Source organism: Pseudomonas sp. MPB23 (genome assembly GCF_046605395.1).
In the GTDB taxonomy this organism is placed as follows: domain Bacteria; phylum Pseudomonadota; class Gammaproteobacteria; order Pseudomonadales; family Pseudomonadaceae; genus Aquipseudomonas.
The window spans coordinates 4,572,155-4,629,825 of record NZ_CP176771.1 but is presented as its reverse complement, the minus strand read 5'-3'; the positions used below and the strand labels follow the sequence as shown (position 1 = coordinate 4,629,825).

Here is a 57,671-nt window from a genome sequence, read left to right as displayed (position 1 = left end):
GGGTCTGCCAGGTGTTGGGCATGCACGCGGCGACCCGGTCGCCGACGCCGACCCCGGCGGCCCGCAGGCTGTTTTGCAGGCCGGCGACATGGGCGGCCAGTTCGGCATAGGTCAGTTGTTCGCGCTGGCCGTCTTCCGCGATGGCGACCACGGCGGGGTGGTCGTCGCGACGGCGCAACAGGTGTTCGGCGAAGTTCAGGGTCGCGCCGGGAAACCACTCGGCGCTGGGCATCTCGGCGCCTTCGAGCAGCGTCGCGGTGGGCGGGCTGCGAAACTGCACGTCGAAGAACGCGACGATCGCCTGCCAGAAGTCCGCACGCTGGTCGATGCTCCACTGGTGCAGGGCCGGGTAGTCGCCCAACTGCATGCCGTGGCGATCATTGATAAAGCGTCGGAACTGGTCCATCCGTGTCGCGCGGATGCGTTCGGGGGAGGGTTGCCAGAGGATCTCGGACATCAGCAAAGTCTCTTGTTCTTATGATTTGTAGGCGCCCGGCTCGGTTTTATTGGGCCAGCCAGCCGCCGTCGATGTTCCATGCCGCGCCACGCACTTGGGCGCCGGCTTCGCTGCACAAAAACAGCACCAGCTCGCCCAGTTGCGGCGGCGTCACGAATTCCAGCGACGGTTGCTTCTCTGCCAGCAGATCATGCTGGGCCTGTTGTGGGTCGACGCCGCTGGCCGTGCGATCGTCGATCTGCTTCTGCACCAGTGGCGTCAGCACCCAGCCGGGGCAAATCGCGTTGCAGGTCACGTTGCTGGTGGCGGTCTCCAGGCCGACCACTTTGGTCAAACCGATCACGCCGTGCTTGGCCGCCACATACGCGGCCTTGCCCACCGAACCGACCAGGCCGTGCACCGAGGCGATATTGACGATGCGCCCCCAGCCCTTGGCCTTCATGCCCGGCAAGCTCAGGCGCGTGCTGTGGAACACCGAGGACAGGTTGATCGCGATGATCGCGTCCCAGCGCTCCACCGGGAACTCCTCCACCGCCGCCACATGCTGGATGCCGGCGTTGTTCACCAGAATGTCCACGCCGCCGAATTCACGCTCGGCGTAGGCGATCATGTCGGCGATCTGCGCCGGGTCGCTGACGTCCGCCGGGTGATGCCCGACCTTGCCGCCGAACGCCTGCACTTGGGCGATCACCGCGCTGGCGTCGCCAAAGCCGTTGAGAATCAGGTTGGCGCCGGCTTTTGCCAGGCTCAGCGCGATGCCCAGGCCGATGCCGCTGGTGGAACCGGTGACCAGGGCGGTCTTGCCATTCAAGTTCGTCATGAAAACCTCACACAATGCCAGTGGCGTAGAAAGTACCGATCACCACGAACACCGCGAGGGTCTTGATGATCGTGATGCCGAAAATGTCCTTGTAGGCTTCGCGGTGGGTCAGCCCGGTGACCGCCAGCAGGGTGATCACCGCGCCGTTGTGGGGCAGGGTGTCCATGCCGCCGCTGGCCATGGCCGCGACCCGGTGCAGCACTTCAAGGGGGATATTGGCCGCATGGGCCGCAGCAATGAAACTCTCGGACATCGCCGCCAAGGCGATGCTCATGCCGCCGGACGCCGAACCGGTGATGCCCGCCAGCAGGGTCACGGTGATCGCTTCGTTGACCAGCGGATTGGGGATGCCCTTGAGCCAGTCCGCCAGCACCAAAAAGCCTGGCAACGAGGCGATCACCGCTCCGAAGCCGTATTCCGACGCGGTGTTCATCGCCGCCAGCAGCGCACCGCTGACCGCGCTCTTACTGCCTTCGGCGAGCTTGCTTTTGATCGCTGACCAGCCGAACACCAGCACCATGACGATGCCCACCAGCAGCGCGGCCTGCACCGCCCAGATCGCGGTGAGCTTGGCGATTTCGGTGGTCACCGGCGCGCTCATGCCCGGCAGGCTGAGGCTATGGGTCTTGCCGTACCACTGCGGGATCCAGTGGGTGAACAACAGGTTCATCACCCCCACCAGAATCAGTGGCGACAGCGCGATCCAGGGATTGGGCAAGGTCAGGTTCTCGGCGGTTTCCGGCTCGTTGCGCAGCTCGGTGCCGTAGCCCTCGCCGGCCCGTTGCGCCTTGTTGCGCTGGCGTGCCAGGTAAAGCATGCCGGTGCAGAACACGAAGATCGTACCGATCAGCCCCAGCCACGGCGCGGCCCAGGCGGTGGTGTTGAAGAAGGTGCTGGGGATGATGTTCTGGATCTGCGGCGTGCCGGGCAGGGCGTCCATGGTGAACGAGAACGCGCCGAGGGCGATGGTCGCCGGGATCAGGCGCTTGGGGATGTCGCTCTGGCGGAACATCTCCGCCGCGAACGGGTAGACCGCAAACACCACCACGAACAGCGACACGCCGCCGTAGGTGAGCAGGGCGCACACCAGCACAATCACCAGCATCGCCTGGCGCGTGCCAAGCAGACGGATCGCGGCGGCGACGATGGAGCGCGAGAAGCCCGACAGCTCGATCAGCTTGCCGAACACCGCGCCGAGCAGGAACACCGGGAAATACAGTTTGATGAAACCGACCATTTTCTCCATGAACACCCCGGTAAACGCAGGGGCGACAGCGGACGGGTCGGTGAGCAGGACAGCGCCGAGGGCGGCGATGGGGGCGAACAGGATAACGCTATAGCCACGGTAGGCAGCCAGCATCAGCAGCGCGAGGGCTGCCAGGGCAATGATCACACTCATGGTGTGTCTCCATCGGATTGTTATTTTTGTGGGGTGAAGCGGTGGGGAAGGGCTATAGCGAGATGCGTGCCATGTTTGCAATTTATTGATTTATATAGATATTTTTTAATGTTCAGAGCCAGGCTACCGGGTGTGTCTCGATATCGAGACAAGCCGGGAGCCCATGTGGGAGGGGGCTTGCTCCCGATAGCGGTGTGTCAGTCGGCAAATGCGTTGGCTGGAAAACTGCTATCGGGAGCAAGCCCCCTCCCGCAAGGGTTGTCTCTGTATGGAGAGTTGTGTCTCTATTTGGAGATCAAGCGATGCCCAGGGCGACCATTTTCTTGTACAAGGTCGACCGGCCAAGCCCCAACTGCCTGGCGGCGTGAACCACATTCCCACCGCAGGCCTTGAGCGCCGCCGCGATCACCTGCCGATCGAAGCGCTCTCGCGCGGCGGCGAAGGTCTCGCCCTCGACCGTTTGCACATCGCTGCGCGTCACCGGGCTGAACGTGCCGATGGCCGCGCGAATCTCGGCGGTATTCAACACCCGGTCATCGCTCAACAACGCCGCGCGCTCCAGTACATTGCGCAGCTCGCGGATATTCCCCGGCCACGCATGCTGGGCGAGCAACGCCAGGGCCTCGCGGTCCAGCTCATGGTGGCTGTGCAGGTCCTCAAGGATCGCCTCGCTCAACGCCGGAATATCCTCCAGCCGTTCACGCAACGGCGGCACCTGGATCGGCAGCACATTGAGCCGGTAATACAGATCGGCGCGAAACTCGCCGCGCTTGATCGCCGCTTCCAGGTCCATGGACGTGGCGGCAATCACCCGCACATCGCTGTGCAGCATCTCGTTGGAGCCGACCGGCTCGAACTCCTTCTCCTGCAACACCCGCAGCAGTTTGCTTTGCAGCGGCAGGGGCATGTCGCCGATTTCGTCGAGGAATAACGTGCCGCCCTGGGCGATCTGGAATTTGCCGGGACGGCCCTTGCGGTCGGCGCCGGTGAACGCACCCGGCGCGGTGCCAAAGAACTCGGCTTCGAGCAGATCATGCGGAATCGCGGCGCTGTTGATGCTGACAAACGCTTTGCTGGCGCGGGGCGATGCGCCGTGAATCGCCTGGGCCAGCAGCTCCTTGCCGGTGCCGGTTTCCCCCAGCAGCAACACCGGCGACTCGGCACTCGCGCTGCGCCGCGCGCGGCGTTTGACGTCCAGGCTGGCGGCGCTGGTGCCGATAAAGTGCGCGAAGTTGTACTTGCTCTGGCGCTTGCGCAGCAGCGAACGGGTGGACGCCAGTTCCTGCTGCATGCTCAGGTAACGCTCGATCAGCGGCGACAGGTTGCGCAGTTCATCGAACAACGCAAAGCCGATGGCGCCGATCACCGCGCCGGCATCGTTGTGGATCGGCAGGCGCATCACCACCAACGGGCCTTTGGGTGTGTCCTGGATATCCAGCAGGATCGGCTGGTCAGTGCGCACCACCTGGCGCAACAGGCTGTTGGAAATCACCTGTTCGCAGGGTTGGCCGATGGCTTCATCGGCGCTGGCCAGGCCGAACCGCTTGGCGTAGCGCTCGTTCATCCAGACGATATTGGCGTCGCGGTCGACGATCACCGTGCCTTCGCTGGACTGCTCGATGATCTCGAACAGCGACCGGATCGCCAGGCCGCGAACCTGTTCGTAATCCTTGAGGCTATCGGTGATGTTCATGTTCTCGCTCCTACAACGGCATGTGCGCGGCGGCCAGCAATTCCTTGGTGTAGGGGTGTTGCGGCGATTCAAACACATCATGGCTGGCGCCGCGCTCCACCACCTTGCCGTCCTTGATCACGATCATGTCATGGGCCATGGCGCGCACCACGGCCAGGTCATGGCTGATGAACAGGTAGGTCAGGCCGTATTTTTCCTGCAGCTCGCGCAACAGCGCCACCACTTGTTTCTGCACCGTGCGGTCGAGGGCCGAGGTGGGTTCGTCCAGCAGCATCAGCGCCGGCTTGAGCACCAGGGCGCGGGCGATGGCGATGCGCTGACGCTGGCCGCCGGAAAACTCATGGGGGTAGCGATGCCGGCTGGCCGGGTCGAGGCCGACGTCCTTGAGCACCTGGATCACCTGCGCATCGCACTCGGCCAGGCTGCACGGCGCATGCACTTCCAGGCCTTCGCTGATGATCTGCTGCACGGACATGCGCGGGCTGAGGCTGCCATAAGGGTCCTGGAACACCACCTGCATCTGCTTGCGCCACGGGCGCATCTGATGGTGGTTGAGCGCATCGAGCGCCGCCCCCTGGAAGCGGATGCTGCCGGTGGAATCCAGCAGGCGCAGGATCGCCTGGCCCAAGGTCGACTTGCCCGAGCCGGACTCGCCGACGATCCCCAACGTCTTGCCGCGCTGCACGCTCAGGCTGATGCCGTCCACCGCACGCAGGTAGGTCTTGCGCTGGAACAGCCCGCCGCCGAGGGGGAATTGCACGGTCAGGTCGTGCACCTCCAGCACCGTCTCGCGCGCTTCGCTGCACAGCGGTTCGCCCGAGGGTTCCGCGTCCAGCAGCAATTGGCTGTAGGGGTGTTGCGGCGCGTTGAACAAGGTCTCGCAGTCGGCCTGCTCGACGATCTCGCCGGCGTGCATCACGCACACGCGCTGGGCCATGCTGCGCACCAGGTTGAGGTCGTGGCTGATCAGCAACAACGACATGCCCAGGCGTTGCTGCAGGGATTTGAGCAGCAGCAGGATCTTGCGCTGCACGGTCACGTCCAGCGCGGTGGTGGGCTCGTCGGCGATCAGCAGTTGCGGTTCGCAGGCCAGGGCCATGGCGATCATCACCCGCTGGCGCTGGCCGCCGGAGAGTTGGTGCGGATAGGCCTTGAGGCGTTCTTCGGGTTTCTGGATGCCCACCAGGTCCAGCAGTTCCAGAATCCGTGCCTGCGCCGCCTTGCCGCCCAGGCCCTTATGCAGCAGCAGGGTTTCGCCGATCTGCTTTTCGATGCTGTGCAGCGGGTTGAGAGAGGTCATCGGCTCCTGGAAGATGATGGCGATGCGGTCGCCACGCAGCTTTTGCAGGCTGGCAGCCGACGCGCCGATCAGTTCCTGGCCACGGTACTTCACCGAACCACGGGTTTCGGTCCCGGCTTCGGGCAGCAGTTGCAGGATCGAAAGCGCGGTCACCGATTTGCCCGAGCCCGACTCGCCGACCAGCGCCAGGCACTCGCCGGGGCGCACGTCCAGGCTCAGGTTGCGTACCACGGGCTGGCCGCCGAAGGCGACGCACAGGTCGCGGATCTCGATCAGGTTGTCGCTCATACGCACTCACTCATGAACGGGGGTCGAAGGCGTCACGCAACGCCTCGCCGATAAATACCAGCAGCGACAGGATCAGCGCCAAGGTGAAAAAGGCCGTCAGGCCCAGCCACGGCGCTTGCAGGTTCTGCTTGCCCTGGGCGATCAATTCACCCAGCGACGCGCTGCCCGCCGGCATGCCGAAGCCGAGGAAATCCAGGGCGCTCAAGGTGGAAATCGCCCCGGTCAGAATGAACGGCAGGTAGCTCAGGGTGGCGGTCATGGCGTTGGGCAGGATGTGCCGGCGAATGATCTTGCCATCGCCCAGGCCCAGGGCCCGCGCGGCCTTGACGTATTCGAGGTTGCGCCCGCGCAGGAACTCGGCGCGCACCACGTCCACCAGCGCCAGCCAGGAAAACAGCGCCATGATCCCCAGCAGCCACCAGAAATTCGGTTCGACAAAGCCCGACAGGATGATCAGCAGGTACAGCACCGGCAGCCCGGACCACACCTCCAGCACGCGCTGGCCGATCAGGTCGACCCAACCGCCGTAGTAACCCTGCAAGGCGCCCGCTGCAATGCCGATGGACGCGCTGATCGCGGTGAGCGCCAGGGCGAACAGGATCGACACCCGCGCCCCGAAGATCACCCGCGCCAGCACATCCCGCGACTGGTCATCGGTTCCCAGCCAGTTCACCGCCGACGGCGGGCTCGGGGCAGGGCGGGTCAGTTCATAGTTGGGCGTGTCGTCGCTGAAGGGCACCGGTGGGAACAGCATCCAGCCGCCGTCCTGCTTGATCAGCTTTTGCACGTAGTCGCTGCGGTAATCGGCCTGGAACGGCAGTTGGCCGCCGAATTGCTGCTCGGTGTAGCGCTTGAACACCGGGAAATACAGCTCGTTCTTGAAGCTCAGCACCAAGGGCTTGTCATTGGCGATCAACTCGCCGCCCAGGGTCAGGATGAACAGGCCGATGAACAGCCACAGCGACCACCAGCCACGCCGGTTCTTCTTGAACCGCTCGAAACGTCGACGGGCCACGGGAGACAGATTGAGCATCAGGCGTTCCTCGCGGCGAAGTCGATACGCGGGTCCACCAGGGTGTAGCAGAGGTCGCCGATCAGTTTTATCAAGAGGCCGAACAGGGTGAAGATAAACAGCGAACCGAACACCACCGGGTAATCGCGGGACACGGCGGCTTCGTAGCTCATGCGCCCCAGGCCGTCGAGGGAGAAGATCACTTCGATCAGCAGGGAGCCGGCAAAGAACACGCTGATGAACGCCTGGGGAATCCCCGAGATCACCAGCAGCATCGCGTTACGGAACACATGGCCGTACAGCACCTGCCGTTCGCTCAAGCCTTTGGCGCGGGCGGTGACCACGTACTGGCGCGTGATTTCGTTGAGGAACGAGTTTTTGGTGAGGATGGTCAGGGTGGCGAACCCGCCGATCACCAGCGACGTGACCGGTAATACCAGGTGCCAGAAATAGTCGGCGATCTTGCCCACCGTGCTCAGTTCATCGAAGTTTTCCGAGACCAGGCCGCGCACCGGAAACCAGTTCAGCGAGGTGCCGCCGGCGAACACCACGATCAGGAACATCGCGAACAGAAACGCCGGCATTGCGTAACCGATGACGATCGCGGTGCTGCTCCACACATCGAAGCTGCTGCCATGACGCACCGCCTTGCGAATCCCCAGGGGGATCGACACCAGGTAGGTGATCAGCGTGGCCCACAGGCCGAGGGAAATGGTGACCGGCATTTTTTCCAGGATCAGGTCGGTGACGGTCGCGCCGCGAAAGAAGCTGTTGCCGAAATCCAGTTGGGCGTAGCTCTTGAGCATCAGCCACAGGCGTTCCGGTGCGGGCTTGTCGAAGCCGTATTGTTTTTCGATGTCCTTGATCAGTTTCGGGTCCAGGCCGCGGCTGGCGCGGGAGCCGCTGCTGAGGCCTTCGCTGGCGGAACCGCCGATGGCACCGCCGCCGATGCCCTGCAGGTGGGCGATGGCCTGTTCCACCGGGCCGCCCGGCGCGGCCTGCACGATCACGAAATTGACCAGCAGGATGATCACCAGTGTCGGGATGATCAGCAGCAGGCGCCGCACGATATAGGCAAACATCAGCGGGCTCCCGGGTGTTTTTTCAGCGCGGTTTTCATTTGTTCGTTCGTCAGTGGCGTGGGGCTGATTTCCCACCAGGTTTCCAGGGCTTCGTCATTCTTCGCCTCGATGGCCGGGCGCCCGAAGCGGTTCCACCACGCGGCGGAGGTGCCCGGCGGGTAGTAATTGGGAATCCACAGGTAATTCCATTGCAGCACCCGGTCCAGGGCGTGGGCATAGGTGAGCATCTGCGCCTGGGTGTCGGCTTTCACCAGGCCCTTGATCAGGCTGTCGACGGCCGGGTCCTTGAGCACGATGTAGTTGTTGGCGCCGGGGTCGAACGCGGCGGAGGAGCCGAAATAGTTGTACAGCTCCATGCCCGGCGAGGTGGTGACCGGGAAGCCGGTGACGATCATGTCGTAGTCCCGTGTCATCAGGCGGTTGACGTACTGCGAGGAGTCGATGCGGCGGATGTTCAGGGTGATGCCGATCTGCGCCAGGTTGCGCTTGTACGGCAGCAACAGGCGTTCCAGGCCGGCCTGGGCATTGAGGAAGGTGAACTCCAGTGGCTCGCCCTCGGCGTTGACCAGCTTGTCGCCGTCGGGTTTCCAGCCGGCTTCCTTGAGCAGCGCCAGGGCTTGCAGTTGCTTGTCACGGATCATGCCGCTGCCATCGGTGACCGGCGCCTTGAACACCTGGGTGAACACCTCGTCGGGCACCTGGCCGCGCAAGGGTTCCAGGATCGCCAGTTCTTCGGGGCTGGGCAGTTGGGTGGCGGCCAATGGGCTGTTGGAGAAAAAGCTCTGCTGGCGGATGTACATGGAGCGCATCATCTGCCGGTTGGCCCATTCGAAATCCCACAGCATGGCCAGGGCCTGACGAACGCGGCGGTCCTTGAACATCGGGTTTTGCACGTTGAACACATAGCCCTGGGCCGGTTGCGACATCTCTTTGGCCAAGTGCGCGCGTTGCAGGCGCCCGTCGTCCAGGGCCGGGCCGTTGTAGCCGATCGAATAGCCGGTGGCGGAGAACTCACGGTTGAAATCGTAGGCGCCGCCGCGCAGCACCTGGCGCGCCACTTCGGTGTCGCCGAAGAATTCCAGGCTCAGGTGATCGAAGTTGTACAGGCCACGGCTGACGGGCAAGTCCTTGCCCCACCAGTTGGGGTCGCGGGTGAAGGTGATGGTGCTGCCAGCGTCGATTTTGCTGATCTTGTACGGGCCGCTGCCCAGCGGGGCTTCGTAGCCGCCGCCGTTGGCGAAGTCGCGGGTTTTCCACCAGTGCTCGGGGAACACCGGCAGGACGGCGATATCCAGGGGCAGGGTGCGGTTTTCGTTGCTGGAGAAATCGAAGCGCACCTGGCGCGGGCCTTCGACCTCGACGTGCTTGACGTCGGCGAACACGGTGCGAAAGCGCAGGCTGCCCTGGGTCATCAGCAGGTCGAAGCTGTAGCGCACGTCTTCGGCGGTGATCGGCGTGCCATCGGCGAAACGCGCCTTGGGGTTGAGGAAGAAGCGCAGGGACAGGCCATCGTCGGCGCGGTCCATCTTCTCGGCCACCAGGCCGTAGACCGTGTAGGGCTCATCCAGGGAACGCTGGGCCAGGGGCGAATACAGCCAGCCGTCGACCTGGGACACGCCGATGCCTTTGTCGATATAGGGCAGTACATGGTCGAAACGCCCGATCTCGATGGCCGAACGCCGCAGGCTGCCGCCCTTGGGGGCGTTGGGGTTGGTGTAGTCGAAATGGCTGAAGCCAGCGGGGTATTTGGCCGGTTCGCCGTACACGGTCAGATAGGTTTGCGGGGCCGCGATCACAGCGGTGCTGGCCAGCAGCAGGGCCAGGGTAGAGCTAAATAGAGTCGAAAAAGCCAGTCGCATTATTAGCCTTGAGCGCCGGGAGGAGAAGAATAGGGCTTTGTACGCTAACGGTCTGAGCATCGCCAGTCATCCCATGCACAACGGCCCACCAAAAGGCGGGCCGTTGTATGAAGTCTCAGCGCGGACGGGATCAGTCCTGGCGGCTGGTGACTTCCAGCAGGTGATAACCGAACTGGGTTTTCACCGGGCCTTGCACGGTGTTGACCGGGGCGCTGAAGACGACGGTGTCGAATTCTTTGACCATCTGGCCTGGACCGAACGAACCCAGGTCACCGCCTTGGCGGCTGGATGGGCAGCTGGAGTTGGCTTTGGCGACTTCTGCGAAATCAGCGCCGCCTTCGATTTGGGCTTTGAGTTCGTTGCACTTTTCTTCAGTGGACACGAGGATGTGGCGGGCGGTGGCTTTGGCCATGGGGATTAACTCCTTGAGTGAAAAAGGGGCAGGGTACCGGATTCAGGCGGTTATTTCCTGGCAAAGTTCCCGGTCGTTGATCGGGTGGGCTCAGGGCAGGACGATATAGTCATTGTGCTGCACGATTGGCCGGTGCGGGGCCTGGACAAGGTGCAGGTACCGGCCATCCACCAGATCGATGGGCAGGCAGTCGTCGATATCCAGTACGCCGTCGGTGTGGGCCTGGGACCAGTGGCGTAGCATTTGTTCCTTGCCCTGGCGGGTGGCGTCCTGTTTGTTGCGGGCGACGACCAGCAGGTAGTGATGGGCTTCGCCGAAGCTGTTGGCCTCATAGCCGCCGAGGTTGAGGAAGTACAGGTGGTGGGCGTCGGCGGCGGGGGCCAGGGGGCTGAGGTGGATTTTCCAGCCGTCTACGCCGTCCACTGCCATCCATGAGTCGATATGCACACCCTTGGGGCCGCCGAACCAGGCGTCGCGCAGTTGCGGGTAGGTGGCTTGCAGCGTATCCGCCACGGCGAATACCACATCGTGCACTTCGATTTTCGCCCTGGGGTGCTTGCCCCCGAGCATCACGACAAACAGCATTGCAGGTTCTTCCTGGCGACTTGGCAGAGGGCAACCATACTTCGATTGAACCCTTTTGTCCGGCCAATGCCACATTGTTAATCCGCGAATTTATCAGGAGGTTGTCATGCGCAGCATTGATCTGGCGGGCGTGCCCGTCCCTGTCATCGGCCAGGGCACTTGGCGCATGGGCGAAGACCCTGACCGCTATCGCGCCGAAGCCGCGGCGCTGCAATTGGGGATCGACGTGGGCATGAGCCTGATCGACACCGCCGAGATGTATGGCGAGGGCGGCGCCGAAACGGTAGTGGGCGAGGCCATTCGCGGCAGGCGCGAGCAGGTGTTCCTGGTCAGCAAGGTCTACCCGCACAACGCCAGCCGCAAGGGCGTGCCCCGGGCCTGCGAGGCCAGCCTCCAACGTCTGGGCACCGACTACATCGATCTGTATCTGTTGCATTGGCGCGGCCAGCATCCCCTCGAAGAAACCGTCGAAGCCTTCGAGCGTCTGCGCGAAGCCGGCAAGATCGGGCGTTGGGGCGTGTCCAATTTCGACGTGGCCGACCTGCAGGCACTCGCATCCCCGGCCTGTGCTACCAATCAGGTGCTCTACAACATCGAAGAGCGCGGTATCGAGTTCGACCTGCTGCCCTGGTGGCAACAACACCATTTGCCGTTGATGGCCTACTGTCCGATCGCCCAGGGCGGCGCGTTGCTGTCCAGCCCGACCCTCAAACAGATCGCCCATCGCCATGAAGTCACGCCGGCCCAGGTCGCCCTGGCCTGGGTCATTCGCCAGGACGGTGTGATCGCCATCCCCAAGGCGGTCAATCCTGAGCATGTGCGTCTCAATGCCGCGGCTGCCAATCTGCGCTTGGATGAACACGATCTGGACGCCATCGACCGCGTATTCGGGGCGCCCAAGCGCAAGCATGCGCTGGCGATGGTTTAGCCTTTGACGAAAGACCGAAGATGACAGTAAAGGCGGTAATAACCGTCAGGGGATGAGTGTCGGTTGAATAGCAAAGGGAAAGTTACGCGTAAGTTCGTATTTAGTTGCGCGTGGGACTTATCCGGCAGTGAAACAAGGCTGGCGCAAAATGTTGCGAAAGCCTTGATTTAATTAGGGTGTAGGAGATTCCTTAAGTGCCGCGCCGTGGCTTGTCGAATGTTCTTTGCATGACTAAGGTTTGCGCACTTCGCGGCCAATAGGGCGAAGTTCAACGCGTGGTAATAAGCGTGGTTAATACATGCTTGGTTGAACTTTTCTGTATTGATGAGTTGTGTGCGGGTCCTGGCGGAATTGGGGCTTGGCAGCCCGGCCGCCTGACATTTTCAGTCAAAGGACACTGACTCCATGATCACCCAGCCAGGCGCGCTGCCCGCTCAACCCGTTGCTCAACGCAGCCTCCTCGACACCCTCGTTGCCCAGACGGTGCTGAGTATGGACGACGAGACTTACCGCATCGCCAAGCGCGGTGTCTCGGCCTTTATCGCAGAACTGATCAAGCCGCATAACCGCGACGAGCCCGTGAAGAAACGCCTGGTCGACCGAATGATCGCCGAGATCGACACCCGGCTCAGTCGACAAATGGATGAGATTTTGCACCACCCCGATTTCCAGGCGCTGGAAGCTGCCTGGAGGGGGCTGCAGTGGCTGGTCGAACGCACCGATTTTCGCGAAAACATCCAGATCGAATGGCTCAACGTCTCCCGCCAAGACCTGTTCGACGACTTCGAAGACGCGCCGGAGGTGACCCAGTCCGGGCTGTACAAACATGTCTACAGCGCCGAGTACGGCCAGTTCGGTGGCCAGCCCGTGGGCGCGATCATCGCCGACTATTTTCTATCCCCCAGCGCGCCCGACGTGAAGTTGCTGCAATACGTCTCCAGTGTGGCGTGCATGGCCCATGCGCCCTTTATCGCCGCAGCCGGGCCGGGGTTCTTCGGCCTGGACCGTTTCACCGGCCTGCCCGACCTCAAGGACCTCAATGACCATTTCGATGGGCCGCAGTTTGCCAAATGGCAAAGCTTTCGCCAGAGCGAAGACGCGCGCTATATCGGGCTGACCCTGCCGCGTTTCTTGCTGCGCACGCCCTACGACCCGCTTGAAGCGCCGCTCAAGAGCTTTGCCTACCGGGAAAACGTGGTGAACAGCCACGAACACTACCTGTGGGGCAACACCGCCTACGCCTTCGCCAGCCGCTTGACCGACAGCTTCGCGCGGTTTCGCTGGTGCCCGAACATCATTGGCCCGCACAGCGGAGGGGCGGTGGACGACTTGCCCTCGCATGACTTCCAGAGCCTGAGCGCAATCGAGACCAGGATGCCCACCGAAGTATTGGTGTCCGACCGCCGTGAATACGAACTGGCACAGCAGGGCTTCATTGCCTTGACGATGCGCAAGGGCAGCGACAATGCCGCGTTCTTCTCCGCCAACTCGGTGCAAAAGCCCAAACAGTTCGGCTTCGGCGCCGAGGGCCGGCAGGCCGAGTTGAATGACCGCCTGGGTACCCAATTGCCCTACATGATGGTGGTCAACCGTCTGGCCCATTACCTCAAGGTCTTGCAGCGTGAGCAGTTGGGTGCATGGAAGGAACGCACCGACCTGGAGCGCGAGCTCAACCAGTGGATTCGCCAGTACGTGGCCGACCAGGAAAACCCCAGCGCCGAAGTGCGTGGGCGGCGGCCGTTGCGTGCGGCCCGCATTGTCGTCAGTGACGTCGAGGGCGAGCCGGGCTGGTACCGCGTCAACCTGAGTGTGCGGCCGCACTTCAAGTACATGGGGGCGGATTTCACCCTGTCCCTGGTTGGCAAGCTGGATAAAGCATGAGCAGCGGCCAGGCGATGCTCCATCACCAACGGCTGCGGGGTGCGCGGCGCAGCGAGGTCTGGGCGCATGTCCTTTAATCGTTATTACCAAAGCGAGCTCAGCGCACTGCGCCAACTCGGGCGGCAGTTCTCCGAACGCAATCCTGCGCTCGCGCCGTTTCTGGCCGAGGCCGGCCAGGACCCGGATGTGGAGCGCTTGCTCGAAGGCTTTGCCTTTCTCACGGGGCGCTTGCGGCAGAAGCTGGATGACGAACTGCCTGAGCTGACCCATGCCTTGATGCATTTACTGTGGCCCAACTACATGCGGCCGATGCCCGCGTTCAGCATCTTGCAGTTCGACCCGCTGAAGCACGCCGGCCCCGGCGTCACGGTGGCGCGGGATACACCGGTGGAAAGCACAGCCGTGCATGGCCAGCACTGCCGCTTTCGAACCTGCTACGACACCCAGGTCCTGCCGCTGCAACTGAAAGCCGTGGATTTCAGCGCGCAGGGTGAACGCGCCACGTTGAGCCTGCACCTGGAGATCAGTGCTGGAGCGCCTTTCAGCACGTGCGCGTTCGAGCGGTTGCGCCTGCACCTGGCGGGTGATCGCTGTATCGGCCAAGGGTTGTACCTGAGCCTGTTGCGCCACCTCGAGGGTGTCGAGTTGCTGCCGTTCGACCGCGATGGCCTGCCGGTCCGCGCACACCAGGGCCAGGCCCTTTCGTTGCGACTGGGCGCCGAGCAGGTGCAGCCGGTGGGGTTCAGCGAGGAGCAGGCGTTGATTCCTTATCCGATGAACACCTTTCGCGGGTATCGACACCTGCAGGAATACTTCGTCTTTCCCGACAAGTACCTGTTTGTCGATGTGTGCGGGCTGGATGTGCTGCAGCGGTTGCCCCCTGAGCAGCTCACGCAGGTGTGCGGCGTGGTCATGCGCTTCGAGCTGCGTCAACCCTGGCGTGAGCCCCGGCAGCCCGGCCTGGACAACGTAAAGCTGTACTGCACGCCCATCGTCAACCTGTTCAAGCATGACGCGCTGCCGATTCGCCTGGATGGCAAGCAGGATGAATACCTGTTGATGCCGGGTGAGTATTCGCGGGAGAACGCCTGTGTGTTTTCGGTCGACCGCGTCACCGGTTGGCATCCCGCCGGCCTCGGTTATCAAACGTACGTGCCGTTTGAATCCTTCGAGCATGACAGCGACGCCACCACGGCGGCCCCCAGCTACAGCATCCGCCAACGCCCGTGCCCCCGGCACGCCGGGCTCGATACCTGGTTGGGGTTTGCCAACGGCGCGCAGCAAGACCTGCACACGCTGTCGGTCGAGCTGACTTGCACCAACCACAACCTGCCACGGCAACTGCCGATCGGCGCGATCAACCGCGCGTGCGAGCAGACGCCCCAGGGCTTGTCGTTTCGCAATATCTGCGCGCCGACCGCGAGTTTCTCGCCGCCGCTGGAGCAGGATTTTCTTTGGCGGCTGATCAGCAACCTGTCGCTCAACTACCTGTCATTGAGCGACATCCAGGCGTTGCGAGTCATCCTCGAAACCTACGACCTGCCGCGCTACCACGACCGCCAGGCGCAAAAGGTCAGCGAACGCCGGCTAGGCGCATTGCGCTCGGTCAGCCACACGGCCGTCGACCGTTTGCACCGTGGCTTGCCGTTCCGGGGCTTGCGGATTGACCTGACGGTCGATCCACAAGGCTTCCTGGGCCAGGGCGAAGTGTTTGTGTTCGCGTCGGTGCTCAACGAGTTCTTCGCACTCTACGCCAGCCTTAATGCCTACCACGAACTGCGAGTCACCAGCACACAAGGAGACGTGTACCTATGGCCACCCCGGATGGGCCAGCAGCCCCTGCTTTGACGGCACTGTCCTGTGTCATCCGCGAATACTCGCTGTTCCAGGCGGTGATGCAGGTGATCCAGCGTTTGCGCGTCGAGTACCCGACGCTGGACGACGACGCGTTGTATGACCGCCTGGAATTCCAGGCCAACCCAGGCCTCGGGTTTCCCGGCCACGACATTGATCGGCTGGAATTTTTCGTCGAACACGGGCAAGTGCGCGCGCGCCTGCGCCTCAACGTGCTGGGCCTGTATGGCGCGGGTTCGCCGTTGCCGGCGTTCTATGGCGAGCAGGCGCTGGGCGATGGCTTGAGTGGCAGGGCGACCCGCGATTTTCTTGACCTGTTTCATCACCGCCTGCAACGGCTGATGCTGCCGATCTGGCGCAAATACCGTTATCACGCGCGCTTCCAGAGTGGCGCGCGGGATGCTTTTTCCGAGCAGATGTTTGCCTTGATCGGATTGCGCGGCCAGCAGATCCGCACCACGGCGCAAGTGGACTGCAAGCGCTTGTTGCCCTACCTGGGGTTGCTGGGCCTGCGCGCACATTCGGCCGCCTTGATCGAGACGGTGCTGCGTTACTACTTCAAGCACAACCCTGTGTTTATCGAGCAATGGGTCGAGCGCACGGTGGACATCGTCGAATCGCAGCGCAATCGGCTCGGCGGCGCCAACAGTGTGCTCGGTCATGACCAGGTGTTGGGCAGCCGGGTCGCCGATCGCAGCGGCAAGTTCAGGGTGCATATAAAGGGCCTGAGTTGGCGGCGCTTCCATGGCTTTCTCCCGACGGGGACGGACTACCCGCTGCTGTGTTCATTGGTGCGTCTGACCGCCCGTGATCCGTTGGAATACGACGTGCGCCTGGTGCTGGCCAAGGAAGAGATCAGGCCGTTGCACCTTGGCGAACACAACGTGTGTCGCCTCGGTTGGACCAGTTGGCTGGGGCATGAGTGCGCCGATGGTGTGGTCATCGTTGCCAGCAACGCTCGATAGGGATGAATGCAATGAAAATGGAACATGTGCTCGACCCTCTGGCGCACACGGTCGCCTTGCCCATGTGCGGCGCGCTGGTGGGGCATGGGGCGTTCGGGTTGATCGGCAATAGCGCGGCCATGGCTGAAACCTGTCGCTTGATCGGCAAGGTGCTCAATACCGCCCGCACCGTGCTGCTGCGCGGTGAGACCGGCACCGGTAAAGAACTGGTGGCGCGGGCCATCCATGCCGCCGGGCCACGCCGTGGCAACGTATTCGTGGTGCAGAACTGTGCGGCCTTTCCCGAAGGCTTGCTGGAAAGCGAGCTGTTCGGCTATCGCAAGGGGGCCTTCACCGGGGCTGATCGCAACCATGCGGGGTTGTTTGACGCGGCTCACGGCGGCACGTTGCTGCTCGACGAAATCGGCGATCTGCCGCTGGCGCTGCAGGTCAAGTTGCTGCGGGTGTTGCAGGAAGGCGAAATTCGCCCCCTCGGCACCAGTGCGGCGCACAAGGTCGACGTGCGCATCATTGCCGCAACCCACCGTGACCTCCCGGCGATGGTCGCCCAGGGCAGTTTTCGCGAGGACCTGTATTTCCGCCTGGCGCAATTTCCCATCGCGTTGCCGGCCCTGCGTGAGCGTGACGGCGATGTGCTGCTGTTGGCGCGACATTTTGCGCAACAGGCCTGTGCGGCCCAGGGACGCGCCGCCGTGGGCTGGTCGAGTGCGGCCCTGGATCGGCTGTCCAACCATGGTTTCCCCGGCAATGTCCGCGAGCTCAAATACCTGGTGGAACGTGCGGTGCTGCTCTGCGATGAGGGTGTGATTTTGCCGGCCCATTTGTCCCTGTCCCAGGCCACCGCCAATGAAACCGGGAATACCACGCTCCGCCAACGCATGGAGCGGGTGGAGCGGGTGCTGCTGATCGACTGTCTGCGCAAGCACGGTGGCAACCGCACCCATGCCGCGCGTGAGTTGGGCATTGCGCGGCGCACGCTGCTCTACCGCCTGGCGCACTTGAAGATCCCCCTGGGCGATGTACACACAGACGCCGTTCACCGCGACAGTAAGGAGCATTGATATGCAGGTGCATAACGTTATCTGGCAGGAAGGCATGCTGCTGCGGCCCCAACACCTGCAACACAGCGACCGCTACTACCATCGCCAGCTCAACCGGACGCGGCTGCTGGCGTGCGATGCCTGGGGATTCCTCAGCCTCGACCTCGACCTGCAATACCTCAACATGGGCAAGGTGGTGGTCAGCCAGGCCAGCGGTGTATTGCCCGACGGTAGCCTGTTCGAGCTGAGCGGCGCGATGGAACCCCTGGTGCTGCAGGTGCCGGCCAGCGCCGACGGGCAAGCCGTGTACCTGGCGCTGCCGCTGGCCACCGACCATCAGGTCGAGGTGCGCAAGCAGGAGCAACCCGAGGTAATGGCGCGCTACGTCGCCTGGGAAACGGAGATTGGCGACTCCAATGCCGGCGTCGATGCCCGTTGCCAGATCCACTGCGCCCGCCCGGATCTGCGCCTGACGCTGGGAGAGCAGCCGAGTGACCCGTTCTACGTGAAACTCCAGGTCGCCCGGGTACTGGACTCGACCCGCGAAAGCGGCGTGCGCCTGGACCCGGATTTCGTGCCGACGTTTATCTATCTCCAGGGCTCGGGGTATGTGTCGTCGTGCATCAAGGAAGTGCTCAGCCTGCTGACGACCCGTGGCGATGCGATTGCCGCACGCATCCAGGGAACCGGCGGGACGGCGGGAGGCGCGCAGGTCGGCGAGCTGCTGATGCTGCAACTGATCAACCGTGTGCAAGCGATATTGCATCACTGCTTGAGCCAGCCTCAGGTGCGTCCGCATGGGGTGTACCGGGAGTTGCTGTCGATGCTCGCCGAGTTGTCGACCTTCAACCCCGACAACCGGCGCGTGCAATTGGACGGGCAGTACCAGCACGCTGACCAGGGCGCGAGTTTTCGCGGATTGATGCACAGCATTCGCAGCGTGTTGTCGTGGGTCCTGGAACAGCACGCCATCGAACTGCCCCTGCAACCGCGCCAATACGGCGTGCTGGTCTGCCCGGTGAACGATCTCGGCTTACTCGGCACGGCGACCTTTGTCCTGGCCGCTACGGCGCAGTGCGAGGCCGAAGAGCTGCGTCACCGACTGCCAGCGCACCTGAAGATCGGCCCCGTGGAGCGCATCCGCGAGCTGGTCAACCTGCACCTCGCCGGGATCAAGGTGCAGCCCCTGCCGGTGGCGCCGCGCCAGATTCCGTTCCACGCCGGCAAGACCTATTTCATGCTCGACCTCAGTGCCCGTGACATCGCGCAGTTGGAGCAGTCGGGCGGTTTTGCCTTCCACGCCAGCGGTGAGTTCACCGAGCTGGAGCTCAACTTCTGGGCCATCAGGAACTGAACCTCATGACGCTGGACAAGGATTACCCGCAGGACGAAAAAACCGTGTTGCTCGACCGTGACGGCGTCGGCCCGGCGCAGGGCGCGCTGACGGACTTCCCCGCGCCGCCGCGTTTCGAGCGACTGCGCGAGCGGATGATCCACACCGCCCGCGTGCAGGGGCTGCAAGGCTTGGATAAGGCGCCCAATCCCCTGGTGGCGGCGGCGTGGGAACTCCTGTCGCAAGTGGCCCAGCTCAAGGCCGGTGGCGGCCGTGAAAGTCTGCATGCGCTCAATGAGCGCTTGTCGTCGGGCATCAGCATGTTCGAGGCGCAGGCCCGGCATCAGGGCGTCGAAGCGGATCAGGTGCTGTCGGCGCGCTATGTGCTGTGCAGCGTGATTGACGAGGCGGTGGTCACCACCGCGTGGGGCGGTCGTAGCGACTGGTCCAGGAGCAGCCTGTTGAGTCGTTTTCACAACGAGACCTTCGGGGGCGAGAAATGCTTCCAACTGCTGGCGAACCTGTCCCGCGACCCGGTGAAACACGTGGCTCTGCTGGAACTGATGTACCTGTGCCTGGCGATGGGCTTCGAAGGCAAATACCGCGTCATGGAACGGGGAGGGGCCGAGCTTGAGGTGATACGCGACGCCTTGTACCGACAGATTCGACATGTGCGCGGTGCGCGGTTTTCCCTAGCTGCGCCGCCAGTGCCGGACACGCCGCCGCCTGCCCGGGTGCGCCGGCTCAGCGTCGGCTGGACCGCGACAGCGGTGTTGGTCTGCCTGCTGGCGATGTACTCGGGGTTTGCCTGGGTGCTGGGCCAGGAGCGCAGGGCGGCGCTGCAATCTTTTCAACCGGTGGCGTCGGACTCGACTCGCACGCCCTTGTAACGCTGGGAGCAATCAATGAACGCATTCTTCAAGGGCGCGGGCGCGGTGCTGCGCAACACCTGGGTCTGGAGCCTATTGCTGGTGCTGTCGGGTGCGCTGCTGGTGTGGTTTTTCGGGCCGTTGCTGGCGGTGGACGACCATCGATTCTGGCACAGCGCGACCGCGCGTTTGCTGACCATCAGCGGCCTGTTCCTGCTGTGGGGCCTGGCGATGGTCAGGGTGGGCGGGCGCCGCGCCGCTCGGCTCGACCCGCCGGAACAGCCGCAACGCCAAGGACAGTTGAGCGCCGAACGAAACCAGGTGCGGGGGCGGTTCAAGGAGGCCGTACAGGCGCTGAAAACCGCGCAGCGTTACGCCGGGCGCAGCGAACGCTGGCGTCACGAGGTGCCGTGGTACCTGTTGATCGGGCCGCCGGGCAGCGGCAAAACCGCGCTGGTGGCGGCCCTGGGATCGCACGTTCCACTCGATCGGGCCGAGACGACCGCGCCGGGGGCAACCGCCTATTGCGACTGGTATTTCGCTGACGACGCCGTGCTGGTAGAGACCGCCGGCCGTTTCCTGGCCCAGCCCGACCCGGCGCTGGACGGCGCGGGCTGGTCGACGTTGCTCGGCCTATTGCGTTCGCGACGCCGGACGCGGCCCCTCAACGGCGTGGTGGTGACGTTGTCGGTGGAGACGCTGTTGGGCAGCCATCGGCACGACCTGGAGCAGCATGCGCGGCAGGTGCATGGGCGGCTGCAGGATATCCGGCAGACTCTGCATGCGGATGTACCGGTGTACCTGGTGTTGACCCAGGCCGACCGGTTGCCGGGGTTTGACGAGTTTTTCGATGAGCAGCAGGGCGATGACGCGCACGACGTACTGGGCGCGAGTCTGGTCGCCGACGCCGCCGGAACCGATATCACCCAGGTGCGTGAAGCCTTCGAGGCGCTGTTGCAACGTTTGGCGACCGAGTTGATCCCACGTCTGCATCGGGAGCGAAATGTCGAGCGCCGTGGGCGCATGCTCGACTTTCCACGCCAGGCCGCAGGCCTGGGCGAGCGCTTGAACCTGTTTGTCGAGTCGGCATTTTCCGCTCACCGCTATCAGCGTATCAACGGTCTGCGAGGCGTCTACCTCAGCCGTGCGCAGACGCGCGAGCGGCGTGCCCAGTTTGTCCAGGGCCTGTTCAACCGCGTGATTTTTGCCGAGGCCGGGCTGGCCGGCCTGGATACGCCGGAACGCCAGCGTATCCGTCGCCGCCAAGCCGGGCTGGTGCTGGCCGCGCTGCTGGTGATCGGCAGTGCGGCGGCGTTGTGGGGGCACAGTTATGCATTCAACCATCAGCGCCTGGCGCAGTTGCACGCACTGAGCGAACCCTTGTCGCCCAGCCCACCCGATGCGGACCCGACCTTGGCGTTGCTGACGCTGCTGGACCGGCGCCTGGCCGCGACGCAGGTGTTCCCCGCGCAGGTGGATGTGCGCTGGATGGACCGGGCGGGGTTGTATCAGGGCGAGGTCAGCCGGCCGCTGCTGACCTCTGCCTATGAAGCCAGCTTGCACGAGCTATTGCTGCCCCAGGTGGCCAGCCTGCTCGAAGAGCAGGTGAGTGCCAGTCTTGGCGAGCGCGCGCGCTTGCTGGACACCTTGCGCGCGTACCTGATGCTCAACCTGCGCGAGCGCCGCGACAGCGTCTGGCTGGCCGAGCATATGGCCGGCCACTGGTCCGCCCGCTATGCCGGGGACACGTCGACGCAGGCGCGTTTGAATGCCCACCTTGAGCGGCTGCTGGCGCTGCCCTTCGACGCCGCGCTGAACGATGGGCTGGTGGCCCAGGCACGCCAGGCCCTGCGGGGCGAATCGCTGGCGGAGGTGGTCTACCGCGCGCTGCGAGAACATGCCCGCGACCTGGCGCCCCAGCGCCTGACCGATGGTCGGGTGTTTACCCAGCCTGAGCCGCCCATACCCGGCTTCTACAGCCAAAGGTATCTGCGCTATTTCGACAAGCAGGGCCCTCGGCTGGTCAATGCGATTGCCCAGGACAACTGGGTGCTGGGGGAAGGGACGGACCTGAGCGCCATGGATCTGCGCCGGTTGATGCTGGAACTGGAACAGCGCTATTTCAGTGAATACGCCGATGCCTGGAGTCATGCCCTGGGCCAGGTGCGCCTGCGCGACAGCGAGAACCTGAAGCACGGTGCCGATCAGCTCGCGAACCTGACGTCGGCCCAATCCGCCCTGGTGCAGCTATTGCAGCAGGTGCGCGAAAACACCCGATTGCTACCAACACCCGACCGGCTCGACGCGGTGCGCGAGCCGGTCGGCGAACTCAGCGCGGCGGTATCCGACGCACTCGTCGTGCCGTTTCCTGGCAAAACCCTCCCGGATACGGCCCGGCGTGCCTTGCAACGGCGCTTCGAGCCGTTGCATGCCTTGCTCGACGAGCAGCAGAACCCCACTGCCGAGTTGACGCAGGCCATGCGCCGGCTCGACGAATTACGCCTGCAATTGACGGCGCTGGGTCGGGAGAGCTCGCCGGAGCACGCAGCGTTCAAACTGGCCAGGCAGCGCATGGACGGGCAGCAGCCGGCATTGAGCGATCTGCGCGATGCCGCCGCTCGCTTGCCGCTGCCGCTGCGGGGCTGGTTTGAAGCCATTGCCGATGACACCTGGCGCCACCTGCTCGATGAGGCCTATGGGTACGTGAATCAGCGGTACCAGAGCGAGGTCTACGGTTTTTACGCCAGGGCGATCCAGCGCCGCTACCCGTTCAATGCCCATGCCGCGAGTGACGTTGCCCTGGGCGATTTCCAGGCGTTCTTCAAACCGTCGGGCGCCATGGCGCGCTTTTATGACGGCTACTTGCGCGCGTTCGTCAGCGTGGAGGGCAGCCGCTATCGAATGCGTGGCCTGGATGGACGCAGCCTGCCGGTGTCACGTGGGGTGTTGGAGCAATTGACCAAGGCCCAGACGATTCGCCAAGGGTTTTTCACCGAGGAACACGGTGAATGGGCTGTGCGCTTCACCCTGGCGCCCTACAGTCTGGACCAGGCGGTCAGTCGGGCGATCCTGCGCGTGGGCGATCGCCAGTTGGAATACCGGCATGGCCCGATCGTGCCCATGGCGTTCCACTGGCCCGGCGAGGCGGGCAACGGCCGCAGCAGCCTGGTGCTGGAGCGTCGGGCACAGCGCCCGCTGGGCATCGAAAAAAACAGCGGGGACTGGTCGTTGTTCCGGTTCTTCGAGCTGATGCAGAGCGAGCCGGCGAGCGGCATGCACGCGCACATACTCAAGGCTGACCTGGCCGGCCTGCGCGCCAATTACCTGCTCACCAGCCCGCGCACGCCGAGCCCGTTCCAGATGGCGGCCTGGCGCACCTTCCGCCTGCCGGAGCAACTGTGAATCAGGTCGGGCGACGACGCGGGTGCCGGTGGTCCGGGCCTCAGCCGGGCAGGTCGTGCAACTGGCAGTATTCGGCCCAACTCAAGCCGGCCATTTGCGCCACTTCCTTGTGCACCTCAAGGCGCTGCGCCTCGAAGGCTGCGGCGGAGTCGGCGGTCAGCTTGAGGGTCAATTCCCAGGCAAACAGGCCCTCGCGTTCGGCCTGCGCCTCAAAGGCTTCGTGCAGGCGTTCGGCGCGGTACTCTTCCAGGGTTTCGCCCTTGGCCTGGGCAGCCAGCGGGTTCAGGGTGTCCAGTTGCGTAGCCACTTCGGGGTGTTCGTTGAGGAATCTGTCCAGCGCGCGCTGGTGGTTTTCGCCGGGTTGCGACAATGGTTTGCTCCAAATCGGGTGAAATCGGGCGAAAACAATAGCAGATCGGCGGCGCCCCCCAGCGTTGCTGAATAGCCGGTGGGGGCACGGCAGACGGCATTCGCGCCTGGCGTCAGCCTAATAACCGCGCCGGGTGTGTTCGATGTCTTCGACCAGGCCGTCGATTGCCGCCAGGCGCTCACGGTTGTCGTGGTCCCACGGATGAAAGCCGGGTTTGAAGTAATGCAGCCACGGCACCAGCATCCGTGGGAACACCCCCCTGGGCCCATACAGAAACTTCAGCATGCGCCAGAACCCCTTCACGAACCCCACGGATTGGCGGTCGGCAATCAGTAGGCGCACATGGAAATCCAGCACCGTCAGCCAGAAGAGCAACGTGGTGCTCAGCATGGCGCCGGTACGCAGCAGGTAGCGCTTGGGTCCCGGCTTGATCACCGCGTTCCACACATCGAAAGCCACAGCCTTGTGTTCGGTCTCTTCCAGGGCATGCCAGTACCACATCTGCTGGTAGCCCTTGAGGGACGTGCCGAAGCGTGACGGGTCGCTCAGCAGAATCTCCGCGAGCATCGCCGTGTAGTGCTCAAGGGCAATGGTGATCGCCAGGTTGAAGGCGGGCGCGCAGTGTTTTTTCTGCAGGTCGAGGATGAACTTCAGGCGCCGATCCAGGGTGCGCGCGGGCAGGCCGGCGGCGTGCAGCAGGTCGTTGTAGGCCACGTGTTCACGGCTGTGCATGGCTTCCTGGCCGATAAACCCCTGGATCTGTTTTTTCAGCTCGGGGTCACTGATCTGCGAGCGGTAGTGGCGCACGCTGTCCATGAAAAACAGCTCGCCCTGGGGAAACAGCAGCGACAACGCATTGAAGAAATGCGTGATGAACGGGCCCTGCTCGTGCCAGTCGGTGATGCGTTCGGCGGGCAGGTCGAAATGGATGTCACGGCGGATCGGTAGCATGGTTCGTGCTCCTGTTCAGCGTCGAGGCTCGTCGTTGGTTTCCAGCACGGGCGGCTTGGGCGCCCGCTGCCGGCTGGCGAACACCACCAGCGCCTGGTAGGCCGCCGGCAGGCAGCGGGCAAGCAGGTCGAGGGCATACGCGTCGCGGCCGATCAGCACGCGGCGCTTGTTTTTGCGCACGCCCTGCAGGATCACTTTGGCGGCCTGGTCGGCGTCGGTGATGAAGAGTTTTTCGAAGTCGGCGCGGGCCTGCTGTTCGCTGTGGATCAGAAAGCCGGTCATGTTCGCGTCGATGCGGCTGCTGCGGCAGATATCGGTGCGGATGCCGCCGGGGTGCACGCAGGTGGCCGACACGCCGCAGCGTTGCAGGTCCAGTTCCTGGCGCAGGGCTTCGGTGAAGCCGCGCACGGCGTACTTGGTGGCGTTGTAGCCGCTCATGCCGGGTTGGGCGAACAGGCCGAACACGCTGGACGTGTTGATCACATGGCCTTCGCCGCTGGCCTTGAGGTAAGGCAGGAACGCCTTGGTGCCGTGGACCACGCCCCAGAAATTGATGCCGACGATCCATTCCAGGTCGGCGTAGTCCACGCCTTCGACGGTGCTCGACAACGCCACCCCGGCATTGTTGAACACCAGGTTGACCTGGCCATGATCGGCCCCGCAGCGCGCCGCCCAGTCCTCCATGGCCTGGCGGTCAGCCACATCCAGCACCTGGGTGGTGACCCGCACCGGCGACAGGCACGCGTTCTTGATCAATGCGTGGGTCTGTTCGAGCCCCTGGCTGTTCTTGTCGGACAGCGCCAGGTGGCAACCTTCCCGCGCCAGGGCCAGGGCCAAGGCGCGGCCCATGCCGGACGCCGCGCCGGTGATCGCCGCCACGCGGCCGTTGAATGCTTTCATGACAGGCTGCCTTCTGCGGTGGTGGGGGGCGTGGCTGCCGGGCGTGGCGGCGCGCTGATCGGTACCAGGCTGACCACGTAGTCCTTGAGCGCAAACTGCCGGGTGACCTGCTTGAAGCGCCAGGTCGAGCCGGGCCACAGGGTGGTGTTCTTGCCGGTGCGTGGGTCGAGGTACCAGCTCTGGCAGCCGCCGGTGTTCCAGATGGTGCGCTTGAGTTTGTCCTGCACCTGTTGGTTGTAGAGGCTCTCCACGGCGGGTTTGACGTCGACGCTGGCGATGCGATGGCGCTGCATGAGTTTGAGCGCATCGAGGATATAAGCGACCTGGGCCTCGATCATCAGGATCATCGAGTTATGCCCCAGGCCGGTGTTGGGGCCGATGATCAAAAACAGGTTCGGGTAGCCCGGTACCGTGGCGCCCTTGTAGGCGTGGGCGCCGTCGCGCCAGGTGTCCATCAGGTCCACCCCGCCGCGGCCGATGATGCAGTCGCGGGGCAGGGGATCGGTGGCCTGGAAGCCGGTGCCGAAGATCAGGCAATCGGCCGGGTGCTTGATGCCGTCGGCGGTGATCACCCCATCGGTGTCGATGCGCGCCACGGGCTGGGTGACCACCTCGACGTTGCTGCGTGACAGCGCCGGGTAGTAGTCGTTGGAAATCAGGATGCGCTTGCAACCGATGGTGTAGTCCGGCGTCAGGACCTTGCGCAGGGAAGGACGGGCCACCTGTTTATGCAGGTGGCGTCGGGCGATTGTCTGCACCATCTTCATCAGCCGCGGGTGCAGCGCAAAGCCCAGCACACGGCCTTCCAGCGCCCAATACAGCGCGCCGCGCACCAGCCGTTGAGTGAACGGCAGGTGCTTGAACAGCCAGCGCTCGGTCGGCGAAATGGCGCGGTCGGGCTTGGGCATGATCCACGGTGGGGTGCGCTGGAACAGATCCAGGTGCGCGACGTGCGGTGCGATCTGCGGGACGAACTGGATGGCACTGGCCCCGGTGCCGATCACCGCCACGCGCTTGCCTTTGAGGGCATAGTCGTGGTCCCACTGCTGGGAATGGAAGCGTTTGCCCTTGAAGGTGTCCAGGCCTGGAATCGCCGGCAGCGCCGGGCGCGACAGGCCACCCATGGCCGACACCAGCACCCGCGCGCTGACTTGTCGGCCGTCGCTGAAGCTCAACTGCCAGCGTTGCTGCGGTTCATCGAACACCGCCCGCGTGAGGCCCATGCCGAACCGCAGGTACGGCGCGAGCCCGAAGCGCGCGGCGCAGTGCTCCAGGTACGCGCGGATCTCCGCTTGCGGCGCGAACTGGCGTGTCCAGTCCGGGTTGGGCGCAAACGAAAACGAGTACACATGGGACTGCACATCGCAGGCGCAACCGGGGTAGTGGTTGTCCCGCCAGGTGCCGCCGAGGGTCTGGGCCTGCTCGGCGATGAAAAAGTCGGTGAACCCGGCTTCCTTGAGCTGGATGGCCATGCACAGGCCGGCAAAACCTGAGCCGATGATGGCGACGTCGATTGAATCAGTCTGGGCATTCATAAGCGGACCTGTGTGGGCATCGGACGTGCTCCTGTTTTTGTTGGGTCGTTTAGATAGAACACCATTGCAAAGAAAATTTGAATTACTTATTTTAAAAAAGATTTTAAATAATCTACCTGAAAATATCGCCTAGGCTAGTCCCTGGCTCCTCATGTGCGACGCGTCCGACGGACGAATACGTTCTGCACGAAGTTTAGGCCCCGGGTTGGACGATGGGCTGAGGCCTCGATCAATTCCGGTCGGGTCGCCAGCGGCAGGGAAGCAGAGGACCGAGCTATGGCTGTCGAATGGGTTAGCGCTGCGGCTGTGTTTGTCGGCGCCAGCGCCGTGCTGTGGGGATTCAGTCGCTGGATGACAGGGCGCATTGAAGCCGCTGTTCCGATCAACGGGCGCTTTGTCGAGGTCGACGGCGAGCGCTTTCATTATGTCGAGGAGGGCAAGGGCCCACCGCTGGTGATGATTCACGGGCTGATGGGCAGCAGTCGCAACCTGACCTATGCCTTGTCCGGCCAGTTGCGTGAGCATTTTCGCGTCATTTCCATCGACCGTCCGGGGTCGGGCTATTCCACCCGTCATCCAGGCACCGCGGCGGACCTGCCGGCCCAGGCGCGGCAAGTCGCTGGGTTTATCCGTGCGCTGGGCCTGGATAAACCGCTGGTGCTGGGACATTCCCTCGGCGGCGCGCTGGCCCTGGCGCTGGCCCTCGACCATCCCGATGCGGTGTCGGGCCTGGTACTGGTGGCGCCGTTGACCCATCCCCAACCCACCTTGCCCGTGGTGTTCTGGTCGCTGGCGGTGCGACCGGCGTGGTTGCGACGCTGGGTGGCCCACACCCTGACGGTGCCCATGGGCCTGTTGACGCGCCGCTCGGTGGTCAAGGGCGTGTTCGCACCGGACGCCGCGCCCGACGATTTCGCCACCCGTGGCGGCGGTCTGCTGGGCATGCGTCCCGACAACTTCTACGCTGCCTCCAGCGAGATAGCCCTGGTCAACGATCACCTGCCGGATATGGTCAAGCGCTACCCCCGACTGACCCTGCCCATCGCCTTGATCTATGGCGCGCGGGACAAGGTCCTGGACTTTCGCGCACACGGCCAGGCCCTGGCGGACAAGGTGCCGGGGCTGAAGCTGCAGGTGGTGGAAGGGCGCGGCCATATGCTGCCGATCACCGCGACGGCGCGGGTGAGCGAGGCGGTGCTGCACTTGGCAAAGCGTGTACGGCCGCCGGAACCCGTCACGGTTTTGCCCCCGTCCGCTGCCGTGGGGAGCAAATAGTCATGGCGCTTATTGTTGGTCGGTACCGCCCAAATGCTTGCCCTAGAGACCTGACCGAAAAGTGGAAAAAGAGACTGCCGGGTCACGTTGGAAAAGCGCCGAAAAAATAGTTGACGACCTAAGCATTCCGCGATATTTATTTAAAAAAATATTTCAATGTTTGTTTTGAAATAATTTTTGAAGTGCCTAAGAGCGAATAAAAATGAAAAAAACGTCTTTTATCGCATGGTTGGATTCTCGGAGCGTTCGGCGCTCCCTGAGCCTGTTTCCCGCCTTCCTGCCCACCCGTCTCGATCGGAGGCTGCCATGAATCAAACCCTGGCAACCCCTCATGTCTGGACCGACGGCAAGCGCCACCTGTGGTGGTTGGGCATCCTGCCGCTGGCCACGCCCTTGTTGTCTGGCGTCCTGGCCATCACCACTGGCATTCAACAATTGTGGTGGGTCGGTGTGCTGGTGATCTTCGGCCTGATCCCGCTGATCGACGGTCTGCTCGGTGAAGACGTCAGCAACCCGCCCGAATCCGCCGTCAGCCACCTTGAATCCCAACGCTACTACCGCTGGATCGTCTACACCGGCGTGCTGCTGGTAATCGCTTCGTTCGTGATCACCGGTTGGCTCGCCGCCGGCGGCATCGACTGGATCATCGGTGGTGGCCTGCTACGAGCAGCGGCGAACCTGGACCCCTCCAGCGTGTTGACCCACGCGGCCAGCTACATCACCGCATGCACGCAGTTGCATGGCGAACCGGGCTGGTTCACCTACCTGGGCATGGCCATGTCGACGGGGGCCGCCACCGGCATTGCGATCAATACGGCCCACGAGCTGGGGCACAAGTCCAGCCCGTTGGAAGTGTTCCTGGCCAAAGTCACCCTGGCGCCGACCTTCTACGGGCACTTCTACACCGAACACAACCGCGGGCATCACGTACGCGTCGCCACCCCGGAAGACCCGGCCAGCTCGCGGCTGGGGGAGAGCTTCTGGGCGTTCCTGCCCCGCTCGGTGTGGTTCAGCGCCCGCTCGGCCTGGAACCTGGAGCGCGAACGCCTTCGCAAGCTCGGCCTGCCGGCCTGGCACTGGAAGAACGGCGTGCTCAGTGCCTGGCTGTACAGCGTGGTGTTGTGGGGCGCGATGATTGCCTGGCTGGGGGCGGCGGTAATTCCGTTCCTGATCATCCAGGGCATTTACGGCTTCTCGTTGCTGGAAGTGGTGAACTATGTCGAACACTACGGCCTTAAACGCCAGAAGTTACCCAATGGTCGTTATGAACGCTGTTCGCCCCGGCACTCGTGGAACAGTAACCGTATTGTCACCAATATCTTTCTGTTCCAATTGCAGCGGCATTCCGATCACCATGCCAACCCCACGCGCAGTTATCAGTCGTTGCGTCACTTTGATGAGTCGCCGCAACTGCCTTATGGTTATGCGAGCATGATTGTCTGGGCCTATGTACCTTACTTGTGGCGCCGTCGCATGGACCATCGAGTATTGAAACACTATGCCGGGGATATCACCCTGACCAATCTTCATCCTTCACAACGGTTGAAGTACCTGGAGAAATACAGCGGCACTGCGCAGTCGTTCTGATATGAACTAAACGTTGTCTGGCGTCTTCGGGATCTGTGTATCACGCAGGTTTTTATCGCCCCGAATTTGCCTAGTAAATGGCAATTCAGTTGTTTGACCCGAACAAAAATAATTAAAGGGAAGGACGTATACCATGCAATCACCTGCCAAGTTCACTGCCCATATCGTGTTGGCCGCGCTGGGCCTGATCGTCTATCACCAGGCCCAGGCCGCGCGCATCGAACCGGCCGGCAGCGCGTTTACGGCCCAGGGCCCCATCAGTTTCTCCAAGGGCGCACTGATCAGCGCCGACTGCACCATCAAAGTGGCCGGCAAAGTCGCGGCCGACGGTTCTTCGGTGAATGTCGACAAAGTGGAATTCGACGGCGGCCTCAAGTGCAGCCGGGTCGAAGCCATCAACTTGCCTTGGGTATTAGTTGCCAAGGACACCAAGAGTGGCTCCATGTCGAAGATCAGCGTGGACGTTCACGCCTTCGGCCTGGGCGGCAAGTGCGGGCCTTCGACGGCCGACGGTACTTGGGACAACGCCACCGGCAAGTTGGAAGCCGCGAATGTACCGATTGGCGAAGACTGCAAGATAAAAACCGTGTCGATCAAAATGCCGCCCCATATCAAAGTTGTTGAATAAGCGTCGGATGTTAGTGCGGTAATTGCATTGAAATTTGGCTGGAAAGGGAAGTTCCGCTTGTTTCACCGTGACCTCTCGTTCATGGCCATGACCCCTGGCGAAATGATTCGCCATAACATGTGAGGAAAAACAATGAAAAGCTTGAAAACCCTCGTATCGTTGTCTGCTTTGGTTGTTTGCATGGGTGCTGCGTCAATGGCGAATGCGTTCAGCATTAGTCCGAACGGCTCATTCTCGACGACTGGCGGCACCATCACCATCACTTCGCCCTCTTCCTTTGGCGCTGCGGTGACGTGCGGTATCAACTTCTCCGGCACTATTACCGGTGGTGTTGCAACTATCAGTTCTGCCTCTCTGACCGGTGGTGGGCTTTGCGGTCTGCCGGTGTTGAAAAACATTCCAAGTCCAGGCTGGGTGTTGAGTGCCACCAGCCTGACGACCGGTACCGTATCCGGCGTCGGCTATACCATCGCCAAAAGCCTGTTGTTCCCGGCTACTGATTGCGGCGGCACCGACGTCCTCAATGCAACTTATGACAATGGCACGAATACGCTCACCCTCACCAATCAAACATTGACTGGCCATACCACAGGCTCTTCCAATCAAAACTGCACTATTCAAAACCTGTCCGTCAAAGTGCCGGGTGTGACTATCGTTCCGTGATGCAGTCACTCCACAGGGTTGATCACCCGTAATACACAAGCGCCTCGCTTGAGGCGCTTGTTTTAAAAGTTCAGAACCCAGGGTTTTGCAAGGTGCGAAAGTTACAGCATTCAGCCCCAAGATTTCTCTGGCGCTGACCATCAACCCTTGAAGTTGATCGGCAGGCCGAGATGAAACAACCCGCGTGACGAACCGGTTAGTTCCGGTTCCGTGAGATAACAATAAGGAGTGCCGTATGAATAATAAAAAACAACAGGTACAGGTTCTGCTGGGGCTCGCCTTGATGGGAGGGGTGATGGTTGCTGCGCCGGCACAGGCTGGCGGCTTCTCAACGCCAACTTACGGTGCACCTGGTTGGGGGAGGGCGTTTGCCGGTGGTTCGCTGTTCAAGAACGATCCAAGTTCGGCCTACAACAACCCGGCCGCCATGGCGTTCGTAGACCATAACGTGGCGCAATTTACGGTTGACTACGCACGCATCAAGATCAAGTACAAGGGCAACGCTAACGATTATCTGGGAAACCCGATCACCAGCACTCCGTTAGGGGCTGATGGTTTTCCTGACACAACGGCAACCACCGTTAACAACAATGATGGTGGCGAAGGTGGTTTCACTGCTTGGCTTCCGACGGGCTTTATGGTCATGCCTATAGGTGACCGATTTGCCTTTGGTTTGAGCCAGGTAGTCCCCCAAGGCATGCGCTCGACATGGGATCAAGATTCCAAACTGCGAGACTTTGCAGTAGATACCAAAATCGAAACCGTGGGGTTGACCGGGTCTTTGTCGTTCAAAGTCAACGACCAGTTTTCTATCGGTGGCGGTGTGATCGTGCAGCACAGCAAAGGCTTCGTCAGCCAGAACATCGACTTGTTATCAGCGGCTGCTGTATCCGACTCCGACCTGGGAGGTATAGCCTTCCCTTCTGATGTCGGTAGCGCACTGATGCGTGTCAAGGTCGATAACATCTCGGCAGGCTGGTTTACCGGTGTCGTTTGGAAGCCAACGGACCAAGACACTCTAGGTTTGAACTATCACGCCAAGATCAAGAACAAGATGACTGGCAAGTACAACATTTATGCCGATCAGTTCTCCTACAACCTTATGACCCAGCCGAGCCCATTCGGCGGTAGCGGTACGCTAGTAAGTACGGCTTATCCCGGGCTGGAGTTGCATCCCGACGGCGCTCATGCCAGCGTCAATCTGGACATTCCTGCCACCGCAGGTTTGGACTGGGTGCATCAGTTCAATGACCGTTTCACCATGGGTGCGAGCGTGGCGTGGACTGAGTGGTCGTCGTTCAAAAACCTGACGCTTAACTCCGGCGGCACGACTATTGTGTCTATTCCCTACAACTACAAGAACACCTGGATGTACTCCCTGGGTGGCGATTTCCGCGCCACCGATGAGTTGACCCTGCGTGCCGGTGTGGCCATTGACCAGACGCCCACCCGAAATTCGACCCGTGACCCTCGGATTCCGGATGGCGACCGCACCTTCCTGTCATTGGGGGCTGGGTACGATGTAAAGGCAATCAAGGGCTTGAGTTTCGACGTTGCTTACTCCCATCAGTTCGTGCAGGAAGTGAAACTGAAAACCCAGAACGTCGATCGCCTCGGTGCTGCGACCCTCGATGGGAAATCTGAGTCGTCGGGTGATGTAGTCAGTCTCTCGGCCACCTACGCGTTCTGACGTTCAGAGGATGATGGAGGAGTGCATCAAGCGCATCGTGCTGCGCTCGCCAGTCGTTCATCCTCGATTCAGTTGTGATGGTCTCCTTCGTATCACTTGAGCAGGCTGACTCATTCAGCCGCTTTTTTTACGCCTAGGAGTTAAATAAAAATTTCAAAATAAAATTTAAATCTAGTTCTCCAAGTGTGTCGCGTGGCCCTACGCCGCAGTTTTCTACCACCTGCCCGTGCTGTCGGCCACGCCCTGAATCGAGTAGAGGTATCCCCATGCTTATCTGGTTATTGGTGGGTTTCGCAGCCGCGATTGCCCTGGCGTATCGACAAGCGGCCGCCACCTTGTGGTTGGGCGCTGGCCTGATCTGGTTGACAGTGGGTTACCTGTTGAATGTGGTCGCCGGGTTCGGCGCCACCGTCGCGGCGCTGTTGGTGCTGGTGCCGGCGCTGTTGATGACGATCAAACCGCTGCGCCGCAGGCTGTTGACCGGCAAGGCTCTGGACCTGTTTCGCACGATCATGCCAGCGATGTCCGACACTGAGCGCGCGGCCATCGAGTCCGGCACCGTGTGGTGGGACGCCGAGTTGTTCAGCGGCAAGCCCGACTGGCAGCGCCTGCTGCACGCCGCACCGGCGCGGCTGAGCGCCGAGGAGCAGGCGTTTCTCGACCATGAAGTGGAAACCCTGTGCGACATCGCCAACGACTGGGAAACCACCCAGGTCTGGCAGGACATGTCGCCCGAGGGCTGGCAGTTCACCAAGGACGCCGGGTTCCTCGGCATGATCATTCCCAAGCAATACGGCGGCAAAGGCTTCTCCCACTACGCCCATTCCCAGGTGGTGATGAAGCTGTCGACCCGCTGCTCGGCGGCTGCGATTTCGGTGATGGTCCCCAATTCCCTCGGCCCGGCGGAGTTGCTGCTGCATTACGGCACCGACGCCCAGCGTGACTACTACCTGCCGCGTCTGGCCCGGGGCGAGGACATTCCGTGCTTTGCCCTGACCAGCCCGTATGCCGGCTCCGATGCCGGCGCGATCCCGGACGTGGGCGTCGTCTGCACAGGAATGCACGAAGGCGCGCAAGTGCTGGGTTTTCGCGTGACCTGGGACAAGCGCTACATCACCCTCGGCCCGATCGCCACGGTGCTCGGCCTGGCATTTCGCGCCGAAGACCCGGACGGCTTGCTTGGTGCGCCCGGCACGCTGGGCATCACCTGCGCGCTGATCCCCACGTCCCACCCTGGCGTCAACAGTGGCCGTCGTCACTGGCCTTTGAATGCCGTGTTCCAGAACGGCCCGACCACCGGCAAGGATGTGTTCATCCCGCTGGAATGGGTGATCGGTGGCCGCGAACAAGTCGGCAATGGCTGGCGCATGTTGATGGAATGCCTGGCGGCGGGCCGCGCGATTTCCTTGCCGTCGGCCAACGTCGGCCTGGGCAAAGTCGCGGTGCGTGGCACCACGGCTTATGCGGCGATGCGCAAGCAGTTCGGCTTGCCGATCGGCAAGTTCGAAGGCGTGCAGGCGCCGCTGGCGCGCATGGCCGGGCATTTGTACGCCTGCGATGCGGTGCGCAAAGTCTCGGTGGCCTCGCTGGATGCAGGGGAGAAACCCTCGGTGATCTCGGCCATCGCCAAGTACCACGTCACCGAGCGGGCGCGGATCATCGTCAACGACGGCATGGACATCGTCGCCGGTAAAGGCATTTGCATGGGCCCGAACAACTTCCTGGCCCGCGCCTACCAGCAAAGCCCCATCGCCATTACGGTGGAAGGCGCGAACATCATGACGCGCTGCCTGATCATCTTTGGCCAGGGCCTGATCCGCTGCCATCCCTATGTGTTGCGCGAGATGGAAGCGGCGCGCCACCCGGATCGGCGCAAGGCCCTGGAAGACTTCGACAGCGCGATGTTTGGCCATATCAGCTTTGTACTGGCCAACACCGTGCGTGCCGCGGTGCATTCGCTGACAGGCGGGAGGCTGATTTCGGTACCGGCCAAGACCGATCCGGCGCTGGCGTCCTACTATCGCCAGGCCAATCGGCTGTCGGTGGTGCTCGCGCTGATCTCGGACATTTCCATGGGCGTGCTGGGCGGTGCCCTCAAGCGCAAGGAAAGCATCACCGGGCGTTTGGGCGATATCCTCTCGCAGTTGTACATCCTGTCCTGCGTGCTCAAGCGCTTCGAGGACGACGGTCGACCTCAGGCGGACCTGCCACTGGTGCACTGGGCGGCCCAGGACGCGTTGCTGCGCGCCCATGAAGCCCTTGCCGAAGTGCTCGCTAACTACCCGTCGAAAGTGGCGGCGGTGGTGGTGCGGGGCTTGAGTTTTCCGTTCGGCATTGCGCTGCGCAAACCGTCCGATCGCCTGTTGGCCGAAGTGGCCGAGGCGGTGCAGACCCCCGGCGAAACCCGCGACCGCTTGCTGGCCGATTCCTACATTCCAAGCCCGGAAATCGACAAGCTCGCCTTCGGTGAATTGGGCTTGCGCCTGTTGCCGCAGGTGGCGGTGATCGAAGCCCGGCTCAAGCCCGCCACCCAACAAGGCCTGCTCGAACCGATGCCGATCTCTGCCAGCGCCTTTGGCGCCTGGCGCGTCAAGGCTCGGGCGCTGGACTTGGTCAGCGACGACGAAGTCGCCCTGCTGGCGCGTTATGTGGAATACGCCGACCACGCCATCCAGGTCGACGACTTCCCGCAGGACTTCGGTTTGCTGGAGGCGTTGCAGCAACGCCAGCAGGCGCTGGAGCGCACGGCCAAGCGCCGCAGCCCCCAAAGCGAAAACGTAACCTGACCCGCCTCCCTGTAGGAATAGCCATGAGTGACCGCTACTTATCCTTCGTCAATTCCGCCTGGGGCCGTCGTCTGGCACAGGCCATCGGCTTGCCGCAACCATTGCCGTTGCAGCGCCATCGCAACGGCCAAGCCGGCCTGGCCAACCCGGTGATCGTCGCCGGGGCAGGGCGCCTGGTTGCGCCGGTGCAGCGAGTGTTCATTGCCACCGACACGGTCAGCGCCACCCCGGCGACCACCCAGGCGCCGTCCACGCTCAAGGTGCAGGGCGCGGTGTTCGATGCCAGCGGCATGACCGATCCGCAGCAACTGGACGCGCTGTACGAATTCTTCCACGCCAACGCCAGACGCCTGGCCCAACACGCCCGCGTGGTGGTACTGGGCACCGCACCGGAACACTGCGCGGACGTGCCCCAGGCCGTTGCCCAGCGGGCCCTTGAAGGCCTGGTGCGTTCCCTGGCCAAGGAGCTGCGCCGGGCGATCACCGTGCAGTTGATCTACGTGGCGCCGGGTGCCGAAGACGCGCTGGACAGCAGCCTGCGTTTCTTCCTGTCGCGCCGTTCGGCCTATGTGTCCGGGCAAGTGGTGCGCCTGGAGCCCCCGGTGGACGGAGCCGTTGCGGTCAACGGGGACAAACCTTTCGCCGGCCGCCGCGCGCTGGTCACCGGCGCGTCCCGTGGTATCGGCCTGGCCATCGCCCAGGTGCTGGCACGGGACGGCGCCCACGTGGTGTGCGTGGACGTGCCCCAGGCCGAGGCAGCGCTGCAACAGGCGGCCGCCAGTGTCGGCGGTTCGGCGTTGCCGCTGGATATCACCGCCGCGGACGCCGCCGCGCAGTTGCAGGCCCACGTCAGCCAATACGGCGCCTTCGATGTGGTGGTGCACAACGCCGGGATCACCCGCGACAAGACCATCGCCAAAATGACCGAAGCGGCCTGGCGCAGTGTGCTGGCGGTCAACCTCGAGGCGCCGTTGCACCTGAGCACGGCCTTGCTGGACAGCCACGGCCTCAACCCCGGCGCGCGCATCGTCTGTGTGTCGTCGATTTCCGGCATTGCCGGCAACCTCGGGCAGAGCAACTACGCCACCTCCAAGGCCGGGGTGATTGGCCTGGTGCAAGGCCTGGCGCCAAGGGCGGCGGCGCAGCAGGTCACGGTGAATGCGGTGGCCCCCGGGTTTATCGAGACCCAGATGACCGCAAAGATCCCGCTGATGATTCGCGAAGCGGGGCGGCGTATGAATTCGCTGTCCCAGGGCGGCCAGCCAGTCGATGTGGCCGAGACCATCGCCTGGCTGGCGCACCCGGCCTCGGGCGCGGTCAATGGCCAAGTCGTACGCGTGTGCGGGCAAAGCCTGCTGGGAGCCTGAACCATGGACTACGTGACCCAGATCATCGAGCCACCGCCCTCGCGCACGCGCCTGCTGCTGGACGGCCTGCGCGCCCTGCGCAAACCCACGCTCGATGGTGCGCCGGGGTTGCCCAGGGAGCGTCTGGTGCGTTCCGCCGTCGAGTTGTCCGCCGCCGGCATCGCCGCGTATGGCCGTGCCTGCGGGTTCCGGCGCGAGCAGGGCGTGCCGCTGTCCTATCCCCATGTGCTGGCGTTCCCGTTGCACCTGATGCTGCTGACCCGCCCCAGTTTCCCGTACCCGGCCAGCGGCATGGTGCACCTGGCCAATCGCATCCGGCAGCACCAGCGCTTGCATGAAGGCCAGGCGTTGCGCCTGGAGGTGCATGCCGAGCGCTGGGTCGCCCATGCCAAGGGCCAGGCGCTGAGCATCGCCACCCGTGCCTACAGTGGCGGCGCCCTGGTGTGGGAAAGCGACAGCCTGTACCTGCGCCGGAACATCCAGGACCCGGTCGGCGAACCCTGGGACGACGCACTGGCGTTGCAGGAAGAGGGCCTGTTGCGCACCCAGCGCTGGGAGTTGCCTGCTGACCTGGGCCGGCGCTTTGCCAAGGTCTCGGGGGATTACAACCCGATTCACACCTCGGTGCTCGGCGCCAGGCTCTTCGGTTTTCGCCGCGCCATCGCCCACGGCATGTGGACCTTGGGCCGCGCACTTGCCGCCCAGCAACCCCCCGGCGGAGTGGACCAGGCCCAGGCCCATTGCGACTTCAAGCTGCCGATCTTCCTGCCCGGCCAGGTCGCGCTGTGGCGCCACCCCGTGAGCGGCCCGCGCCGCGCATTTGAAGTACGCAACCTGGCCGGCGACAAACCGCATATGCGCGGGCTATTTATCTGGAATGAGAGCCTTCAATGAGTGAATACACGTTCAACCCGGCCCCGGCCCGCCGCGTGGCGATCATCGGCGGCAACCGCATTCCGTTTGCGCGTTCCAACACGGTGTACGCCCATGACAGCAACCAGGATCTGCTGGTGGCCGCCCTGCAAGGCCTGATCGACCGCTACAACCTGCACGGCCAGCGCCTGGGCGAGTTTGTCGCCGGCGCGGTGATCAAGCACTCGCGGGATTTCAACCTGGCGCGTGAGTCGTTGCTGTCCACCACGCTGGCGCCGGAAACCCCGGCCTACGACCTGCAGCAAGCCTGCGGCACCGGCCTGGAAGCAGCGTTGCTGGTGGCGAATAAAATCGCCCTGGGCCAGATCGAAGTGGGCATCGCCGGCGGCGCCGACACCACCTCCGACGCGCCCATCGGCCTCAACGAATCCCTGCGCCACACCTTGCTCGCCGCCAACCGCGCCAAGTCGACGGGCGACAAGCTCAAGGCGCTGCTGAAGGTGCGTCCGTCGATGTTCTTCAAGCCGCTGCTGCCGCGCAACGGCGAACCGCGCACCGGCTTGTCCATGGGCGAGCACTGCGAAGACATGGCCAAGCGCTGGCAGATCAAGCGTCTGGCCCAGGATGAATTGACCCTCACCAGCCACCAGCGCCTGGAGGCGGCCTACCAAGGCGGTTTCTTCGACGATTTGGTCAGTCCTTATCGCGGCCTGGCCCGCGACAACAACCTGCGCGCCGACGCAAGCCTGGTGAAACTCGCCAGTCTGGCGCCGGCCTATGACCGCCAGCACGGCACGCTCACGGCGGGCAACTCCACGCCACTGACCGACGGCGCCTCGGTGGTGCTGCTGGCCAGTGAGGCCTGGGCACAAGAACACGGCTGGCCGGTGCTGGCCTACCTGCGCACCGGCGAAACGGCGGCGGTGAATTTTGTCGACGGCACCGAAGGCCTGCTGATGGCCCCGGCCTATGCGGTGCCGCGCATGCTCAAGCGCGAAGGGCTGAGCCTGGCCGACTTCGATTTCTTCGAGATCCACGAAGCCTTCGCCGCCCAGGTGCTGTGCACGCTCAAGGCCTGGGAAGACGCCGATTATTGCCGCGAGCGCCTGGGCCTGGACGCGCCGCTGGGGCCCATCGACCGCGCGAGGATGAACGTCAACGGCGGCTCCCTCGGCTGTGGTCATCCGTTTGCTGCCACCGGTGGCCGGCAATTGGCGACGCTGGCCAAGACCCTCCACGAGAACGGCGGCGGTCGCGGCCTGATCTCCATCTGCGCAGCGGGCGGGCTGGGCATTACCGCCATCGTCGAAAAATAACGCTGTCAAAAACAACAACAAGGAAACTGCCATGAACGCTATCACCCAGGAACACAGCGAACGGATCTGGCTGGATGCTTACCTGCCCGGCGTCCCGGCGGACATCGACGCCGGTATCGAGGACTATCCCTCGTTGCGCGAGGTGTTCATGGAACACTTGGAAAAATTCCACGCGCGGGTCGCCTACGTCAGCATCGGCACCGAAATGACCTATGCCGACTGGCGAGCGCAAGGCATTGCCTTTGCCGCCTGGCTGCAAGGCCAGGGCGTGCAGAAAGGCGACCGCGTGGCGTTGATGATGCCCAACTGCCTGCAGTACCCGATCTGCCTGCTGGGTACGATTCTGGCCGGTGCGGTGGTGGTCAACGTCAACCCGCTGTACACCGCCCACGAACTCAAGCACTTGCTCAAGGACAGCGGTGCGCAAACCGTGGTGATCTTCGAGAACTTCGCCCACACCCTGGAAAAAATCATCGGCGGCAGCAGCGTCCAGCGCGTGGTGGTGGCAGCCATTGGCGACCTGCTCGGCTCCGTCAAGGGCGCGGCGATGAACTTCATCCTGCGCCACGTGCAAAAGCAGGTACCCCGGTTCAACCTGCCCGGCTCGCTGCGCTTCAATCAGGTGATGAAGCAAGGCCGGGCGCTGAACCACTTCCCGGTGGCCATGCAACTGGACGACCTGGCCTTCCTGCAATACACCGGCGGTACCACCGGCGACGCCAAGGGCGTGATGCTCAGCCACCGCAACATCATCGCCAACCTGCTGCAAGCCAAGGCCTGGGTCGGCGACCAGTTGGACCAGAACCAACAGGAAACCAACGTCACCTTGCTGCCGCTGTACCACATCTTTTCCCTGACGGTGAATTGCCTGATGTTCATGTGCCTGGGCGGGCGCAACATCCTCATTGCCAACCCACGGGACGTGAAACGCGTGCAGATGATCCTGCGCAAGGAACGCTTCAACGGCATTGCCGGGGTCAATACGCTGTTCAACGGTTTGCTGGAGAACAAAGAGTTCTGTGCGCGGGACTTCTCCGACCTGCGCATGGTCATCGCCGGCGGCATGGCCACCCACACAGCGGTGGCCAAACGCTGGAAGGACGTCACCGGGCTGCCGATCATCGAAGGCTATGGCCTGACCGAATGCTCGCCGGTGGTGAGCATCAGCCCGATCGACATTGCACGCATGCGCGAGATGGAATTCACCGGCAGCATCGGCGTGCCGTTGCCATCGACCTGGGTGCGGTTCATGCGCGAAGACGGCCAACTGGCGACTATTGGCGAGCAGGGCGAACTGCAAGTGCGCGGACCGCAGGTGATGCAGGGTTACTGGAAACGGCCGGTGGAGACCGCCGAGGTGCTAGATGCCCAGGGCTGGCTGTCGACCGGCGATATCGGCGTGATGGACGCGCGCGGTTATATCCGCCTGGTGGACCGCAAGAAGGACCTGATCCTGGTCTCGGGTTTCAACGTGTACCCCAATGAAATCGAAGACGTGGTGGCGTTGCACCCTGGCGTGGCGGAGGTGGCAGCCATTGGCGTGCCGGACGGTGTGACCGGTGAGAAGGTCAAGATTGTGGTGGTGCGCAAGGACCCGAACTTGACCCAGGAACAGCTCATCGCCCATTGCCGCGAATACCTGACGGGGTACAAGGTGCCCCGGTACGTGGAGTTTCGCAGCACCGAACTGCCCAAGACCACAGTGGGCAAGGTCCTGCGCCGCGCACTGCGCTGACACCGTAGGCGCGAGCTCGCTCGCGAAAAACCCGAGAGCGCCGCGTTCATTAAAATGCCGTCTGCCTGATAGTTCACCACTTCCCGTTTGCCCTTGGTCGCCGCGCCGGATAGGAAGCAGGTACCGCTGCATGAGCAAAAAGGCATAAAGTCAGATCACATTGATATAAGTCGTTATAAGAAAAATCGCTATCCTGCGGCCAGAAATTTATAAGGCCGCGGGTAGCTGTAATGGAAGTGGGTAACTTTGGTTTTGTAATTGCGGGCCTGATCGTTGGTTTTATCGTGGGCATGACCGGTGTCGGCGGGGGCTCGTTGATGACGCCGATCCTGTTGTGGTTCGGTATCAACCCGGCCACCGCCGTGGGCACTGACCTGTTGTACGCCGCCATCACCAAGTCCGGTGGGGTGCTGGTGCACAGTAAGAACAAGAACATCGACTGGACCATCACCGGCTGGCTCACCCTGGGCAGCGTGCCCGCTGTGTTGCTGACCCTGTGGTTCCTCGCCAGCCTGCACACTGACCCCAGCGCGATGAACGCGGTGATCAAACAGGCCTTAGGCGTCGTGTTGCTGCTGACCGCCCTGGCGATTCTGTTCAAGAAAAGCCTGTTGGCCTTCGCCCAGCGCCACGCAGGCGATGGCTACCATATGAACCCGCGCAACCTGAACGGGTTGACGGTGGTGACCGGTGTGGTGCTGGGCACCATGGTCGCGCTGACCTCCATCGGCGCGGGCGCCCTCGGCACGGTCGCGTTGTTTATCCTCTATCCCTTCCTCGCCACACGCCGCCTGGTCGGCACCGAGATCGCCCATGCCGTACCCCTCACGCTGGTGGCGGGCCTGGGTCACGCCGGCATGGGCAATATGGACTGGCACCTGTTGGGTTTCCTGCTGATGGGCTCGTTGCCGGGCATCTACATTGGCAGCCACATGACCGGCAAGGTTCCAGACGGCGTACTGCGCCCGTGCCTGGCGATCATGCTGATGGTCATCGGCTACAAGCTGGCCTTCTGATGTGGGGGCTGCTGCCCAGGGATACGGCGCGTTGATACGGGGTCTACACATGAGGTTCATCAATAGCCTTGGTCTGTGCCAAGGCTGTTTTTGATCGTTGGGGTACTTATATCTCTGGTCTACGGTCTGGATGTTCGGCATCGAAGCCTTGTGTGGGGTGGGCGGGAAGGGGGTGGTCTTTCATTAAATTTGGAAAGCGTAGAGTAGGGTCCGCTCGTAGCTGTTTCCATAGATCTGTATAAAACCCATGGAGTTCTTCATCTGGCTGATACCCTAGTCTGTTTATAGGTCTAGGTTCAGATTCAAATACTCCGCTGAGAGCATTAAACCCCGTAGAACTACCTAATGATGCAGCCCGCTGATAATAAAAAAGTGCACGCGGCATGTTTTTCTTGGCGATCTTATAAAATGCGGCTGTTTCTATGATTGCCTCCGGCGAGTCCTGGGCTCCAGCACATCGGAAGTATGATTCCGCCATTCGGTCGTCCTGTTTTTCCCGAGGCAACTCAAACGAAAGGTGATTACCAATTCTGACTTGTGCCAAAGGACTACCCAACTGTGCCGCTTGAAACATATAAGAACTGGCCATACGATCCGATTTCAATACCCCTCGCCCATTTTCGAAAATCACAGCCCAATTGTAATAACCCAGCGGCACTTTGAGTTTCACCATGCGTTCGTAGAGGTCGAACATTTTGCTAGTGTCTTGTTCAACACCCGGTTGCCCTGGCCAACCCGTACGATAGAGCCCCGCTAGATTGTGCATCGCCTTCCAGTGATCTTTGGCGATGGCCTTTTCGTAAAGCCAAACAATTTTTCGCCAATTTTTAACCCCACGTACTTTCTCCAAAGCGCGAGCCTCTTGAAACCAGAGTTCGGCCTCTGCATCCAGCGGAGGGTTGTGGTCTTTTTCATAGGCACAGATAAAAGTTGGATAGGCCATGGCAGAACCTCCGCTCAATAACAGCGAAAGTGCAGGAGCACAAAGCAAGAGAATTCTCGCCAATGATTTAGACCGACAAATGCGATTATTTTTATTTGCCAAAGTGTTCATAGCTCTGGTCTACGGTCTGGATGTTCGGCGTCGAAGCCTTGCGTGGGGTGAGGGGGGAGCGGGTAATCTTTCATTAGATCGGGGAAATGCAACTCAGGGTTGCTCTCCAACTGATTCCATAAATCAGTATACAGTTCATGCAGTTTAGGATCCGGCTGGTATCCAAAATTATCTATCGGCGATGGCATTGGCTCAAATGCTCCACTGAGATAACTTAAGCCTCTAGCACTCCCTAATGATGCTGCTCGCTGATAGTAAAAAAGAGCACGCGGCATATTTTTCTTGGCAACCTTATAAAATGCAGCTGTTTCTATGATTGCCTCAGGCGAGCCCTGAGCTCCAGCACATCGAAAATACAACTCGGCCATTCGGTCATCCTGTTTATTTCGAGGCAACCCAAACGACAAATGGTTTCCAATTACAACCTGTGCCAAAGGACTACCCAACTGTGCCGCTTGAAACATGTATGAACTGGCCATACGATCTGACTTCAATACCCCTCGGCCATTTTCAGCAATCACAGCCCAGTTGTAATAACCCAGCGGTACTTTGAGTTTCACCATGCGTTCGTAGAGGTCGAGCATTTTGCTAGTGTCTTGTTCAACACCCGGTTGCCCTGGCCAGCCAGTACGATAGAGCCCCGCTAGATTGTGCATCGCTTTCCAGTGATCTTTGGCGATGGCCTTTTCATAAAGCCAAACAATTTTCCGCCAATTTTTAACCCCACGTACTTTCTCCAATGCACGGGCCTCTTGAAACCAAAGCTCGGCCTCTGCATCCAGCGAAGGGTTGTGGTCTTTTTCATAGGCACAGATAAAAGTTGGATAGGCCATGGCAGGCCCTCCGATCAACAACAGCGAAAGTGCAAGAGCACAAAGCGAGGAAATTCTCGCCCATGATTTAAACCGGCAAATGCGATTATTATTAGCCAAAGTACTCATAGCTCTGGTCTACGGTCTGGATGTTCGGCGTCGAAGCCTTGCGTGGGGTGAGGGGGGAGCGGGTAATCTTTCATTAGATCGGGGAAATGCAACTCAGGGTTGCTCTCCAACTGATTCCATAAATCAGTATACAGTTCATGCAGTTTAGGATCCGGCTGATATCCAAAATTATCTATCGGCGATGGCATTGGCTCAAATGCTCCACTGAGATAACTTAAGCCTCTAGCACTCCCTAATGAGGCTGCTCGCTGATAATAAAAAAGTGCACGCGGCATATTTTTTCTTGCAATTTTATAAAATGCGGCTGTTTCGATAATCGGCTCTGGTGAGTCTTGAGCACCAGCACATCGGAAGTATGGCTCCGCCATTCGATCGTCCTGTTTATCTCGAGGCAGCCCGAAGGAGAGGTGATTGCCAATTACAACCTGGGCCATAGGACTGCCCAATTGCGCGGCCTGAAACATATATGAACTGGCCATACGATCTGACTTTAATACCCCTCGCCCATTTTCAGCAATCACAGCCCAATTGTAATAACCCAGCGGTACTTTGAGTTTCACCATGCGTTCGTAGAGGTCGAACATTTTGCTAGTGTCTTGTTCAACACCCGGTTGCCCTGGCCAACCCGTACGATAGAGCCCCGCTAGATTGTGCATCGCCTTCCAGTGATCTTTGGCGATGGCCTTTTCGTAAAGCCAAACAATTTTTCGCCAATTTTTAATCCCACGTACTTTCTCCAAAACGCGGGCCTCTTGAAACCAGAGTTCGGCCTCGGCATCCAGCGAAGGGTTGTGGTCTTTTTCATAGACACAGATAAAAGTTGGATAGGCCATGGCAGAACCTCCGCTCAATAACAGCGAAAGTGCAGGAGCACAAAGCAAGAGAATTCTCGCCAATGATTTAGACCGACAAATGCGATTATTTTTATTTGCCAAAGTGTTCATGGCTCTGGTCTACGGTCTGGATGTTCGGCGTCGAAGCCTTGTCTAGGGTGAGGGGGAAGGGGGTGATCTTTCATCAGATTGGGGAAGCGTAGGCTGCGGTCGGCCTGAAGCTGTTTCCATAGATCTGTATAAAACCCATGGAGTTCTTCATCTGGCTGATACCCTAGTCTGTTTATAGGTCTAGGTTCAGATTCAAATACTCCGCTGAGAGCATTAAACCCCGTAGAACTACCTAATGATGCAGCCCGCTGATAATAAAAAAGTGCACGCGGCATGTTTTTCTTGGCGATCTTATAAAATGCGGCTGTTTCTATGATTGCCTCCGGCGAGTCCTGGGCTCCAGCACATCGGAAGTATGATTCCGCCATTCGGTCGTCCTGTTTTTCCCGAGGCAACTCAAACGAAAGGTGATTACCAATTCTGACTTGTGCCAAAGGACTACCCAACTGTGCCGCTTGAAACATATAAGAACTGGCCATACGATCCGATTTCAATACCCCTCGCCCATTTTCGAATATTACAGCCCAATTGTAATAACCCAGCGGTACTTTGAGTTTCACCATACGTTCGTAGAGGTCGAGCATTTTGCTGGTGTCTTGTTCAACACCCGGTTGCCCTGGCCAGCCAGTACGATAGAGTCCCGCTAGATTGTGCATCGCTTTCCAGTGATCTTTGGCGATCGCCTTTTCGTAAAGCCAAACAATTTTCCGCCAATTTTTAACCCCACGTACTTTTTCCAAAACGCGGGCCTCTTGAAACCAGAGTTCGGCCTCGGCATCCAACGGAGGGTTGTGGTCTTTTTCGTAGGCACAGGTAAAGATTGGATAGGCCATGGCATTAGCCCCACTTAATAAGAATGAAAACATAATTAGACTACTAGAGATGCATTTAATCGATAGCTTTGGCATAAGGCGTCTCGACATCCCAAAAACGTGTCAGATGAGCTATCAACGGTATACTTTTATATTTGTTCTTCCAGTTCTCATCCATCACTCTGTTCCATTCATTGAAGTTCTCTAGCCCGCTACAATTTCCAGCACCATCATTAAACGACTTCCCCACATGCAACCCCCACAACTCCTCCCGCCACCGCTTCGCCAACTCATAATCCGGTGCGGCTAGTCCCAACTCCGAGTCCGTATGCATACTGCGGGTATTGATATTGGCGGAACTCAGCAAACTGAAAACATCGTCCACCACCAATAACTTGGAGTGCACATAGATATCGCGGAACTGGGCTGTTTCGCCTTCAAACAACGGACTTGCGGGTTCTGGTGTGCAGGCCGTCAGGGTGCCGATCACTACTTTCAGTCCCGGTATGTCCTTGAGGGTGTAGGGCTTTTCATCGTCGTTTTCACCGTCTTTGGGCTTGCCGAGTTCAGGGATGTCTTCGGGTTTAAGCCCGCCCAGGCGTTGCTCGACTTCGGGGGTGATGCCCTTTGCTTCCAGTTCTGCAATCTCGCGTTTGAGTACGTCGGCGCGGTTGAGTTGGGCCCGTTGTACGTAGGGATCACGGTGTGGATTGGCCTCCAGGTACGCCAGTTGGCTGCGCTTTCGCAGCATGTCCTCGGCCAGGGTGCGTTGGGCCTGGGGCATCAGTTGTTCCTGCCCCAGTTCCTGCAACATGGCATAGGTGGTACTGGCAAAGCTCTTGTCGTTCGGATGGTTGGTGACCACGAACAAGTACAGGTCTTGTTCTCTGCCCTTTGCGATATAGGCCGCCGCCAACTCGCGCAACTGCCGGGCAAACGCCGGATAGCGAAAATACTGATTTTCAAAATAGGCGTAGTTACGCACGTTGCCCAACGCCTTGTGGTACAGCTCCAGGATCGATGTATCCGCGCCTTCCTGCGGTTGGGTGCGGCAGATCTGGGCCATGGTCGGGCCGGCGCTTTTGAAGTGCTCCGGGTTGATCGCGTTGCGTTGTTCGCTCAGGCCGTCGGTAAACCATTTTTTGATCCAGACGGTTTCCCGGTCCCAGGCGCTGCTGAAGTTGTGGTTCAAGTCGTGCAGGACGGAGCCTTGCACTTGCATGGACAGGTCCTGCCACGGGCCGAAGCCTGGGCTGCGCCCGGCGGCTTTGTCGTGGTAGAGGTGTGCGCTGGTGTCCCAGTAGTTGCGATGCATGTTGTGGCCCATGACGAAGCCTACGGCGTTCGCGATGTCTTCGTAGTCCACCAGCACCATTTTCTGGTGGTGGCTGGCGAACAGGGTCAACAGCAACATATGCGCAAAGTTCGTATCGGGGGCTTCGCCTCTGATCAAGCGATACAGGGTCGACAGGCGACCTTTTTCAGTGAGCATCTGCGGCCCGCGCAGAAGCGCGTTCAAGGGCAGTTCAGTGGAAAAATCCCGCGTGCGAAACTCCACATTCCGCATCTGCCCATCATGGATACGGCGGAACCACTCCCGGGTGTATTCCTGATCCTGAGGCGAATAGTCGGGCGCACCCGAGCCTGCGAACTGGTTGTAGCCACCGTTGCCGTTCAACTGGTTCTCCAGATCAATCAGAATGGCCTGCAGTTCCTTTTCGCGCTGCTGATAGCGGTAGCCACTGGCGCCGTAATACGGCAGCTCGCCCGCGCGCAGTTTGATCAATTCGTCCTGGTGAACGGTGCGGCGGAATTCCAGCACGCGTCGGGCCCGCAGCTCGCCGTCGGATGCCACGCGGCCCCTGACCATGCCGGACCCCAGCGCCGTCCCGCCAGAGCCCGCGAGGCCATCGCCGATGAGGGTGTTTTCCACGAAGTTGGCCAGTGGATTCTTCCAGATCAGCACGCGGGTCTTGACCCGGTGGCGACCGCGAACATCCAGCAGCTCGCCGATACGGTCGCTGCCGGGCTTGAAGCGCATCGCCGGGTCGAACCCCCAACTGATGATGTCGACGCTGCGGGTCGCGGCCCCGATGGCATCGTGGACCGCGCCGAAGGCCTGCTCGCCGTTGATCAACGGGGTGACCTTCACGCCGAATCGTGGCGGGTAGAGGGCTTTTTTGGCGAACCAGTCCATGGTCAGTTCGAACGATGAGTGTTCGCCCGGTATGAACTGAATCACTTCTTTACGGTAATCCGGCTTCATTGGAGTGCTCCCTACGCTGAAGCTGTGTCTGGCTTCAGCTCTTCGCAAACGGCAGTTTTATGAGAAGCGCGATGATAACCAGCCTGAACTGTGCAAGAAGTTGCGCACCTGGCCGGAGAAGGCCGGTGCGCATGGGAATAAAAAAACTGAGACTGGATATTTCTTGGCTTTAGCGCGTATGCCGCACTCGTGCGTCGAGAGGTGTCGCGGGGCTGGCGTTGGCGGGGCAGCGGAATGTGGGCAGGATGGTTTTTTCCAGGCGCAGGGCAGGGCAGTGGTCTGCGTAGTAATCGTCGATCACGGCAAAGCGTTGGTAGCCGTCGCGTTCATACAAGGTCAGGGCGCCGGGGTTGTCGGTGCGCACTTCCAGGCGCAGGCACGTGCAGGCGTGTTGCGCCGCACAGGTTTCGATGCGGCTCAGCAGCTGTTTACCCAGGCCCATGCCACGGGCGTGTTCGGCGATGGCGATGGAATACAGGCGCGCCAACGAACTGCCGCGACGGAACAGCACCAGCGCATAACCGAGCAATTGCCCGTCCTGTTCCGCCACCAGCAACTGGCCGTGGGCGCGCCCGATCATCCTGTGGAAACTGCGCGGAGAGAGCCGGTCGGTGCTGAAACAGCGCTGTTCGAGCGCCACTAACGCCGGCACATCGGTGGGTAATGCAATGCGAAAGAAAAGAGCCATATAACCGCCGTAAAAGTTGCGTAACGAAACGGGACTTGTCTAAAAGATCGTGCTTAATAGAAAAGGTCGAGTTCTCTAAAGCGGATCAAATATTATGTCGGCGGTACACAGTCATTGGCGTGAAGTATCCGAGCAAACCGTCGCGACGACAATAACTTCCAAAGGCTATTTTTCCGCGCCACCGAAAGGCGCCAGTCAAGTAGTGATCATTGTCGAGCGCAAGGAAGACTGGGCCTCCTATTTCCCCAGCGAAGACATCGTCACCGCGCAGGAATACCTGGAGCAGACACGGGAAAACGAGACCGGCAAGCGCGTGCAGGTGATCAACCTGTGCCGCAGCTACAAGTACCTGGGGCATGGTTACTACTGCTCGCTACTGGCCGAAGCGCGCGGACACAAGGTGATTCCGTCGGTGCGCACTATCAGTGAACTGACTAAAAAGGCGCTGTATGGACTGGCGCTGGATGACCTGGATAAAGCCCTCGATAAAGCCTTGAGTCATCATCTTTACAGCAGTACCGAGGGCTTTACCCTGACACTTTATTTTGGTCGAACCCATATAGAACCGTTGCAGGAATTGGCCCGTCAGTTATTTGAAGCTTTTCCCTGCCCGATCTTGTTAGTTGAATTCAAAAAGCATAACGGCTGGCACATTGGCGGGGTCAAGTCCGGCGTCTTGCACAAGTTGCGCGACGATCAGGAATATCAATTCGCCCACGCCCTGGACAACTTCAGCCGCAAGATTTGGCGCCAGCCACGTTCACGTCGCCTGGCCCGTTACGACCTGGCCATCCTTCACGATCCCCACGAGCAACTGCCGCCGTCCAACGCCAAGGCGTTGGAGCATTTCATTCGCGTGGGTAAGGGCCTGGGCATCGATGTGGAACTGATCGAGCGCAAGGATTACGCACGCCTGGCCGAATACGACGCCTTGCTGATCCGCGAGACCACCAGCGTCGACAACCATACCTACCGGTTCGCCAAGAAAGCCGAAAGCGAGGGCCTGGTGGTGATGGACGACCCGGCATCGATCCTGCGCTGCACCAACAAGGTCTACCTCACGGACCTGCTCAACAGCCATCACTTGGGCATGCCGGCCACTGAAATTCTGTACAAGGAGCGACCGGAAGATTTCGTACGGGTCGGCGAGCGCCTGGGCTTTCCCCTGGTGTTGAAGATCCCCGACGGGTGTTTTTCCCGTGGCGTGATCAAGGTCGAGAGCCAGGACGCCTTGCTCAAGGCCACCGCGCAGTTGTTCGAGCATTCGGTGCTGTTGCTGGCCCAGGAGTTCTTCTACACCGAGTACGACTGGCGCATTGGCGTGCTCAACCGCAAACCGATTTTTGCCTGCCAATACTTTATGTCCAAGGGCCACTGGCAGATCTACAACCACAAGGCCATCGGCCAGGACATCAACGGCGAATGCCGTACCCTGGCGATCCATGAAGCACCCAAGGCGGTGGTGGAGCTGGCGGTGAAGACCGCCAACCTGATCGGCGATGGCCTTTACGGGGTCGATCTCAAGCAATCCGGCGACAAGGTGGTGGTGATCGAAGTCAACGACAACCCGAACCTGGACGCGGGCATTGAAGATGCCTACTTGCAGGACGACCTGTACGCCCTGGTGCTGGAGGAATTCGTCCGCCGCCTGGAGTTGAAGCGCCAGGGCCAGGTCTGGTAAGGGCGAGGATCCAGCGCGTTGAAGTGGCCGATCTGGCGTCACACACCCGCTGGCTCGCCACCGGTTATTCGCCGGTCTGGTGTTGCAGGGTCAGTACTTCAAATCCATCTGCCGTCACCGCCACCGTGTGTTCCCACTGCGCCGACAGGCTGTTGTCCCGGGTCACCACCGTCCAGCCGTCCTTGAGGCTGCGCACTTTGGCGCCGCCCTGGTTGAGCATCGGTTCGATGGTGAAGACCATGCCTTCGCGCAATTCCATGCCGGTGCCGGGACGGCCGAAGTGCAGGATCTGCGGTTCCTCGTGCATCTGCCGGCCGATGCCATGGCCGCAGTATTCGCGCACCACGCTGTAGCCGTTGGCCTGCGCGTGGCTCTGGATCGCATGGCCGATGTCCCCCAGGCGCGCGCCGGGCTTGACCTGGCGGATGCCGGCCCACATCGCCTCGAAGGTCATTTCCACCAGGCGCCGGGCCTTGGGCGCGACGGTGCCGATCATGTACATCTTGCTGGAGTCGGCGATGAAGCCGCCTTTTTCCAGGGTGATGTCGATGTTGATGATGTCGCCGTCTTTGAGCACCTCCTTGGCACTGGGCATGCCGTGGCACACCACCTCGTTGATCGAGGTGTTGATCGAGAAGGGGTAGTCGTATTGCCCGAGACTGGCCGGACGGGCGTTGAGGTCGTTGCGGATGAACGCTTCGACGGCGCTGTCCAGTTCCAGGGTGGAGCGGCCGGCGGCGACAAAACCGTCGAGCATGCTGAACACCTGGGCCAGCAGGCGCCCGGATTCACGCATCACAGCCAGTTGGGCGGCGGTCTTGATCATTAGCTGCGCCCCCGGATCAGGTCGGGTTTGTCGAGCAACAGTTTGTTGATCAGTTCGTTGTAGGGCAGGCTGGGGTTGAGCTCGGCGAGCAGGCCGATCTTGATCCAGAACTCGGCCTGGGCGTTGATGGAGCGGTCCATGGCCGCGCTGGCGAGGCGTAGTTGTTCATGCAATTGGTCGGTGATCTTGACGATGCCCATGCTGTTCACTGTGCTGATTGGATATACAAAGCGTATACGTTTCGTATATCAGGCGTAAACCCCCAAGCGCTAAATGGCGATTGGCCATTGACTTGCCGCGCAATCGCCGGTTAGTTTTGTGACATGACATTTCAAGCCTTCCCTACCCAGTCGAGCATTATTACCGCCATTCCTCATTTGGCGGGATAGCGCACGGCTGTACCCAAACCCGCCCTAGAGGCGGGTTTTGTTTTTCCGTCGCCAGGGCCCTTTACAAGAACCCAGGAGACACCCATGAGCACCTGCACCGCGCCCCACACCGCCGACACGGGACTGCTTGAGCACTATGTGAAAAAGATCCTCGCCGCCCCGGTCTACGACCTGGCGGTGCGTACGCCGCTGCAAGCCGCGCCGGCGCTGTCGGCGTTGCTGGGCAACCAGGTGTTGCTCAAGCGTGAAGACCTGCAACCGACCTTTTCCTTCAAGATTCGCGGCGCCTACAACAAGCTGGTGCAACTGACGCCCGAGCAGAAAGCCCGGGGGGTGATCACCGCCTCGGCGGGCAACCATGCCCAGGGTGTGGCGCTGGCGGCGCGGGAGTTGGGGATCAAGGCGCGGATTGTCATGCCCAGCACCACGCCGGACTTGAAGGTGCAGGGCGTGCGCTCGCGAGGCGCCGAAGCAGTCCTGCATGGGCAGAGTTTTCCGTTTGCCCTGGCCCATGCGTTGCAGTTGGCCGAGGCCAGCGGGTGCACGTTTGTCTCGCCCTTCGACGACCCCGATGTGATCGCCGGCCAAGGCACCGTGGCCATGGAAATCCTGCGTCAGCAACAGGGGCCGCTGGACGCGATCTTCGTACCGGTGGGCGGCGGTGGCCTGATCGCCGGGATTGCGGCGTACGTCAAATACCTGCGCCCGCAGGTGCGCATCATCGGCGTCGAGCCCCAGGGGTCCAGTTGCCTGTTGGCGGCGCTGCGTGCCGGCGAGCGCGTGGTGTTGCCCAGCGTCGATGGGTTCGCCGATGGCACCGCGGTTGCGCAAATCGGTGCCTATGGGTTTGAAATCTGCCGGGATTGGGTCGATGAAGTCATTACTGTCAACAACGATGAGCTGTGCAGTGCGATCAAGTTGATCTACGACGATACGCGCTCCATCACCGAGCCTTCCGGCGCTTTGGCGGTGGCGGGTATCCGCAAGTACGTCGCCGAGCATGATCTGCACGGGCAGACGCTGGTGGCGGTGAATTCCGGGGCCAATATCAACTTCGATAGTTTGCGACATGTTGCAGAAAGAGTGGCTGCGCAAAGTGTCCTTTAACTTGAGGGTCAGGGTTAAACGTTTAATCGAAGGGGTTCGGCGATGATTTAAACCGAGCCAAAACGCGTGGGTGCCAGTTATATAAACGAACGCGTTGCTTATGAGGAATGGTTACAACGGAAGCGGATTTTGCCGAGTACGCTTGGAAGTTGTAAGCGTCCACCAGGGTCGGTAAGACGCGGCAGGCACGGGCCTGTCAGACCTACAACAATCGATTGGCAGTCTCAGGAAAGGAGAGGTTGACCATGCTTTCGGAACTAGAACTTCGCAGCATCATTGAAGGAAGTTTCCTGCCCAAACGGTGCGAGTGCACCAAAGCCGAAGATGCTTCGCTGACGATCAAGGTCTATGACGACCGCGACCGTGACCGGGTGCATTTGGAAGTCAAAGGCATAAACGCCGATAAGCTCGACAGCAGTCGGGCCATTTGCAATTTGATTACCGGATTGCGTGAAGATCTCAAGCAGGCACATGCGCCGGTCCTGCAAAGAGCGGCAGGGCGAACTCACGACTGGTAGTTGGCGTTGAACGGTGGGCCTGGTAATTGCCAGGCCCGACGTTGTTCATGCCGGCCCATCAATTCTGAAAGCTGCAGGCTTCGGACAGTTTCCGATAGCTCACGTCTTGTACGTTGCCGGATGTGTTCACGAACTTGATATCGGCCTTGACCACTTCGCAGTCGTTGGTCGCGGGTTCGTTCATGGCCAGGACTTTGGCGATATTCATGGGCATGCCGTAATGGTAAGGCACCGGTTTGGCCGCGGTGCCTTGATCGTTGGCTTGAGCCAGGCCCGACACCGCTGCCAGTGCCAGTGCGCCGCCGAGTATTAAAGTGCGCAGTTTCATGGTGGTGCTCCGCAAGTGGGTACCACTTCACTCTCGGCGTGCGGGATTAACCGTCGATTAATGTCTGTTCGGCTGACAAAACCTTCATCAATACGCGCGTCAGCCCAGTTGCTGGCGATACGGCAGGTCCGGTCCGGTCTTGGTGCAGGTCAACGCGGCCGCACGGATGGCGAAGCCGAGCATCGTGTCGATCTGCGCGCGGCTGAGCTGTTGCAGGCCTTGCACCGAGTCCAGCCGTTGTTCGGTCAACCAGGCAATCAACGCGGCCTGGAAGGTATCGCCGGCGCCCACCGTGTCGGCCATGACCACCTTCACGGCCGGTGCGGACCAAGTCCCATGCTGGCGACTGAACACGCTGGCGCCATCGCCGCCACGGGTGAGGAACACCAATTGGCAACGGTGCTGCAGCCAACCCTGCAGCACGCGTTCCGGCGCCTGGTCGGGGTAGAGCAGGTGCAGGTCTTCATCGCTGACTTTGATCAGGTCGGCATACTTGACCAGCTCGGTGACGCGCGTGCGCCACAGTTGGATATCCGGTTGCGGGTTCAGGCGCACATTGGGGTCGAGGCTGATCAGGCGCTTGCCGCTTTCGCGCTGGACCAGGTTCAGCAAGGTGTCGCCGATCGGTTGCACCACCAGGGAGAACGAGCCGATATGCAGCCCGCGCACGTCATCGCCGAGTACCGGCAGATGGGCGACTTGCAGTTGCCGGTCGGCGCAGCCTTCGCCGCGAAAGCTGTATTGCGGCGAGCCATCGGCACCCACGGCGACCATCGCCAGGGTGGTCGGCGCGGCGAATTCCACCAAAAAGCGCTCGCTGACGCCTTCATCCTTGAGCACCTGCAACAAGCGGCGCCCGAGGAAGTCGGTGGACAGGCCGCCGAACAGGCCGGCCTCGATGCCCAGGCGGCGCAACCCTACCGCGACGTTGAACGGCGAACCGCCGGCAATCGCCTTGTAATTGACCCTGGAAGCCTGCCCGCCGGCCTCGTCTTCGCTGAAAAAATCAAACAGCGCTTCACCACACACCAGATACATAGTCGTTCGCTCTTAAAGGGTTGCCACGTGCTGTTGATAGCGCTCGTAAGCCTGTTGATAGGCGCTGACACTCGCCGCCGCCGGCAGGGTCCGGCTGGCCGGGTCGACGCTCACGCATTTGGCGCACAGGCTGGCCAATGACTCGCCGGACTGGCACCACGCCGCCTGGATCGCCGCGCCCAGGGCGGCGGCCTCGCTTTGTTCGGTGCAGACAACTTCGGTGTTCATGATATCCGCGACCATCTGCCGCCACACGGGGCTTTTCGAGCCGCCGCCGATCAAGCGGATGCTCTGGCTTTGCAGACCGGTCTGGCGCAGCAGGTCGAGGCCGTAGCGCAGGCCGAACGTGGTGCCTTCGACCACGGCGCGGCAGAGGTTGGCGCGGGTCAGGTTGGTCATGGTCAGGCCGTGCACGCTGCCGGTGGCGTGGGGCAGGGCGGGCACGCGTTCGCCGTTGAGGAACGGCAGCATGCTGACGCCGTCGGCACCGATCGGCGCCTGTTCGACCAACGCGTTGAAAGTGGCCAGGTCCAGCTCGAACAGCTCGCGAATCACCCCGGTGGCGTTGGTCAGGTTCATGGTGCAGATCAACGGCAGCCAGCCGCCGCTGGAGGAACAGAAGGTCGCCACCGATGCCTGGGGGCTCACGTTGGGCTGGTCGGCGAAGGCATACACGGTGCCCGACGAACCCAGGCTCATGGTGATCACGCCGGGGGCGATATTGCCGGTGCCGATGGCGCCCATCATGTTATCGCCGCCGCCACTGGCGACGATGGCCGCAGGGTTGATGCCCAGGCGTTCGGCGATGGCCGGCAGGATCGTGCCCACGGCCTGGTCGGCTTCGATCAGCTCAGGCACGGCGGCGTGCAGGCGGCCGCTGGGGTCGATGTGCTGGAGCAGCGCGGTGTCCCATTCGCGGGTGCGCACGTTGAAGTAGCCGGTGCCCGATGCATCGCCGTATTCGGCGACGGCGCGTCCGGTGAGCCAGTAGTTGAGGTAGTCGTGGGGCAGCAGGATATGGGCGATGCGCGCGAACACCTGCGGGTGCTGCTCGCGGGTCCACAGCAGTTTGGACACGGTGTAGCCGGGTGCAATTGCCACGCCAAGGCGTTCCAGCGATCCGCTCTCGCCGCCCAGATGGGCCAGCAGGCGGTCGTTCTCCGGCGCCGTTTCGGTGTCGCACCACAGCTTGGCCGGGCGCAGCACCTGGCCCTGTTCATCGAGCAGCACCAGGCCGTGCTGCTGGCCGGAAACGCCAATGCCGAGGATGGCCTGACCGTCCACGCCGGCCTGTTGCAAGGCGCGGTGGGTGGCTTCGGTAAAGGCGTCCAGCCACTCCTGGGGCTGCTGCTCGCGACGGCCATTGGCGCCGCTGATCAATGTGTGTGCGGCGGCGCCCAGGCCCAACACCTTGCCGCTGCACGCGTCGAGGACGATGGCCTTGGTGCCCTGGGTGCCGCAGTCGATGCCGAGGAACAGGTTTGGCTGGGTCATGAAGGGGTACTCAGCAGTATTGTTTTTTTGGATGGGTAACCCGGTCAACTGTGGGAGGGGGCGTGCTCCCGATAGCGGTGGGTCAGTGTCAGTGTTCTTTACTGATACACCGCTATCGGGAGCAAGCCCCCTCCCACAGGGTTAAACCGGTTTCTTCAGGAGTTGTTGCAGTGTTTTTGTGACGCCGTGGTCGCGCAAGCTGGCAAAACACCGCTCGAACGCTGCCACAAACGCCGGCGAGTTGGGAATAGCTGTGCCGAAAATCTCTTCGACCCCCAGCAGGCGCTTGCTGATCAAGCCGTCATCACTCACCAGCCCCTGGCAGAACGCGGCACGCGGGTCGGGGATTGTGTAGCTCACGCCATGCTCATCCACACCCTTGAGGTACAACGCCCACGCGGCCACCACCAGCGCGGCGCGCTCGGTCTCGCGGCCATCGGCAATCAGGCGGTTGATGGTCGGCACGGTGAACTTGGGAAACTTCGACGAGCCGTCGGAACACACGCGTTCCAACTGGTCGGCAATCGCCTGATTGGAGAAGCGATCCACCAGGGTCTGCTTGTACTCGGTCAGGTCGATACCCGGCACCGGCGCCAGGTTCGGCGTGACGTCCAGGTCCATGTAGGCGCGCATGTAGGCCACGAACAGCGGATCGTTCATGGTCTCGTGGACAAACCGATACCCCTTGAGAAACCCCAGGTACGTCAGGGCCAGGTGGCTGCCGTTGAGCAGGCCGATCTTCATTTCTTCATAGGGCGTCACGTCGTCGGTGAACTGCACGCCGACCTTTTCCCAGGCCGGGCGACCGTTGACGAACCGGTCTTCCAGCACCCATTGCACAAACGGCTCGCACACCACCGGCCAGGCATCATCGATGCCGTGTTCGTCGTGCAACTGCAGGCGGTGTGCGGTGCTGGTCATCGGCGTAATGCGGTCGACCATGGCATTCGGGAAGCTGACGTTGGCCGCGATCCAGTCACGCAGCTCGGCATCGTGCAGGGCGGCGAAGGCCAGCAGCGCCTTGCGGGTCACGCTGCCGTTGTGGGGCAGGTTATCGCAGGACATCACGGTAAACGCCGGGGTGCCGGCGGCGCGGCGTTGGGTCAGCGCGGCGCAGATAAAACCGAACACGGTTTTCGGCGCTTTCGGGTGCGCCAGGTCGTGCTGGATCTGCGGCAGGTGGGCCATGAACTCGCCGTTGCTGTCGTCGATGCAGTAGCCGCCTTCGGTGATGGTCAGCGACACGATGCGAATCGCGGGACTGGCCAGTTTGTCGATCAGCGCCTGGGCGCCGTCTTCGGCCAGCAGCATGTCGCTGATCGAGCCGATCACGCGCACTTCGGTGTCGTCGGTGTCACCCAGTTCATACAGGGTGAACAGGTAGTCCTGGCCGGCCAGGTCGTCGCGGGCCTTGCGGTCCTCGGCACGCAGGCCGACGCCGCAGATGCTCCAATCCAGGCCTTCGCCGCTATTCATCAGCGCATCGGTGTAATACGCCTGGTGCGCGCGATGGAAACCGCCGACGCCGATATGGGCGATGCCCTGGCGGGTATCGGCAATGGCGTAAGTCGGGATTTTCACTGGCGGCGCCAATTGGGTGAGGTTGTGTTTATTCAGTTTCATCATGACTCTCGCGAAATCAGGCGGCAGCGCGCAGTGGACGGGCCACGGCCACGCCGTCGGTGTCGAACAGATGGCAGTGCGCCGGGTCCAG

The 57,671-nt window shown here is 61.6% G+C and carries 46 protein-coding genes and 3 pseudogenes (2 of these 49 running past the window's edge); 22 read left to right on the top strand and 27 right to left on the bottom strand.

Annotation, left to right across the window (positions count from 1 at the left end):
• From ACLH0J_RS20790 to ACLH0J_RS20745, 10 genes are all read right to left on the bottom strand, one after another.
• A protein-coding gene (locus ACLH0J_RS20790) for an acetoacetate--CoA ligase (protein WP_411388809.1) crosses the window boundary here: on the bottom strand, positions 1-457 show its beginning. Its footprint begins 1,502 nt before the window's first position; the window shows 457 of its 1,959 coding nt (coding positions 1-457); it begins with the start codon at positions 455-457; its stop codon lies off the left edge, out of view.
• Positions 458-503: 46 nt separating this feature from the next.
• The gene (locus ACLH0J_RS20785; RefSeq protein ID WP_411388808.1) at positions 504-1,277 is read right to left on the bottom strand and encodes a 3-hydroxybutyrate dehydrogenase; all 774 of its coding nucleotides are present in this window, start codon (positions 1,275-1,277) and stop codon (positions 504-506) included.
• Between the two features lie 7 nt (positions 1,278-1,284).
• Positions 1,285-2,676 carry a GntP family permease gene (locus tag ACLH0J_RS20780; RefSeq protein WP_411388807.1) on the bottom strand — a complete coding sequence of 464 codons (1,392 nt, stop codon included), beginning with the start codon at positions 2,674-2,676 and terminating at the stop codon, positions 1,285-1,287.
• 295 nt (positions 2,677-2,971) lie between these two features.
• Complete coding sequence (locus tag ACLH0J_RS20775; RefSeq protein WP_411388806.1) at positions 2,972-4,369, bottom strand: sigma-54 interaction domain-containing protein; 1,398 nt, start codon at positions 4,367-4,369, stop codon at positions 2,972-2,974.
• Positions 4,370-4,379: 10 nt separating this feature from the next.
• Complete coding sequence (locus ACLH0J_RS20770; protein WP_411388805.1) at positions 4,380-5,957, bottom strand: ABC transporter ATP-binding protein; 1,578 nt, start codon at positions 5,955-5,957, stop codon at positions 4,380-4,382.
• Positions 5,958-5,967: 10 nt separating this feature from the next.
• Positions 5,968-6,990: an ABC transporter permease gene (locus ACLH0J_RS20765; RefSeq protein WP_010564631.1), complete on the bottom strand. Its 1,023-nt coding sequence runs from the start codon at positions 6,988-6,990 to the stop codon at positions 5,968-5,970.
• Positions 6,990-8,051 (bottom strand): microcin C ABC transporter permease YejB, encoded by a 1,062-nt coding sequence (locus ACLH0J_RS20760; protein WP_411388804.1) that lies wholly within the window; start codon positions 8,049-8,051, stop codon positions 6,990-6,992. Before ACLH0J_RS20760 ends, ACLH0J_RS20765 begins: the two co-directional genes overlap by 1 nt.
• Entirely contained in the window at positions 8,051-9,910 is a 1,860-nt protein-coding gene (locus tag ACLH0J_RS20755) for an extracellular solute-binding protein (RefSeq protein WP_411388803.1), read from the bottom strand. Before ACLH0J_RS20755 ends, ACLH0J_RS20760 begins: the two co-directional genes overlap by 1 nt.
• Positions 9,911-10,040: 130 nt before the next feature.
• On the bottom strand, positions 10,041-10,322 hold the full coding sequence (locus ACLH0J_RS20750) for a peptidylprolyl isomerase (RefSeq protein WP_010564634.1): 282 nt from the start codon (positions 10,320-10,322) through the stop codon (positions 10,041-10,043).
• 90 nt (positions 10,323-10,412) lie between these two features.
• Positions 10,413-10,907, bottom strand: coding sequence for a DUF1543 domain-containing protein (locus ACLH0J_RS20745; protein ID WP_411388802.1), 495 nt, complete (start codon positions 10,905-10,907; stop codon positions 10,413-10,415).
• 106 nt (positions 10,908-11,013) lie between these two features.
• On the opposite strand from ACLH0J_RS20745, the gene ACLH0J_RS20740 reads away from it, so the two are divergent.
• From ACLH0J_RS20740 to tssM, 8 genes and pseudogenes are all read left to right on the top strand, one after another.
• Positions 11,014-11,835 (top strand): aldo/keto reductase, encoded by an 822-nt coding sequence (locus ACLH0J_RS20740; protein ID WP_411388801.1) that lies wholly within the window; start codon positions 11,014-11,016, stop codon positions 11,833-11,835.
• A gap of 405 nt (positions 11,836-12,240) precedes the next feature.
• Positions 12,241-13,716, top strand: coding sequence for a type VI secretion system contractile sheath large subunit (tssC, locus tag ACLH0J_RS20735; protein ID WP_411388800.1), 1,476 nt, complete (start codon positions 12,241-12,243; stop codon positions 13,714-13,716).
• Positions 13,717-13,782: 66 nt separating this feature from the next.
• Positions 13,783-15,564 carry a type VI secretion system baseplate subunit TssF gene (gene tssF, locus ACLH0J_RS20730; protein WP_411388799.1) on the top strand — a complete coding sequence of 594 codons (1,782 nt, stop codon included), beginning with the start codon at positions 13,783-13,785 and terminating at the stop codon, positions 15,562-15,564.
• Positions 15,528-16,535 carry a type VI secretion system baseplate subunit TssG gene (tssG, locus tag ACLH0J_RS20725; RefSeq protein ID WP_411388798.1) on the top strand — a complete coding sequence of 336 codons (1,008 nt, stop codon included), beginning with the start codon at positions 15,528-15,530 and terminating at the stop codon, positions 16,533-16,535. Before tssF ends, tssG begins: the two co-directional genes overlap by 37 nt.
• An 89-nt stretch (positions 16,536-16,624) precedes the next feature.
• Positions 16,625-17,596: pseudogene (locus ACLH0J_RS20720) on the top strand (sigma-54 interaction domain-containing protein); the annotation flags it as partial.
• Position 17,597: 1 nt separating this feature from the next.
• Positions 17,598-18,929 (top strand): type VI secretion system baseplate subunit TssK, encoded by a 1,332-nt coding sequence (gene tssK / locus ACLH0J_RS20715; protein ID WP_411388797.1) that lies wholly within the window; start codon positions 17,598-17,600, stop codon positions 18,927-18,929.
• A gap of 5 nt (positions 18,930-18,934) precedes the next feature.
• On the top strand, positions 18,935-19,798 hold the full coding sequence (gene icmH, locus ACLH0J_RS20710) for a type IVB secretion system protein IcmH/DotU (protein ID WP_411388796.1): 864 nt from the start codon (positions 18,935-18,937) through the stop codon (positions 19,796-19,798).
• A 15-nt stretch (positions 19,799-19,813) separates the two neighbouring features.
• Positions 19,814-23,179 (top strand): type VI secretion system membrane subunit TssM, encoded by a 3,366-nt coding sequence (gene tssM, locus ACLH0J_RS20705; protein ID WP_411388795.1) that lies wholly within the window; start codon positions 19,814-19,816, stop codon positions 23,177-23,179.
• A gap of 40 nt (positions 23,180-23,219) precedes the next feature.
• Here tssM and ACLH0J_RS20700 read toward each other — a convergent pair whose 3' ends face one another.
• The 4 genes from ACLH0J_RS20700 to ACLH0J_RS20685 form a co-directional block, all read right to left on the bottom strand.
• A complete protein-coding gene (locus ACLH0J_RS20700) occupies positions 23,220-23,549 on the bottom strand; it encodes a DUF6388 family protein (protein WP_411388794.1) in 330 nt (109 codons plus the stop codon).
• Between the two features lie 117 nt (positions 23,550-23,666).
• Positions 23,667-24,500: a metal-dependent hydrolase gene (locus tag ACLH0J_RS20695; protein WP_411388793.1), complete on the bottom strand. Its 834-nt coding sequence runs from the start codon at positions 24,498-24,500 to the stop codon at positions 23,667-23,669.
• A 15-nt stretch (positions 24,501-24,515) separates the two neighbouring features.
• Complete coding sequence (locus ACLH0J_RS20690; RefSeq protein WP_411388792.1) at positions 24,516-25,400, bottom strand: SDR family NAD(P)-dependent oxidoreductase; 885 nt, start codon at positions 25,398-25,400, stop codon at positions 24,516-24,518.
• Positions 25,397-26,935, bottom strand: coding sequence for a flavin-containing monooxygenase (locus tag ACLH0J_RS20685; RefSeq protein ID WP_411388791.1), 1,539 nt, complete (start codon positions 26,933-26,935; stop codon positions 25,397-25,399). The genes ACLH0J_RS20690 and ACLH0J_RS20685 overlap by 4 nt, the downstream gene beginning before the upstream one ends.
• Positions 26,936-27,211: 276 nt before the next feature.
• Here ACLH0J_RS20685 and ACLH0J_RS20680 point away from each other — a divergent pair, with 276 nt between their 5' ends.
• The 11 genes from ACLH0J_RS20680 to ACLH0J_RS20630 all read left to right on the top strand — a co-directional run bounded on the left by ACLH0J_RS20680 (position 27,212) and on the right by ACLH0J_RS20630 (position 41,871).
• Positions 27,212-28,210, top strand: a complete 999-nt coding sequence (locus ACLH0J_RS20680; protein WP_411388790.1) for an alpha/beta fold hydrolase — start codon at positions 27,212-27,214, stop codon at positions 28,208-28,210.
• A gap of 306 nt (positions 28,211-28,516) precedes the next feature.
• Positions 28,517-29,797 carry an alkane 1-monooxygenase gene (locus tag ACLH0J_RS20675; protein WP_411388789.1) on the top strand — a complete coding sequence of 427 codons (1,281 nt, stop codon included), beginning with the start codon at positions 28,517-28,519 and terminating at the stop codon, positions 29,795-29,797.
• Positions 29,798-29,930: 133 nt separating this feature from the next.
• Complete coding sequence (gene praA / locus ACLH0J_RS20670) at positions 29,931-30,425, top strand: alkane oxidation protein activator PraA (protein ID WP_321373980.1); 495 nt, start codon at positions 29,931-29,933, stop codon at positions 30,423-30,425.
• A gap of 132 nt (positions 30,426-30,557) precedes the next feature.
• A complete protein-coding gene (gene praB, locus ACLH0J_RS20665; protein WP_411388788.1) occupies positions 30,558-31,088 on the top strand; it encodes an alkane oxidation protein activator PraB in 531 nt (176 codons plus the stop codon).
• Positions 31,089-31,323: 235 nt separating this feature from the next.
• Entirely contained in the window at positions 31,324-32,778 is a 1,455-nt protein-coding gene (locus tag ACLH0J_RS20660; RefSeq protein ID WP_411388787.1) for an outer membrane protein transport protein, read from the top strand.
• 266 nt (positions 32,779-33,044) lie between these two features.
• Positions 33,045-35,564, top strand: a complete 2,520-nt coding sequence (locus ACLH0J_RS20655) for an acyl-CoA dehydrogenase (protein ID WP_411388786.1) — start codon at positions 33,045-33,047, stop codon at positions 35,562-35,564.
• Positions 35,565-35,587: 23 nt separating this feature from the next.
• A complete protein-coding gene (locus ACLH0J_RS20650; protein WP_411388785.1) occupies positions 35,588-36,931 on the top strand; it encodes a 3-oxoacyl-ACP reductase in 1,344 nt (447 codons plus the stop codon).
• A gap of 3 nt (positions 36,932-36,934) precedes the next feature.
• Positions 36,935-37,825, top strand: coding sequence for a MaoC/PaaZ C-terminal domain-containing protein (locus ACLH0J_RS20645; protein ID WP_411388784.1), 891 nt, complete (start codon positions 36,935-36,937; stop codon positions 37,823-37,825).
• Positions 37,822-39,120, top strand: coding sequence for an acetyl-CoA C-acetyltransferase (locus ACLH0J_RS20640; RefSeq protein WP_411388783.1), 1,299 nt, complete (start codon positions 37,822-37,824; stop codon positions 39,118-39,120). Before ACLH0J_RS20645 ends, ACLH0J_RS20640 begins: the two co-directional genes overlap by 4 nt.
• A gap of 31 nt (positions 39,121-39,151) precedes the next feature.
• Positions 39,152-40,855: an AMP-binding protein gene (locus ACLH0J_RS20635; protein ID WP_411388782.1), complete on the top strand. Its 1,704-nt coding sequence runs from the start codon at positions 39,152-39,154 to the stop codon at positions 40,853-40,855.
• A gap of 230 nt (positions 40,856-41,085) precedes the next feature.
• Positions 41,086-41,871, top strand: coding sequence for a sulfite exporter TauE/SafE family protein (locus ACLH0J_RS20630; protein WP_411388781.1), 786 nt, complete (start codon positions 41,086-41,088; stop codon positions 41,869-41,871).
• Between the two features lie 106 nt (positions 41,872-41,977).
• On the opposite strand, the gene ACLH0J_RS20625 is transcribed toward ACLH0J_RS20630, so the two are convergent.
• From ACLH0J_RS20625 to ACLH0J_RS20600, 6 genes and pseudogenes are all read right to left on the bottom strand, one after another.
• The gene (locus ACLH0J_RS20625; RefSeq protein ID WP_411388780.1) at positions 41,978-42,925 is read right to left on the bottom strand and encodes a tetratricopeptide repeat protein; all 948 of its coding nucleotides are present in this window, start codon (positions 42,923-42,925) and stop codon (positions 41,978-41,980) included.
• Positions 42,922-43,758, bottom strand: a complete 837-nt coding sequence (locus ACLH0J_RS20620) for a tetratricopeptide repeat protein (RefSeq protein WP_411388779.1) — start codon at positions 43,756-43,758, stop codon at positions 42,922-42,924. The genes ACLH0J_RS20625 and ACLH0J_RS20620 overlap by 4 nt, the downstream gene beginning before the upstream one ends.
• A 104-nt stretch (positions 43,759-43,862) precedes the next feature.
• The gene (locus tag ACLH0J_RS20615; protein WP_411388778.1) at positions 43,863-44,810 is read right to left on the bottom strand and encodes a tetratricopeptide repeat protein; all 948 of its coding nucleotides are present in this window, start codon (positions 44,808-44,810) and stop codon (positions 43,863-43,865) included.
• Positions 44,807-45,643 (bottom strand): tetratricopeptide repeat protein, encoded by an 837-nt coding sequence (locus ACLH0J_RS20610; RefSeq protein WP_411388777.1) that lies wholly within the window; start codon positions 45,641-45,643, stop codon positions 44,807-44,809. The genes ACLH0J_RS20615 and ACLH0J_RS20610 overlap by 4 nt, the downstream gene beginning before the upstream one ends.
• Positions 45,644-45,698: 55 nt before the next feature.
• Positions 45,699-47,888 carry a hypothetical protein gene (locus ACLH0J_RS20605; RefSeq protein ID WP_411388776.1) on the bottom strand — a complete coding sequence of 730 codons (2,190 nt, stop codon included), beginning with the start codon at positions 47,886-47,888 and terminating at the stop codon, positions 45,699-45,701.
• A 241-nt stretch (positions 47,889-48,129) separates the two neighbouring features.
• Positions 48,130-48,576 (bottom strand): annotated as a pseudogene (locus ACLH0J_RS20600) (GNAT family N-acetyltransferase); the annotation flags it as partial.
• 94 nt (positions 48,577-48,670) lie between these two features.
• Here ACLH0J_RS20600 and ACLH0J_RS20595 point away from each other — a divergent pair.
• Positions 48,671-50,257 (top strand): RimK family protein, encoded by a 1,587-nt coding sequence (locus ACLH0J_RS20595; RefSeq protein WP_411388775.1) that lies wholly within the window; start codon positions 48,671-48,673, stop codon positions 50,255-50,257.
• Positions 50,258-50,321: 64 nt separating this feature from the next.
• Here the strand turns inward: ACLH0J_RS20595 and map are convergent, their stop codons facing one another.
• Together map and ACLH0J_RS20585 are read right to left on the bottom strand one after the other, a co-directional pair.
• Entirely contained in the window at positions 50,322-51,083 is a 762-nt protein-coding gene (gene map, locus ACLH0J_RS20590; RefSeq protein WP_411388774.1) for a type I methionyl aminopeptidase, read from the bottom strand.
• On the bottom strand, positions 51,083-51,283 hold the full coding sequence (locus ACLH0J_RS20585; RefSeq protein ID WP_003173664.1) for a ParD-like family protein: 201 nt from the start codon (positions 51,281-51,283) through the stop codon (positions 51,083-51,085). Before ACLH0J_RS20585 ends, map begins: the two co-directional genes overlap by 1 nt.
• Before the next feature lie 273 nt (positions 51,284-51,556).
• On the opposite strand from ACLH0J_RS20585, the pseudogene ilvA reads away from it, so the two are divergent.
• Positions 51,557-52,555: pseudogene (gene ilvA, locus ACLH0J_RS20580) on the top strand (threonine ammonia-lyase, biosynthetic); the annotation flags it as partial.
• Between the two features lie 269 nt (positions 52,556-52,824).
• On the top strand, positions 52,825-53,097 hold the full coding sequence (locus tag ACLH0J_RS20575) for a DUF1652 domain-containing protein (protein ID WP_411388773.1): 273 nt from the start codon (positions 52,825-52,827) through the stop codon (positions 53,095-53,097).
• A gap of 58 nt (positions 53,098-53,155) precedes the next feature.
• On the opposite strand, the gene ACLH0J_RS20570 is transcribed toward ACLH0J_RS20575, so the two are convergent.
• From ACLH0J_RS20570 to ACLH0J_RS20550, 5 genes are all read right to left on the bottom strand, one after another.
• On the bottom strand, positions 53,156-53,425 hold the full coding sequence (locus tag ACLH0J_RS20570) for a DUF2790 domain-containing protein (protein WP_411388772.1): 270 nt from the start codon (positions 53,423-53,425) through the stop codon (positions 53,156-53,158).
• A 99-nt stretch (positions 53,426-53,524) separates the two neighbouring features.
• The gene (locus tag ACLH0J_RS20565; RefSeq protein WP_411388771.1) at positions 53,525-54,463 is read right to left on the bottom strand and encodes a carbohydrate kinase family protein; all 939 of its coding nucleotides are present in this window, start codon (positions 54,461-54,463) and stop codon (positions 53,525-53,527) included.
• A gap of 12 nt (positions 54,464-54,475) precedes the next feature.
• Positions 54,476-55,957, bottom strand: coding sequence for a xylulokinase (gene xylB / locus ACLH0J_RS20560; protein ID WP_411388770.1), 1,482 nt, complete (start codon positions 55,955-55,957; stop codon positions 54,476-54,478).
• Positions 55,958-56,098: 141 nt separating this feature from the next.
• Complete coding sequence (locus ACLH0J_RS20555) at positions 56,099-57,580, bottom strand: mannitol dehydrogenase family protein (RefSeq protein ID WP_411388769.1); 1,482 nt, start codon at positions 57,578-57,580, stop codon at positions 56,099-56,101.
• A gap of 16 nt (positions 57,581-57,596) precedes the next feature.
• Positions 57,597-57,671, bottom strand: the 3' end of a protein-coding gene (locus tag ACLH0J_RS20550) for an ABC transporter ATP-binding protein (protein ID WP_411388768.1). Its footprint extends 1,029 nt past the window's final position; 75 of the gene's 1,104 nt are visible here — the last part of the coding sequence; its start codon lies off the right edge, out of view; it ends in the stop codon at positions 57,597-57,599.

Excerpts from the sequence above, each read along its gene's own strand:
- ACLH0J_RS20575 (WP_411388773.1), top strand. The coding sequence starts at position 52,825 with ATGCTTTCGGAACTAGAACTTCGCAGCATCATTGAAGGAAGTTTCCTG.
- ACLH0J_RS20675 (WP_411388789.1), top strand. The coding sequence starts at position 28,517 with ATGAATCAAACCCTGGCAACCCCTCATGTCTGGACCGACGGCAAGCGC.
- ACLH0J_RS20765 (WP_010564631.1), bottom strand. The coding sequence starts at position 6,990 with ATGCTCAATCTGTCTCCCGTGGCCCGTCGACGTTTCGAGCGGTTCAAG.
- ACLH0J_RS20770 (WP_411388805.1), bottom strand. The coding sequence starts at position 5,957 with ATGAGCGACAACCTGATCGAGATCCGCGACCTGTGCGTCGCCTTCGGC.
- map (WP_411388774.1), bottom strand. The coding sequence starts at position 51,083 with ATGATCAAGACCGCCGCCCAACTGGCTGTGATGCGTGAATCCGGGCGC.
- praA (WP_321373980.1), top strand. The coding sequence starts at position 29,931 with ATGCAATCACCTGCCAAGTTCACTGCCCATATCGTGTTGGCCGCGCTG.
- tssC (WP_411388800.1), top strand. The coding sequence starts at position 12,241 with ATGATCACCCAGCCAGGCGCGCTGCCCGCTCAACCCGTTGCTCAACGC.
- ACLH0J_RS20690 (WP_411388792.1), bottom strand. The coding sequence starts at position 25,400 with ATGAAAGCATTCAACGGCCGCGTGGCGGCGATCACCGGCGCGGCGTCC.
- ACLH0J_RS20595 (WP_411388775.1), top strand. The coding sequence starts at position 48,671 with ATGTCGGCGGTACACAGTCATTGGCGTGAAGTATCCGAGCAAACCGTC.
- ACLH0J_RS20680 (WP_411388790.1), top strand. The coding sequence starts at position 27,212 with ATGGCTGTCGAATGGGTTAGCGCTGCGGCTGTGTTTGTCGGCGCCAGC.
- ACLH0J_RS20585 (WP_003173664.1), bottom strand. The coding sequence starts at position 51,283 with ATGGGCATCGTCAAGATCACCGACCAATTGCATGAACAACTACGCCTC.
- ACLH0J_RS20685 (WP_411388791.1), bottom strand. The coding sequence starts at position 26,935 with ATGAATGCCCAGACTGATTCAATCGACGTCGCCATCATCGGCTCAGGT.
- ACLH0J_RS20760 (WP_411388804.1), bottom strand. The coding sequence starts at position 8,051 with ATGTTTGCCTATATCGTGCGGCGCCTGCTGCTGATCATCCCGACACTG.
- ACLH0J_RS20645 (WP_411388784.1), top strand. The coding sequence starts at position 36,935 with ATGGACTACGTGACCCAGATCATCGAGCCACCGCCCTCGCGCACGCGC.
- ACLH0J_RS20555 (WP_411388769.1), bottom strand. The coding sequence starts at position 57,580 with ATGAAACTGAATAAACACAACCTCACCCAATTGGCGCCGCCAGTGAAA.
- icmH (WP_411388796.1), top strand. The coding sequence starts at position 18,935 with ATGACGCTGGACAAGGATTACCCGCAGGACGAAAAAACCGTGTTGCTC.
- praB (WP_411388788.1), top strand. The coding sequence starts at position 30,558 with ATGAAAAGCTTGAAAACCCTCGTATCGTTGTCTGCTTTGGTTGTTTGC.
- ACLH0J_RS20620 (WP_411388779.1), bottom strand. The coding sequence starts at position 43,758 with ATGGCCTATCCAACTTTTATCTGTGCCTATGAAAAAGACCACAACCCT.
- ACLH0J_RS20610 (WP_411388777.1), bottom strand. The coding sequence starts at position 45,643 with ATGGCCTATCCAATCTTTACCTGTGCCTACGAAAAAGACCACAACCCT.
- ACLH0J_RS20655 (WP_411388786.1), top strand. The coding sequence starts at position 33,045 with ATGCTTATCTGGTTATTGGTGGGTTTCGCAGCCGCGATTGCCCTGGCG.
- ACLH0J_RS20745 (WP_411388802.1), bottom strand. The coding sequence starts at position 10,907 with ATGCTGTTTGTCGTGATGCTCGGGGGCAAGCACCCCAGGGCGAAAATC.
- ACLH0J_RS20630 (WP_411388781.1), top strand. The coding sequence starts at position 41,086 with ATGGAAGTGGGTAACTTTGGTTTTGTAATTGCGGGCCTGATCGTTGGT.
- ACLH0J_RS20570 (WP_411388772.1), bottom strand. The coding sequence starts at position 53,425 with ATGAAACTGCGCACTTTAATACTCGGCGGCGCACTGGCACTGGCAGCG.
- ACLH0J_RS20780 (WP_411388807.1), bottom strand. The coding sequence starts at position 2,676 with ATGAGTGTGATCATTGCCCTGGCAGCCCTCGCGCTGCTGATGCTGGCT.
- ACLH0J_RS20650 (WP_411388785.1), top strand. The coding sequence starts at position 35,588 with ATGAGTGACCGCTACTTATCCTTCGTCAATTCCGCCTGGGGCCGTCGT.
- ACLH0J_RS20695 (WP_411388793.1), bottom strand. The coding sequence starts at position 24,500 with ATGCTACCGATCCGCCGTGACATCCATTTCGACCTGCCCGCCGAACGC.
- ACLH0J_RS20565 (WP_411388771.1), bottom strand. The coding sequence starts at position 54,463 with ATGTATCTGGTGTGTGGTGAAGCGCTGTTTGATTTTTTCAGCGAAGAC.
- ACLH0J_RS20615 (WP_411388778.1), bottom strand. The coding sequence starts at position 44,810 with ATGAACACTTTGGCAAATAAAAATAATCGCATTTGTCGGTCTAAATCA.
- ACLH0J_RS20660 (WP_411388787.1), top strand. The coding sequence starts at position 31,324 with ATGAATAATAAAAAACAACAGGTACAGGTTCTGCTGGGGCTCGCCTTG.
- tssM (WP_411388795.1), top strand. The coding sequence starts at position 19,814 with ATGAACGCATTCTTCAAGGGCGCGGGCGCGGTGCTGCGCAACACCTGG.
- ACLH0J_RS20625 (WP_411388780.1), bottom strand. The coding sequence starts at position 42,925 with ATGAACACTTTGGCAAATAAAAATAATCGCATTTGTCGGTCTAAATCA.
- ACLH0J_RS20750 (WP_010564634.1), bottom strand. The coding sequence starts at position 10,322 with ATGGCCAAAGCCACCGCCCGCCACATCCTCGTGTCCACTGAAGAAAAG.
- ACLH0J_RS20605 (WP_411388776.1), bottom strand. The coding sequence starts at position 47,888 with ATGAAGCCGGATTACCGTAAAGAAGTGATTCAGTTCATACCGGGCGAA.
- ACLH0J_RS20775 (WP_411388806.1), bottom strand. The coding sequence starts at position 4,369 with ATGAACATCACCGATAGCCTCAAGGATTACGAACAGGTTCGCGGCCTG.
- tssG (WP_411388798.1), top strand. The coding sequence starts at position 15,528 with ATGGCCACCCCGGATGGGCCAGCAGCCCCTGCTTTGACGGCACTGTCC.
- ACLH0J_RS20640 (WP_411388783.1), top strand. The coding sequence starts at position 37,822 with ATGAGTGAATACACGTTCAACCCGGCCCCGGCCCGCCGCGTGGCGATC.
- tssK (WP_411388797.1), top strand. The coding sequence starts at position 17,598 with ATGCAGGTGCATAACGTTATCTGGCAGGAAGGCATGCTGCTGCGGCCC.
- tssF (WP_411388799.1), top strand. The coding sequence starts at position 13,783 with ATGTCCTTTAATCGTTATTACCAAAGCGAGCTCAGCGCACTGCGCCAA.
- ACLH0J_RS20635 (WP_411388782.1), top strand. The coding sequence starts at position 39,152 with ATGAACGCTATCACCCAGGAACACAGCGAACGGATCTGGCTGGATGCT.
- xylB (WP_411388770.1), bottom strand. The coding sequence starts at position 55,957 with ATGACCCAGCCAAACCTGTTCCTCGGCATCGACTGCGGCACCCAGGGC.
- ACLH0J_RS20740 (WP_411388801.1), top strand. The coding sequence starts at position 11,014 with ATGCGCAGCATTGATCTGGCGGGCGTGCCCGTCCCTGTCATCGGCCAG.
- ACLH0J_RS20755 (WP_411388803.1), bottom strand. The coding sequence starts at position 9,910 with ATGCGACTGGCTTTTTCGACTCTATTTAGCTCTACCCTGGCCCTGCTG.
- ACLH0J_RS20785 (WP_411388808.1), bottom strand. The coding sequence starts at position 1,277 with ATGACGAACTTGAATGGCAAGACCGCCCTGGTCACCGGTTCCACCAGC.